This window comes from Microvirga sp. 2MCAF38 (genome assembly GCF_052115485.1).
GTDB lineage: Bacteria > Pseudomonadota > Alphaproteobacteria > Rhizobiales > Beijerinckiaceae > Microvirga.
On the sequence record NZ_JBFRGU010000002.1, the window covers coordinates 1 to 53343 of the forward strand.

66 protein-coding genes, 1 tRNA gene and 2 pseudogenes (1 of these 69 only partly in view) are annotated in these 53343 nt (G+C 60.8%); 52 read left to right on the forward strand and 17 right to left on the reverse strand.

Features of this window, described 5'->3' with window-relative positions; translation table 11 throughout:
• The 24 genes and pseudogenes from tuf to AB4072_RS04625 all read left to right on the forward strand — a co-directional run.
• Positions 1 to 387 (forward strand): annotated as a pseudogene (gene tuf, locus AB4072_RS04510) (elongation factor Tu); the annotation flags it as partial.
• Between the two features lie 61 nt (positions 388 to 448).
• Positions 449 to 757 (forward strand): 30S ribosomal protein S10, encoded by a 309-nt coding sequence (gene rpsJ / locus AB4072_RS04515; RefSeq protein ID WP_009764298.1) that lies wholly within the window; start codon positions 449 to 451, stop codon positions 755 to 757.
• A 48-nt stretch (positions 758 to 805) separates the two neighbouring features.
• A complete protein-coding gene (gene rplC / locus AB4072_RS04520; RefSeq protein WP_441965751.1) occupies positions 806 to 1534 on the forward strand; it encodes a 50S ribosomal protein L3 in 729 nt (242 codons plus the stop codon).
• A complete protein-coding gene (rplD, locus tag AB4072_RS04525) occupies positions 1534 to 2154 on the forward strand; it encodes a 50S ribosomal protein L4 (protein ID WP_441965752.1) in 621 nt (206 codons plus the stop codon). Before rplC ends, rplD begins: the two co-directional genes overlap by 1 nt.
• Positions 2151 to 2447: a 50S ribosomal protein L23 gene (locus tag AB4072_RS04530; RefSeq protein WP_441965754.1), complete on the forward strand. Its 297-nt coding sequence runs from the start codon at positions 2151 to 2153 to the stop codon at positions 2445 to 2447. Before rplD ends, AB4072_RS04530 begins: the two co-directional genes overlap by 4 nt.
• A 20-nt stretch (positions 2448 to 2467) precedes the next feature.
• Complete coding sequence (gene rplB, locus AB4072_RS04535) at positions 2468 to 3310, forward strand: 50S ribosomal protein L2 (protein WP_441965756.1); 843 nt, start codon at positions 2468 to 2470, stop codon at positions 3308 to 3310.
• Positions 3311 to 3320: 10 nt separating this feature from the next.
• The gene (gene rpsS / locus AB4072_RS04540; protein ID WP_441965758.1) at positions 3321 to 3599 is read left to right on the forward strand and encodes a 30S ribosomal protein S19; all 279 of its coding nucleotides are present in this window, start codon (positions 3321 to 3323) and stop codon (positions 3597 to 3599) included.
• Between the two features lies 1 nt (position 3600).
• Positions 3601 to 3984, forward strand: coding sequence for a 50S ribosomal protein L22 (gene rplV, locus AB4072_RS04545; protein WP_441965760.1), 384 nt, complete (start codon positions 3601 to 3603; stop codon positions 3982 to 3984).
• Between the two features lie 10 nt (positions 3985 to 3994).
• On the forward strand, positions 3995 to 4699 hold the full coding sequence (rpsC, locus tag AB4072_RS04550) for a 30S ribosomal protein S3 (protein WP_441965762.1): 705 nt from the start codon (positions 3995 to 3997) through the stop codon (positions 4697 to 4699).
• 24 nt (positions 4700 to 4723) lie between these two features.
• Positions 4724 to 5137 (forward strand): 50S ribosomal protein L16, encoded by a 414-nt coding sequence (rplP, locus tag AB4072_RS04555; protein WP_112663949.1) that lies wholly within the window; start codon positions 4724 to 4726, stop codon positions 5135 to 5137.
• 10 nt (positions 5138 to 5147) lie between these two features.
• Positions 5148 to 5360, forward strand: coding sequence for a 50S ribosomal protein L29 (gene rpmC, locus AB4072_RS04560; RefSeq protein ID WP_441965764.1), 213 nt, complete (start codon positions 5148 to 5150; stop codon positions 5358 to 5360).
• Positions 5361 to 5371: 11 nt separating this feature from the next.
• Positions 5372 to 5611, forward strand: a complete 240-nt coding sequence (gene rpsQ, locus AB4072_RS04565) for a 30S ribosomal protein S17 (RefSeq protein WP_441965765.1) — start codon at positions 5372 to 5374, stop codon at positions 5609 to 5611.
• A 165-nt stretch (positions 5612 to 5776) separates the two neighbouring features.
• Entirely contained in the window at positions 5777 to 6145 is a 369-nt protein-coding gene (rplN, locus tag AB4072_RS04570; protein WP_099511397.1) for a 50S ribosomal protein L14, read from the forward strand.
• Positions 6145 to 6462 carry a 50S ribosomal protein L24 gene (gene rplX / locus AB4072_RS04575; RefSeq protein WP_441965768.1) on the forward strand — a complete coding sequence of 106 codons (318 nt, stop codon included), beginning with the start codon at positions 6145 to 6147 and terminating at the stop codon, positions 6460 to 6462. The genes rplN and rplX overlap by 1 nt, the downstream gene beginning before the upstream one ends.
• Entirely contained in the window at positions 6455 to 7027 is a 573-nt protein-coding gene (gene rplE, locus AB4072_RS04580) for a 50S ribosomal protein L5 (protein ID WP_441965769.1), read from the forward strand. The genes rplX and rplE overlap by 8 nt, the downstream gene beginning before the upstream one ends.
• 39 nt (positions 7028 to 7066) lie before the next feature.
• The gene (rpsN, locus tag AB4072_RS04585; RefSeq protein ID WP_441965771.1) at positions 7067 to 7372 is read left to right on the forward strand and encodes a 30S ribosomal protein S14; all 306 of its coding nucleotides are present in this window, start codon (positions 7067 to 7069) and stop codon (positions 7370 to 7372) included.
• Positions 7373 to 7385: 13 nt separating this feature from the next.
• Positions 7386 to 7781: a 30S ribosomal protein S8 gene (gene rpsH / locus AB4072_RS04590; protein ID WP_441965773.1), complete on the forward strand. Its 396-nt coding sequence runs from the start codon at positions 7386 to 7388 to the stop codon at positions 7779 to 7781.
• A 35-nt stretch (positions 7782 to 7816) separates the two neighbouring features.
• A complete protein-coding gene (rplF, locus tag AB4072_RS04595; protein WP_441965775.1) occupies positions 7817 to 8350 on the forward strand; it encodes a 50S ribosomal protein L6 in 534 nt (177 codons plus the stop codon).
• A 12-nt stretch (positions 8351 to 8362) separates the two neighbouring features.
• Positions 8363 to 8725 (forward strand): 50S ribosomal protein L18, encoded by a 363-nt coding sequence (gene rplR, locus AB4072_RS04600; protein ID WP_441965776.1) that lies wholly within the window; start codon positions 8363 to 8365, stop codon positions 8723 to 8725.
• A gap of 63 nt (positions 8726 to 8788) precedes the next feature.
• Entirely contained in the window at positions 8789 to 9358 is a 570-nt protein-coding gene (rpsE, locus tag AB4072_RS04605) for a 30S ribosomal protein S5 (protein WP_441965778.1), read from the forward strand.
• A 14-nt stretch (positions 9359 to 9372) separates the two neighbouring features.
• Complete coding sequence (gene rpmD, locus AB4072_RS04610; protein ID WP_441965780.1) at positions 9373 to 9582, forward strand: 50S ribosomal protein L30; 210 nt, start codon at positions 9373 to 9375, stop codon at positions 9580 to 9582.
• Between the two features lie 10 nt (positions 9583 to 9592).
• Complete coding sequence (gene rplO, locus AB4072_RS04615; protein ID WP_441965781.1) at positions 9593 to 10066, forward strand: 50S ribosomal protein L15; 474 nt, start codon at positions 9593 to 9595, stop codon at positions 10064 to 10066.
• Between the two features lie 202 nt (positions 10067 to 10268).
• Positions 10269 to 11603, forward strand: coding sequence for a preprotein translocase subunit SecY (secY, locus tag AB4072_RS04620; protein ID WP_441965782.1), 1335 nt, complete (start codon positions 10269 to 10271; stop codon positions 11601 to 11603).
• Positions 11604 to 11651: 48 nt separating this feature from the next.
• Complete coding sequence (locus tag AB4072_RS04625) at positions 11652 to 12233, forward strand: adenylate kinase (RefSeq protein WP_441965784.1); 582 nt, start codon at positions 11652 to 11654, stop codon at positions 12231 to 12233.
• A 29-nt stretch (positions 12234 to 12262) separates the two neighbouring features.
• Here the strand turns inward: AB4072_RS04625 and AB4072_RS04630 are convergent, their stop codons facing one another.
• Complete coding sequence (locus tag AB4072_RS04630; RefSeq protein ID WP_441965786.1) at positions 12263 to 12598, reverse strand: DUF6968 family protein; 336 nt, start codon at positions 12596 to 12598, stop codon at positions 12263 to 12265.
• A gap of 730 nt (positions 12599 to 13328) precedes the next feature.
• Between AB4072_RS04630 and rpsM the strand changes: the two genes are divergently transcribed.
• The 11 genes from rpsM (at position 13329) to AB4072_RS04685 (ending at position 22403) form a co-directional block, all read left to right on the forward strand.
• Positions 13329 to 13697 carry a 30S ribosomal protein S13 gene (gene rpsM, locus AB4072_RS04635; protein WP_441965788.1) on the forward strand — a complete coding sequence of 123 codons (369 nt, stop codon included), beginning with the start codon at positions 13329 to 13331 and terminating at the stop codon, positions 13695 to 13697.
• Positions 13698 to 13864: 167 nt separating this feature from the next.
• The gene (gene rpsK, locus AB4072_RS04640; protein WP_047186967.1) at positions 13865 to 14254 is read left to right on the forward strand and encodes a 30S ribosomal protein S11; all 390 of its coding nucleotides are present in this window, start codon (positions 13865 to 13867) and stop codon (positions 14252 to 14254) included.
• 86 nt (positions 14255 to 14340) lie between these two features.
• Entirely contained in the window at positions 14341 to 15363 is a 1023-nt protein-coding gene (locus AB4072_RS04645) for a DNA-directed RNA polymerase subunit alpha (protein WP_441965790.1), read from the forward strand.
• A gap of 131 nt (positions 15364 to 15494) precedes the next feature.
• On the forward strand, positions 15495 to 15917 hold the full coding sequence (gene rplQ, locus AB4072_RS04650; protein ID WP_441965791.1) for a 50S ribosomal protein L17: 423 nt from the start codon (positions 15495 to 15497) through the stop codon (positions 15915 to 15917).
• 152 nt (positions 15918 to 16069) lie between these two features.
• Positions 16070 to 17482 carry a DegQ family serine endoprotease gene (locus AB4072_RS04655; protein ID WP_441965793.1) on the forward strand — a complete coding sequence of 471 codons (1413 nt, stop codon included), beginning with the start codon at positions 16070 to 16072 and terminating at the stop codon, positions 17480 to 17482.
• The gene (locus AB4072_RS04660) at positions 17425 to 17922 is read left to right on the forward strand and encodes a GNAT family N-acetyltransferase (RefSeq protein ID WP_441965795.1); all 498 of its coding nucleotides are present in this window, start codon (positions 17425 to 17427) and stop codon (positions 17920 to 17922) included. Before AB4072_RS04655 ends, AB4072_RS04660 begins: the two co-directional genes overlap by 58 nt.
• Positions 17919 to 19232 (forward strand): replication-associated recombination protein A, encoded by a 1314-nt coding sequence (locus AB4072_RS04665; RefSeq protein WP_441965797.1) that lies wholly within the window; start codon positions 17919 to 17921, stop codon positions 19230 to 19232. The genes AB4072_RS04660 and AB4072_RS04665 overlap by 4 nt, the downstream gene beginning before the upstream one ends.
• An 11-nt stretch (positions 19233 to 19243) precedes the next feature.
• Positions 19244 to 19630: a fluoride efflux transporter CrcB gene (crcB, locus tag AB4072_RS04670; protein ID WP_441965799.1), complete on the forward strand. Its 387-nt coding sequence runs from the start codon at positions 19244 to 19246 to the stop codon at positions 19628 to 19630.
• Between the two features lie 43 nt (positions 19631 to 19673).
• The gene (locus AB4072_RS04675; RefSeq protein ID WP_441965801.1) at positions 19674 to 20921 is read left to right on the forward strand and encodes an RluA family pseudouridine synthase; all 1248 of its coding nucleotides are present in this window, start codon (positions 19674 to 19676) and stop codon (positions 20919 to 20921) included.
• 8 nt (positions 20922 to 20929) lie between these two features.
• Positions 20930 to 21631 carry an HAD-IA family hydrolase gene (locus AB4072_RS04680; protein ID WP_441965803.1) on the forward strand — a complete coding sequence of 234 codons (702 nt, stop codon included), beginning with the start codon at positions 20930 to 20932 and terminating at the stop codon, positions 21629 to 21631.
• Positions 21624 to 22403: an ATP12 family chaperone protein gene (locus AB4072_RS04685; RefSeq protein ID WP_441965804.1), complete on the forward strand. Its 780-nt coding sequence runs from the start codon at positions 21624 to 21626 to the stop codon at positions 22401 to 22403. Before AB4072_RS04680 ends, AB4072_RS04685 begins: the two co-directional genes overlap by 8 nt.
• A 50-nt stretch (positions 22404 to 22453) precedes the next feature.
• Here AB4072_RS04685 and AB4072_RS04690 read toward each other — a convergent pair whose 3' ends face one another.
• On the reverse strand, positions 22454 to 22831 hold the full coding sequence (locus AB4072_RS04690) for a hypothetical protein (protein ID WP_441965806.1): 378 nt from the start codon (positions 22829 to 22831) through the stop codon (positions 22454 to 22456).
• Positions 22832 to 22981: 150 nt separating this feature from the next.
• Here AB4072_RS04690 and AB4072_RS04695 point away from each other — a divergent pair, with 150 nt between their 5' ends.
• The gene (locus AB4072_RS04695; protein ID WP_441965807.1) at positions 22982 to 24514 is read left to right on the forward strand and encodes an acyl-CoA carboxylase subunit beta; all 1533 of its coding nucleotides are present in this window, start codon (positions 22982 to 22984) and stop codon (positions 24512 to 24514) included.
• A gap of 160 nt (positions 24515 to 24674) precedes the next feature.
• On the opposite strand, the gene AB4072_RS04700 is transcribed toward AB4072_RS04695, so the two are convergent.
• Together AB4072_RS04700 and AB4072_RS04705 are read right to left on the reverse strand one after the other, a co-directional pair.
• Complete coding sequence (locus AB4072_RS04700) at positions 24675 to 25319, reverse strand: alpha/beta hydrolase (RefSeq protein ID WP_441965808.1); 645 nt, start codon at positions 25317 to 25319, stop codon at positions 24675 to 24677.
• Positions 25320 to 25332: 13 nt separating this feature from the next.
• Positions 25333 to 26262 (reverse strand): ring-cleaving dioxygenase, encoded by a 930-nt coding sequence (locus AB4072_RS04705; protein ID WP_441965810.1) that lies wholly within the window; start codon positions 26260 to 26262, stop codon positions 25333 to 25335.
• Positions 26263 to 26547: 285 nt separating this feature from the next.
• Here AB4072_RS04705 and AB4072_RS04710 point away from each other — a divergent pair, with 285 nt between their 5' ends.
• The 4 genes and pseudogenes from AB4072_RS04710 (at position 26548) to AB4072_RS04725 (ending at position 29869) form a co-directional block, all read left to right on the forward strand.
• Complete coding sequence (locus AB4072_RS04710) at positions 26548 to 26961, forward strand: hypothetical protein (RefSeq protein WP_441965812.1); 414 nt, start codon at positions 26548 to 26550, stop codon at positions 26959 to 26961.
• 103 nt (positions 26962 to 27064) lie between these two features.
• Entirely contained in the window at positions 27065 to 29065 is a 2001-nt protein-coding gene (locus AB4072_RS04715) for an acetyl-CoA carboxylase biotin carboxylase subunit (RefSeq protein ID WP_441965814.1), read from the forward strand.
• Positions 29066 to 29069: 4 nt separating this feature from the next.
• Positions 29070 to 29480: pseudogene (locus tag AB4072_RS04720) on the forward strand (gamma-glutamylcyclotransferase family protein); the annotation flags it as partial.
• Positions 29481 to 29587: 107 nt separating this feature from the next.
• Entirely contained in the window at positions 29588 to 29869 is a 282-nt protein-coding gene (locus AB4072_RS04725; RefSeq protein WP_441965815.1) for an acylphosphatase, read from the forward strand.
• Here AB4072_RS04725 and AB4072_RS04730 read toward each other — a convergent pair.
• Positions 29866 to 30270 (reverse strand): rhodanese-like domain-containing protein, encoded by a 405-nt coding sequence (locus AB4072_RS04730; protein WP_441965817.1) that lies wholly within the window; start codon positions 30268 to 30270, stop codon positions 29866 to 29868. The two genes, AB4072_RS04725 and AB4072_RS04730, sit on opposite strands and share 4 nt — an antisense overlap.
• Positions 30271 to 30337: 67 nt before the next feature.
• Between AB4072_RS04730 and AB4072_RS04735 the strand changes: the two genes are divergently transcribed.
• Together AB4072_RS04735 and AB4072_RS04740 are read left to right on the forward strand one after the other, a co-directional pair.
• Entirely contained in the window at positions 30338 to 31024 is a 687-nt protein-coding gene (locus AB4072_RS04735; RefSeq protein WP_441965818.1) for a DUF599 domain-containing protein, read from the forward strand.
• A complete protein-coding gene (locus AB4072_RS04740) occupies positions 31024 to 31287 on the forward strand; it encodes a DUF3253 domain-containing protein (protein ID WP_441965820.1) in 264 nt (87 codons plus the stop codon). Before AB4072_RS04735 ends, AB4072_RS04740 begins: the two co-directional genes overlap by 1 nt.
• Before the next feature lie 97 nt (positions 31288 to 31384).
• On the opposite strand, the gene AB4072_RS04745 is transcribed toward AB4072_RS04740, so the two are convergent.
• From AB4072_RS04745 to AB4072_RS04775, 7 genes are all read right to left on the reverse strand, one after another.
• Complete coding sequence (locus AB4072_RS04745; protein WP_441965822.1) at positions 31385 to 32182, reverse strand: YdcF family protein; 798 nt, start codon at positions 32180 to 32182, stop codon at positions 31385 to 31387.
• A 9-nt stretch (positions 32183 to 32191) separates the two neighbouring features.
• Positions 32192 to 32896 (reverse strand): ribonuclease activity regulator RraA, encoded by a 705-nt coding sequence (locus AB4072_RS04750; protein WP_441965823.1) that lies wholly within the window; start codon positions 32894 to 32896, stop codon positions 32192 to 32194.
• Between the two features lie 122 nt (positions 32897 to 33018).
• Positions 33019 to 34593: a calcium-binding protein gene (locus AB4072_RS04755; RefSeq protein ID WP_441965825.1), complete on the reverse strand. Its 1575-nt coding sequence runs from the start codon at positions 34591 to 34593 to the stop codon at positions 33019 to 33021.
• Positions 34594 to 34926: 333 nt separating this feature from the next.
• Positions 34927 to 36099, reverse strand: coding sequence for an isovaleryl-CoA dehydrogenase (locus tag AB4072_RS04760; RefSeq protein WP_441965827.1), 1173 nt, complete (start codon positions 36097 to 36099; stop codon positions 34927 to 34929).
• A 214-nt stretch (positions 36100 to 36313) separates the two neighbouring features.
• Positions 36314 to 37213, reverse strand: coding sequence for a glycoside hydrolase family 25 protein (locus AB4072_RS04765; protein WP_441965828.1), 900 nt, complete (start codon positions 37211 to 37213; stop codon positions 36314 to 36316).
• A gap of 211 nt (positions 37214 to 37424) precedes the next feature.
• On the reverse strand, positions 37425 to 38849 hold the full coding sequence (mgtE, locus tag AB4072_RS04770) for a magnesium transporter (RefSeq protein ID WP_441965830.1): 1425 nt from the start codon (positions 38847 to 38849) through the stop codon (positions 37425 to 37427).
• A 201-nt stretch (positions 38850 to 39050) separates the two neighbouring features.
• Positions 39051 to 39135: transfer RNA gene (locus tag AB4072_RS04775), tRNA-Leu, on the reverse strand.
• A gap of 283 nt (positions 39136 to 39418) precedes the next feature.
• Between AB4072_RS04775 and lipB the strand changes: the two genes are divergently transcribed.
• The 5 genes from lipB to AB4072_RS04800 all read left to right on the forward strand — a co-directional run bounded on the left by lipB (position 39419) and on the right by AB4072_RS04800 (position 45058).
• Positions 39419 to 40159, forward strand: a complete 741-nt coding sequence (gene lipB / locus AB4072_RS04780) for a lipoyl(octanoyl) transferase LipB (protein WP_441966534.1) — start codon at positions 39419 to 39421, stop codon at positions 40157 to 40159.
• A gap of 72 nt (positions 40160 to 40231) precedes the next feature.
• Entirely contained in the window at positions 40232 to 40555 is a 324-nt protein-coding gene (locus AB4072_RS04785) for a hypothetical protein (protein WP_441965832.1), read from the forward strand.
• Between the two features lie 59 nt (positions 40556 to 40614).
• Complete coding sequence (locus tag AB4072_RS04790) at positions 40615 to 42222, forward strand: carboxyl transferase domain-containing protein (RefSeq protein ID WP_441965834.1); 1608 nt, start codon at positions 40615 to 40617, stop codon at positions 42220 to 42222.
• 303 nt (positions 42223 to 42525) lie between these two features.
• Entirely contained in the window at positions 42526 to 44256 is a 1731-nt protein-coding gene (gene ilvD, locus AB4072_RS04795) for a dihydroxy-acid dehydratase (RefSeq protein WP_441965836.1), read from the forward strand.
• A complete protein-coding gene (locus AB4072_RS04800) occupies positions 44243 to 45058 on the forward strand; it encodes a tetratricopeptide repeat protein (RefSeq protein WP_441965838.1) in 816 nt (271 codons plus the stop codon). Before ilvD ends, AB4072_RS04800 begins: the two co-directional genes overlap by 14 nt.
• Before the next feature lie 40 nt (positions 45059 to 45098).
• On the opposite strand, the gene xth is transcribed toward AB4072_RS04800, so the two are convergent.
• On the reverse strand, positions 45099 to 45884 hold the full coding sequence (gene xth, locus AB4072_RS04805; RefSeq protein ID WP_441965840.1) for an exodeoxyribonuclease III: 786 nt from the start codon (positions 45882 to 45884) through the stop codon (positions 45099 to 45101).
• A 162-nt stretch (positions 45885 to 46046) separates the two neighbouring features.
• Here xth and AB4072_RS04810 point away from each other — a divergent pair, with 162 nt between their 5' ends.
• On the forward strand, positions 46047 to 46595 hold the full coding sequence (locus AB4072_RS04810; RefSeq protein WP_441965842.1) for a hypothetical protein: 549 nt from the start codon (positions 46047 to 46049) through the stop codon (positions 46593 to 46595).
• Between the two features lie 32 nt (positions 46596 to 46627).
• On the opposite strand, the gene AB4072_RS04815 is transcribed toward AB4072_RS04810, so the two are convergent.
• Positions 46628 to 47731 (reverse strand): alkene reductase, encoded by a 1104-nt coding sequence (locus AB4072_RS04815; RefSeq protein ID WP_441965844.1) that lies wholly within the window; start codon positions 47729 to 47731, stop codon positions 46628 to 46630.
• 364 nt (positions 47732 to 48095) lie between these two features.
• A complete protein-coding gene (locus AB4072_RS04820; RefSeq protein WP_441965846.1) occupies positions 48096 to 49052 on the reverse strand; it encodes an aldo/keto reductase in 957 nt (318 codons plus the stop codon).
• A 180-nt stretch (positions 49053 to 49232) separates the two neighbouring features.
• Here AB4072_RS04820 and AB4072_RS04825 point away from each other — a divergent pair, with 180 nt between their 5' ends.
• Genes AB4072_RS04825 through AB4072_RS04835 form a run of 3 tightly spaced genes read left to right on the forward strand, consistent with a single transcriptional unit; the run spans position 49233 to position 51202 of the window.
• Positions 49233 to 50246 carry an LLM class flavin-dependent oxidoreductase gene (locus AB4072_RS04825; protein ID WP_441965847.1) on the forward strand — a complete coding sequence of 338 codons (1014 nt, stop codon included), beginning with the start codon at positions 49233 to 49235 and terminating at the stop codon, positions 50244 to 50246.
• 45 nt (positions 50247 to 50291) lie between these two features.
• Positions 50292 to 50687: a VOC family protein gene (locus AB4072_RS04830; protein ID WP_441965849.1), complete on the forward strand. Its 396-nt coding sequence runs from the start codon at positions 50292 to 50294 to the stop codon at positions 50685 to 50687.
• Positions 50688 to 50701: 14 nt separating this feature from the next.
• On the forward strand, positions 50702 to 51202 hold the full coding sequence (locus AB4072_RS04835; protein WP_441965851.1) for a peptide deformylase: 501 nt from the start codon (positions 50702 to 50704) through the stop codon (positions 51200 to 51202).
• A 7-nt stretch (positions 51203 to 51209) separates the two neighbouring features.
• Here AB4072_RS04835 and mgrA read toward each other — a convergent pair whose 3' ends face one another.
• On the reverse strand, positions 51210 to 52238 hold the full coding sequence (mgrA, locus tag AB4072_RS04840) for an L-glyceraldehyde 3-phosphate reductase (RefSeq protein ID WP_441965852.1): 1029 nt from the start codon (positions 52236 to 52238) through the stop codon (positions 51210 to 51212).
• Between the two features lie 98 nt (positions 52239 to 52336).
• Positions 52337 to 53032, reverse strand: coding sequence for a GntR family transcriptional regulator (locus tag AB4072_RS04845; protein ID WP_441965854.1), 696 nt, complete (start codon positions 53030 to 53032; stop codon positions 52337 to 52339).
• 126 nt (positions 53033 to 53158) lie between these two features.
• Here AB4072_RS04845 and AB4072_RS04850 point away from each other — a divergent pair, with 126 nt between their 5' ends.
• On the forward strand, positions 53159 to 53343 hold the start of the coding sequence (locus tag AB4072_RS04850; RefSeq protein WP_441965856.1) for a dihydrodipicolinate synthase family protein. The gene runs 745 nt beyond the window's last position; the window shows 185 of its 930 coding nt (coding positions 1-185); the start codon lies at positions 53159 to 53161; its stop codon lies beyond the right edge, outside the window.

Consider the following 53343-nt stretch of genomic DNA (forward strand, 5'->3'; position numbering starts at 1 on the left):
GATCAGGGTCAGGCCGGCGACAACGTGGGCGTTCTGCTTCGTGGTACGAAGCGCGAGGACGTCGAGCGCGGCCAGGTGCTGTGCAAGCCCGGCTCGATCAAGCCGCACACGAAGTTCAAGGCTGAGGCTTACATCCTCACCAAGGAAGAAGGCGGCCGTCATACGCCGTTCTTCACGAACTACCGTCCGCAGTTCTACTTCCGCACGACGGACGTGACGGGCGTTGTGACGCTGCCGGAAGGCACGGAAATGGTGATGCCTGGCGACAACATCGCCATGGAAGTTCAGCTGATCGTTCCGATCGCCATGGAAGAGAAGCTCCGCTTCGCTATCCGTGAAGGTGGCCGCACCGTCGGCGCCGGCGTCGTCGCTCAGGTCTTGGATTAATCAGAAGAGGGACATGGCCGGTTCGGCCGGCCAGGTCCTTCCTCGTTGAACGGGGCAACCCATGAACGGTCAGAATATTCGCATTCGCCTTAAGGCGTTCGACCATCGGATCCTCGACGCATCGACACGTGAAATCGTGTCGACCGCGAAGCGGACCGGCGCTCAGGTGCGCGGGCCCATCCCGCTGCCGACGCGCATCGAGCGCTTTACGGTTCTTCGCTCGCCTCACATCGACAAGAAGTCGCGTGAGCAATTCGAGATGCGCACTCACAAGCGCGTTCTCGATATCGTGGACCCCACTCCCCAGACCGTGGACGCGCTGATGAAGCTCGACCTCGCTGCGGGCGTGGACGTGGAAATCAAGCTCTAAGCCCTTCGGGTTTGGAGCCATCGGTAGACACGTCGAGAGGATACGCACATGCGCTCAGGCGTCATTGCACAAAAACTCGGGATGACCCGCATCTTCACGGATGCCGGTGAGCATGTCCCGGTCACGGTTCTTAAGGTCGACCAGTGTCAAGTGGTCGCCCATCGGACCAAGGATAAGAACGGCTATACCGCGCTGCAGGTCGGCGTCGGCAAGGCCAAGGTAAAGAACGTTTCGAAGGCCGAGCGTGGTCGCTTTGCGGTCGCCAAGGTCGAGCCGAAGCAGAAGCTTGCGGAATTCCGCGTCAGCGAGGATGCAGTCATCCCCGTCGGCTCCGAGATCACCGCGGACCACTTCGTCGTCGGTCAGTTCGTCGATGTGACGGGCACCACGACGGGTAAGGGCTTCGCCGGCGGTATGAAGCGCTGGAACTTCGGCGGTCTGCGCGCTACGCACGGCGTGTCGGTCTCCCACCGTTCGATCGGTTCTACCGGTGGACGCCAGGATCCGGGCAAGACGTTCAAGAACAAGAAGATGCCGGGTCACCTCGGTGTCGAGCGCGTCACCACGCAGAACCTGCGTGTTGTCTCGACCGACGTCGAGCGCGGTCTGATCCTCGTCGAAGGCGCCGTTCCAGGCGTTGCCGGTGGTTGGATCCATGTCCGCGACGCGGTGAAGCGGAAGCTGCCGAAGGACGTGCCGATGCCCGGCAAGTTCCGTTCGGGCGCCAACGATGCTGCACCGGCCGCTGCCGAGCAAGCTCCTGAGGAGAATGCGTGATGAAGCTTGATGTCACCACGCTCGAGGGCAAGAAGTCCGGTTCGGTGGATCTCAATGAGGCCATTTTCGGTCTCGATCCTCGCGCCGATCTGCTCGCCCGTTGCGTTCGTTGGCAGCTTGCCAAGCGTCAGGCTGGCACGCATGCCGTGAAGAATCGCTCGGCGATCGATCGCACGACGAAGAAGGTTTATAAGCAGAAGGGTACCGGTGGCGCTCGTCACGGTGCTGCGAGCGCTCCCCAGTTCCGGGGCGGTGGTCGCGCCTTCGGTCCGGTGGTTCGCAGCCACGCTCATGATCTTCCCAAGAAGGTTCGTGCGCTCGCTCTGAAGCACGCACTGTCGTCGAAGGCGAAGGACGCTTCCATCATCGTCGTCGACGATGTGAAGCTGTCTGAAGCCAAGACGAAGGCTCTCGTCGAGCGTTTCGGCAAGCTCGGTCTCGCGAATGCCCTGATCATCGGCGGTGCCGAGATCGAGGCGAACTTCCAGCGCGCGGCTCAGAACATTCCGAACATCGACGTCCTGCCGGTGCAGGGCATCAACGTCTATGACATTCTCCGTCGCGAGAAGCTCGTTCTCACGAAGGCGGCTGTCGATGCGCTGGAGGCGCGCTTCAAATGAGCCTGGACCCGCGCCATTACGATGTGATCGTAAGCCCGGTGATCACCGAGAAGGCTACGACCCTGTCCGATCAGAACAAGGTCGTCTTCAAGGTGTCGCCGAATGCGACGAAGCCGCAGATCAAGGAAGCGGTCGAGAAGCTGTTCGATGTCAAGGTGAAGAGCGTCAACACGCTCACCACCAAAGGCAAGGTGAAGATGTTCCGCGGCACCCGCGGCCAGCGGTCGGATGTGAAGAAGGCGGTTGTGACCCTCGAAGAGGGCCAAACCATCGACGTCACGACGGGCCTCTGATCGGTTGAGAGAGTGATCCGATGGCATTGAAGACATTCAAACCGATCACCCCCGGCCTGCGCCAGCTGGTGATCGTCGACCGCAGCGAGCTCTACAAGGGCAAGCCGGTCAAGTCGCTGACCGAGGGCAAGAAGTCCTCGGGCGGCCGTAACAATCTGGGTCGCGTGACCGTCCGCTTCCGTGGCGGTGGTCACAAGCGCACCCTGCGTCTGGTCGACTTCAAGCGTCGCGGCCGTATGGGCGATGTGGCGACCGTGGAGCGGATCGAGTACGATCCGAACCGCACCGCCTTCATCGCGCTGATCCGCTATGCTGACGGCGCGCTGTCCTACATCCTGGCTCCGCAGCGTCTTGCTGTCGGCGATCAGGTGACGGCAGGCGAGCAGGTCGACATCAAGCCCGGCAACGCGATGCCCATCGGCAACATGCCGGTCGGTACGATCATCCACAATGTGGAGCTGAAGATCGGTCGTGGTGGCGCTATCGCCCGCTCGGCTGGTACCTACGCTCAGATCGTGGGTCGTGACCAGGGTTACGTGACGGTTCGTCTGAACTCTGGTGAACAGCGTCTGGTCCACGGCCAGTGCTTCGCCAGCGTCGGCGCCGTGTCGAACCCGGACCACATGAACATTTCGATCGGTAAGGCCGGTCGTAATCGCTGGCTCGGTAAGCGTCCGCATAACCGCGGCGTCACCATGAACCCGATCGACCACCCGCACGGTGGTGGTGAGGGTCGTACTTCGGGCGGCCGCCATCCGGTGACCCCGTGGGGTATTCCGACCAAGGGTAAGAAAACCCGTTCGAACAAGCGGACCGACAAGTTCATCGTGTCGAGCCGTCACGCGCGGAAGAAGAAGGGCTAAGAGGCACGTCATGGCACGTTCGCTTTGGAAGGGTCCGTTCATCGACGGCTACCTCCTCAAGAAGGCCGAGGCTGCCCGTGGTGCGGGCCGCAGTGAGGTCATCAAGATCTGGAGCCGCCGCTCCACGATCCTCCCGCAGTTTGTGGGCCTCACGTTCGGGGTCTACAACGGTCAGAAGCACATTCCCGTCTACGTGAGCGAGGAAATGGTGGGTCACAAGTTCGGCGAGTTTTCGCCGACCCGCACCTTCCACGGCCACGCGGCGGACAAGAAGGCGAAGAGGAAGTAAGATGGGTAAGACCGCTACTCCTCGCGCGCTGGGCGACAACGAGGCGAAAGCCATCGCCCGCATGCTGCGCGTCAGTCCCCAGAAGCTCAATCTCGTCGCGGGCCTGATCCGCGGCAAGAAGGTTTCGACCGCTCTGGCCGACCTGGAATTCTCGCGCAAGCGCATTGCGGTGGATGTCAGGAAGTGCCTGCAGAGCGCTATCGCCAACGCCGAGAACAACCACAATCTCGATGTGGACGATCTCGTCGTCAGCCAGGCTTTCGTCGGCAAGGCGCTTGTTATGAAGCGCTTCCATGCCCGCGCTCGCGGTCGTGGCGCCCGCATCATGAAGCCCTTCTCGAACCTCACGATCGTGGTTCGGGAAGTCGCCGCCGAACAGGCATAAGGAGAACCAGATGGGTCAGAAAATCAACCCGATCGGTCTTCGGCTCGGCATCAACCGGACCTGGGACTCGCGCTGGTTCGCCGGCAAGGGCGAGTACGCGAAGCTGATGCATGAGGACATGGCGATCCGCGATGCTCTCATGAAGCTGCTCAAGCAGGCCGCCGTTTCGAAGATCGTCATCGAGCGTCCGCACCGGAAGTGCCGCGTCACCATTCACTCGGGTCGTCCGGGCGTGGTCATCGGCAAGAAGGGCGCGGACATCGAGAAGCTGCGCAAGCTCGTCAACAAGATGACGAACGCCGATGTGGCCATCAACATCGTCGAAGTCCGTAAGCCGGAAGTCGACGCGACGCTGGTGGCCGACTCGATCGCTCAGCAGCTCGAGCGCCGTGTTGCCTTCCGTCGTGCCATGAAGCGTGCCGTTCAGTCGGCGATGCGTCTGGGCGCCGAGGGCATCCGTATCAACTGCTCCGGCCGTCTCGGCGGGGCTGAGATCGCGCGCCTGGAATGGTACCGCGAAGGTCGCGTTCCGCTGCACACGTTGCGTGCGGATGTCGATTACGGCACAGCGACGGCTTTCACGACGTACGGCACTTGCGGCATCAAGGTCTGGATCTTCAAGGGTGAAATCCTTGAGCACGACCCGATGGCGCAGGACAAGCGCATGAACGACGAGGGAGGCCGCTCGGGTGGCCGCCGCGAGCAAGCGGCGTAACCGAGGGGTCAGGAGAGGTTTGCCATGTTGCAACCGAAGAAAACAAAGTTCCGTAAGCAGTTCAAGGGCCGGATTTCCGGCACTGCGAAGGGCGGCACGGATCTGAACTTTGGCCAGTTTGGTCTGAAGGCCATGGAGCCGGAGCGCGTCAATGCCCGTCAGATCGAGGCGGCTCGTCGTGCGATCACCCGCGCTATGAAGCGCGCGGGTCGGGTGTGGATCCGTATTTTCCCGGACGTGCCGGTGTCGTCTAAGCCGACCGAAGTGCGTATGGGTAAAGGTAAGGGCGCTCCCGAGTTCTGGGCAGCTCGCGTCAAGCCGGGCCGCATCATGTTCGAGATCGACGGCGTGCCGGAAGATATCGCTCGCGAGGCTCTCCGCCTCGGCGCCGCGAAGCTTCCGATCAAGACGCGTTTCATTCAACGCATTGCCGAGTAAGGAGGGGATTATGAAATCTACGCAGAGAACCTCCGACCTCAAGGCGATGTCGAACGATCAGCTGCAGGACGAATTGCTGAAGCTCAAGAAGGAACAGTTTAACCTTCGCTTCCAGCGTGCGACCAACCAGCTTGAGAACACCGGACGTGTTCGTGAGGTCCGCAAGGACGTCGCCCGCGTCAAGACGCTGCAGCGCCAGAAGTCGGCGACGGCGAAGGCTTAAAGGGGATCAAAATGCCGAAGCGCGTTTTGCAAGGCGTCGTTATCAGCGATAAGCAGGATAAGACGGTCGTTGTGAAGGTGGAGCGCCGTTTCACGCACCCGGTCATGAAGAAGACCGTGCGTCGGACGAAGCACTACCATGCTCATGATGAGAATAACACGGCGAAGGTCGGCCAAACGGTCTCCATCGAGGAGTCCAAGCCGATCTCCAAACTCAAGACCTGGGTGCTCGTCGACCAACCGAAGGCCTAAACGGCTTCCGCTAGGGCTTGTCTATTGAGGGTGGCTCGTGTATACGGCCGCCCTTATCGACAATATGAAGGGCAGGGGACAACAGATCCCCGTCAGGCGTAGTCCGGGAAGGCAATCGTGCCTTGGTCCGGAAACCTGTCTGAAACAAAGGAAAGGATCAAAGCCATGATCCAGATGCAGACGAATCTAGACGTCGCCGACAATTCCGGTGCGCGTCGCGTGATGTGCATCAAGGTTCTCGGTGGTTCGAAGCGTAAATACGCTTCTGTCGGCGATATCATCGTCGTTTCCGTCAAAGAAGCCATTCCGCGTGGTCGCGTGAAGAAGGGCGACGTCATGAAGGCGGTCGTCGTTCGCACCGCCAAGGACATCCGTCGTGTCGACGGTTCCGTGATTCGCTTCGACCGCAACGCCGCCGTTCTGATCAACAATCAGAAGGAGCCGGTGGGCACCCGTATTTTCGGGCCCGTACCGCGCGAGCTGCGTGCGAAGAACCACATGAAGATTATTTCCCTGGCGCCGGAGGTGCTCTAATGGCCGCTAAGATCAAGAAAGGCGACAAGGTCGTCATTCTGACCGGTCGCGACAAGGGCAAGACCGGTGAAGTCGTGCAAGTGATGCCGAAAGAGGAGCGCGCGGTTGTCCGCGGCGTGAACCTCGTGAAGCGGCATCAGCGGCAGACTGCCGCCCAGGAAGGCGGGATCATCTCGAAAGAGGCTCCGATCCACCTGTCGAACCTGGCTTATTCGGACCCCAAGGACGGTAAGCCGACCCGGGTTGGATTCAAGGTTCTGGACGACGGCCGCAAGGTTCGCGTCGCCAAGCGTTCGGGAGAGCTGATCGATGGCTAAGGCTCAAGCTGTGGTGGACGGTTACACACCGCGCATGCGCAAGCACTACGATGAAGTAGTGCGTCCTGCGCTCATCAAGGAATTCGGCTACAAGAACCCCATGGAAGTTCCGACGATCACCAAGATCGTTCTGAACATGGGTGTTGGCGAGTCGACCGCGGATTCGAAGAAGGCGAACGTCGCCGCTTCGGAGCTCGCTCTCATCGCCGGCCAGAAGCCGGTGATCACGAAGGCCCGTAAGGCAATCTCGCAGTTCAAAGTCCGCGAGGGCATGCCGATCGGTGCCAAGGTCACGCTCCGCAAGGCTCGTATGTACGAGTTCATGGATCGTCTCGTGACCATCGCTCTGCCTCGCGTCCGCGACTTCCGCGGCTTGAACCCCAAGTCGTTCGACGGTCGTGGCAACTATGCCCTCGGCATCAAGGAGCACCTGGTGTTCCCTGAAATCAGCTACGACAAGGTCGAGCAGGTGTGGGGCATGGACGTCGTCATCGCCACGACGGCGAAGACCGACGACGAAGCCCGCGCGCTCCTGCGTCACTTCAACTTCCCGTTCCGGCAGTGAGGACAGAAGTCCTCATACGCGGACACTGGAGAAAATCGAATGGCTAAGAAAAGCTCTATTGAGAAGAACAAGCTCCGTCGCAAGCTCGTGAAGAAGTTCTCGGGCAAGCGCGAGCGGCTTCTGGCTGTCGCTAACGACGAGTCGAAGTCCATGGAGGAGCGCTTCGCGGCGCGCCTCAAGCTGGCTGAACTGCCGCGCAATGCGAATCCAACCCGGATCCGCAATCGTTGCGAGGTCACGGGACGTCCGCGCGCTTACTACCGTAAGCTCGGCATGTCGCGTATCGCGCTCCGCGAATTGGGCTCGAAGGGCCTGATTCCCGGTCTCGTGAAGTCCAGCTGGTAAGGGAGGGCTCCGAATGATCAATGATCCGTTGGGCGATATGCTCACCCGTATCCGTAACGCGCAGATGCGCCGTCGCGGTAACGTTACGACCCCTGGCTCGAAGCTTCGCGCTCGTGTCCTCGACGTTCTGAAGTCCGAGGGCTACATCCGCGATTATTCGCAGACCGAGTTCGGCAATGGCCGTACCGAGTTCTCGATTGAACTCAAGTACTACGACAACCAGCCCGTGATCCGCACCATCGAGCGCGTGTCCAAGCCCGGTCGTCGTGTGTACACGTCCGTTGACACCATGCCGCGCGTGGCCGACGGCCTTGGCATCACCATCATCTCGACCCCGCAGGGCGTGATGGCCGATCACGAGGCCCGTGAGAAGAACGTCGGCGGCGAAGTGCTCTGCAAGGTCTTCTAAGGCCGGTAGCAGCACAGAACCACGGGAGATTCAGAATGTCTCGAGTAGGCAAAAAGCCAGTTCCGGTTCCGTCAGGTGTGACGGCGACCGTCGACGGCCAGACGGTGAAGGTTAAGGGCACGAAGGGCGAGCTTTCGTTCGTCGTCCCTGAAGAAGTGAAGGTTGTTCTTGAGAACGGCGCCGTTGCGGTGAACCCGCGCGACACGTCCAAGACGGCCCGTGCGAAGTGGGGCATGTCCCGCGCTCAGGTTGCGAACCTGGTCGAGGGCGTCTCCAAGGGCTTCGAGAAGCGTCTTGAGATCAACGGCGTCGGTTATAAGGCCGCCGTTGCCGGCAAGGTGCTGAAGCTTTCGCTCGGCTACAGCCACGATATCGACTACGAGATCCCGGCAGGCGTGACGATCGTGACGCCAAAGCCGACCGAAGTCGTCGTGTCTGGCATCGACAAGCAGAAGGTCGGACAGACCGCCGCCGAGATCCGCGAGTATCGCGGTCCGGAGCCTTACAAGGGCAAGGGCGTCAAGTATTCCGACGAGTTCATCTTCCGCAAGGAAGGCAAGAAGAAGTAAGGACGACGCATCATGGCTGAGAAGAAAGGCGCTGAAGATCGCCGCAAGGCTCGTGTGCGCCGTGCGATCCAGAAAGCAGCGAACGGACGCCCGCGGTTGTCGGTTTTCCGTTCGTCCAAGCAGATTTATGCCCAGATCATCGACGACGTGCACGGTCATACCGTCGCTTCGGCGTCGACCCTTGAGAAGGATCTCAAGGGCTCGCTCAAGACCGGCGCGACCGTTGACGCGGCCAAGGCGGTTGGAAAGCTTGTGGCTGAGCGTGCGGCGAAGGCCGGCGTGAAGCAGGTCATTTTCGACCGTTCTGGCTACCTGTTCCACGGACGCGTGAAGGCTTTGGCCGATGCCGCTCGTGAGGGCGGTCTCGATTTCTAAACGGCGGGTATAGAAAAACCCTAAAGCGAGCGGGCCCGCCGCCCGCGCAAGTGAGAGGTCTCAATGGCAAGAGAGCCAAGAGAACGCGCTGATCGCGAAGAGCGCGACAGCGAATTCGTCGATCGGTTGGTCCACATCAACCGCGTCGCGAAAGTCGTGAAAGGTGGCCGTCGTTTCGGCTTCGCCGCCCTCGTCGTCGTCGGCGACCAGAAGGGTCGCGTCGGCTTCGGCCACGGCAAGGCTCGCGAAGTTCCGGAAGCGATCCGCAAGGCGACCGATGCCGCCAAGCGCTCGATGATCCGCGTTGCGCTTCGCGAAGGCCGCACCCTGCATCATGACGTCCACGGACGTCACGGCGCTGGCAAGGTCATTCTTCGCGCTGCCCCGCAAGGTACCGGTATCATCGCCGGCGGCCCGATGCGCGCCGTCTTCGAGACGGTCGGCATGCAGGACGTCGTCGCCAAGTCGCTCGGCTCGTCGAACCCGTACAACCTCGTCCGCGCGACTTTCGACGCGCTCAAGAACGAGGATAGCCCGCGTTCGGTCGCCGCTCGTCGTGGACTGAAGGTTTCGGCTCTGCAAGCCCGTCGTCGTGACGCGGGCGATGGCGAAGCCGTCGGCTCTGAAGCTTGAGGGAGGCTGTCATCATGGCAAAGAAGCCTGCCGCTACTTCAGCGAAAACCGTCACCGTTGAGCAGATCGGTTCGCCGATCCGCCGTGAAGGCAAACAGCGCCAGACGCTGGTTGGCCTCAAGCTCAACAAGCTCCATCGGACCTCGACCCTCATCGATACGCCCTCCGTGCGTGGCATGATCGAGAAGGTCAAGCACCTCGTGCGCGTTGTCGACGGGCAGTGAGGAGAGCGTCATGAAACTGAATGAAATTCGTGACAACGAAGGCGCCACCAAAAACCGTATGCGTGTCGGCCGTGGTATCGGCTCCGGCAAGGGCAAGACCGGTGGTCGTGGTGTGAAGGGTCAGACGTCCCGTACGGGCGTCGCCATCAAGGGCTTCGAAGGCGGTCAGATGCCGCTGCATCGTCGCCTGCCGAAGCGAGGCTTCAACAAGCCGAACGCGATCGATCTGAATGAGGTCAATGTCGGCCGCATTCAGCAGGCTATCGAGGCCGGCAAGCTCGATAAGGGCGCTACTGTGACGATCGAGTCGCTGGTTGCGGCCGGCGTCGTGTCCAAGCCGCGCGATGGTGTGAAGATCCTAGGCGTCGGCGAGCTCAAGGCAAAGCTTGCTTTCCAGGTTGCCGGTGCGTCCAAGTCGGCCGTTCAGGCGATCGAAAAGGCTGGTGGCTCGGTGACCCTTCTGGGTGCCGTTGCAGAGGCGTGATCTCACGCCCACATAAACAATGATCCAAGCGGCGGCCCGCGTCTGATCGCGCGGCCGCCGTTTTCGTGATGACCATCACGTAGCAAGAGCATTTCCCGCAAAAGTGGACGCCAGTTTTGCGAGCAGGAAATGCGGTAGACGTTTTTTGGAGCGTTTCTCGATAATCGGGGGCACGCTCTAAAGAGATATCGGGGACGAGACGATGGCTTCAGCCGCCGAGCAACTGGCCGCAAACATCAACTTCGGCGCTCTCGCCAAAGCCGAGGAGTTGAAGAAGCGCATTTGGTTTACCCTTGGCGCTCTCCTCGTCTACCGGCTGGGCACTTATATTCCGCTGCCGGGCATCAACCCTGAGGCGTTGCGCCAGAGCTTCCAGAACGCCAGCGGTGGCGTGCTCGGGCTCTTCAACATGTTCTCGGGCGGCGCCGTCGAGCGCATGGCGATCTTCGCCCTCAACATCATGCCCTACATCTCGGCATCGATTATCGTGCAGCTTCTCACATCCGTGCTGCCGACCCTCGAAGCCTTGAAGAAAGAAGGCGAGGCGGGCCGCAAGATTCTCAATCAATACACCCGCTATCTGACTGTGCTTCTCGCGCTGTTCCAGTCCTGGGGCATCGCTGTCGGCCTTCAGAGTTCGGGCGGTATCGTTGCCAGCCCCGGGCCATTCTTCCTGATTTCGACCGTCATCACACTGACCGGGGGCACCATGTTCCTCATGTGGCTCGGCGAGCAGATCACGTCGCGCGGTATCGGTAACGGGACGTCGCTCATCATTTTCTCTGGCATCGTCGCGAACCTGCCGCATGCGATTGCCGGCACGCTCGAACTCGGCCGTCAGGGCGCTATCTCGACGGGGCTGATCCTCGGTGTGATCGTCATGGCGATGGCGATCATCTACTTCGTGGTGTTTATGGAGCGCGCCCAGCGTCGTCTTCTGATCAATTATCCGAAGCGCCAGGTCGGAAACCGGATGTACGAGGGGCAGACCTCATTCCTGCCACTGAAGCTGAACACCTCTGGCGTCATCCCGCCGATCTTCGCTTCGTCGCTCCTGTTGCTGCCCGCGACCATTGCTAGCTTCCAGACATCGGACGGCACCGGCATCGTCTCCATGCTGACGACCTATCTCGGCCACGGACGACCGGCCTATATGGTCTTCTACGCGGCTTTGATTGTCTTCTTCGCCTTCTTCTATACGGCAATCGTGTTCAATCCGACCGAGACGGCCGATAATCTGAAGAAACAGGGCGGCTTCATTCCTGGCATCCGTCCGGGCGAGCGCACTGCCGATTACATCGATACGGTCCTGACCCGCATCACAGTGCTCGGCGCGGGCTATCTCGTCATCATCTGCTTGATCCCGGAACTACTTGTGTCCTACGCGGCGCTGCCCTTCTACTTTGGCGGCACTTCTCTTCTGATCGTCGTGTCGGTTACGATGGATACGGTGGCCCAGGTTCACGGTCATTTGCTGGCTCATCAGTACGAGGGCCTCGTGAAGAAGGCCAAACTCAAGGGCAGCCGGCGACGGTAACTCTCTCGCTCACCAAGGGCGATATTCTCGACGAAGCAGGGGGGCTCGATGAGAATCATACTGTTGGGACCGCCGGGGGCCGGGAAGGGCACTCAGGCAGCGCGGTTGGTCGAGCGGCTGGGAATTCCCCAGCTCTCCACAGGCGATATGCTCCGCGCGGCCGTGGCTGCCGGCACGCCGGTCGGTCTCAAGGCCAAGGCGATCATGGACCGGGGCGATCTGGTGTCCGACGATGTCGTGCTTGGCATCGTTGCGGACCGTATCGAGGAAGTGGACGCCCAAAAGGGCTTCATCCTCGACGGTTTCCCGCGCACGGTCGCACAAGCCGAGGGCCTGGATGGGATGCTCGCGAGCAAGGGCCTCAAGCTTGATGCCGTGATCGAGTTCAAGGTCGATCACGATGCCCTCGTCGAGCGCATCGTGAAGCGCGCCAAGGAGACCGAGGCGCGCGGAGAGCCGGTCCGCAAGGACGACAACCCGGATGTGTTCAAGACCCGGCTGGAGGCCTACCGAAACCAGACGGCTCCGCTGTCGACTTATTATGCGGGCAAAGGGGCTCTGAAAACCGTCGACGGCATGAAGGCTATCGATGAGGTCACCGGAGCCGTGAAGGCGATTTTGGGGCGTTGAGGGTGGAGGGGCCGGATAGCCCCTTCCGCTTACCCATCGAATTCCTTATCGTAGCCCACGCGCATGTCCCGTGCGTTTTTCGGGACGGGAAAGCCATAGCCGCCACTTGGATCCCATTTCAGGCGGCCTGTCTTATGATAGTCGCTGCAATACAAGCTGATGCCTATGCCTTGAAGGGTCAGGACCAAGGCTTGAATCGCATCCCAGCCATAGACTGTTTTCATTTCAATCCCGTTCGGCCAGCCAATAGTGTACCGACAGCCCCAGTCTTTCTCGGTTTTCTCAGGGGAGTAGAGGCACACGGGGACGAGGATGATCGCTCCATCCTCGGTCACGTATTCCAAATCTCGTGTTGCGATCAGCATTGAGGCACCTAGTAGTTCAAAGGTGGGATCGGATAGCCGGTTTCGCAGGCAACACGACGAGCCTGCGCCTGAGCATAGCATTGGCGGATGGCTACGAGCCGGCAATGGAAGAGGTCGCGCTCATATTGCAAAGCGCATTCGTCAACCTTCCTTCGTGCAGCTAACGTTATTCGCCCGGCATGTTCCTTAACTTTGGTACGTTCTGAGGCCGATACTGTTTCCCGGGGGCCTATGTTGGAGTCGAAGCTGGTGCCCGCTTGGCCTCCACTCCATCGTCCTCCACCTGGAGAACCAGCCGGTACTCGAGGTTGATTGGAATCATATCGGCGCTCCAAAGAACGGCGATATCGGAGATCTGAAATTTGTGAGCGAAGTTCTGAAATTTTTCTTCGCAATTGTACTATGCGATGGGCTTGCGACATCGAAAGATCCTACTCAAAAGAGCGGGGAAGAATGTCATGAAATGAGAATTTTATCAAGAACAAAATAAGAACAAATACATATAGGATTTGTACAGCAGCGGAAGTCCGCTGTCGCGATTGCGTCAACTCGCTTGACGCGCTGGCCTCAATGCGTTAAGGAGCCCGCTCTCGCACAGGAATACGCGACGGGAGGGTCTCGCAAGGGGCCGCTCCCGATTGTCGTGTTTTAATAACCCGCGCAAGGGCCGGCCTCCACCGGACGCGCGATAACCTTCGAAGCTCAAGCTTCGATCACATGGAGACGGACTATGGCCCGTATTGCAGGCGTTAACATTCCGACCAACAAGCGCGTCGTCATCGCGCTTCAGTACATTCACGGTATCGGCCCCAAGAAGGCGCAAGAGATCGTTACGAAGGTCAACATCCCGGCCGAGCGCCGCGTGAACCAGCTGACCGACGCCGAAGTGCTGCAGATCCGCGAAACCATCGACCGCGATTACATCGTGGAAGGCGATCTTCGCCGCGAAGTGTCCATGAACATCAAGCGTCTCATGGATCTCGCTGCATATCGGGGCCTCCGCCACCGCCGCAGCCTGCCTGTTCGTGGTCAGCGTACGCATACCAATGCGCGCACCCGCAAGGGCAAGTCCAAGCCGATCGCCGGCAAGAAGAAGTGACCGTAGGGCGGTCTTCCGCCCAAGGTCATCCCCGGGCCTGACCCGAGGATCTCGTGCCGAATACGGCGCAGGAATTTTGAATACGATGGCCGGGTCAAGCCCGGCCATGACGAAGTTGAAACTCCCGAGCGCCTGGCATGACGGGCGCGTTTGAAGGACTTTGAAGAATGGCTAAAGAAGCTACCCGCGTCCGCCGCCGCGAACGCAAAAACATCGTGTCGGGCGTCGCTCACGTGAACGCCTCGTTCAACAACACGATGATCACCATCACCGACGCTCAGGGCAACACGATTTCGTGGTCGTCCGCCGGCGCGATGGGCTTCAAGGGTTCGCGCAAGTCGACCCCGTATGCGGCTCAGGTTGCGGCCGAAGACGCTGCCCGCAAGGCTTCCGAGCATGGCATGCGTACCCTCGAAGTCGAGGTGTCCGGTCCCGGCTCCGGCCGTGAATCGGCGCTCCGCGCGCTCCAGTCGGCCGGTTTCACCGTCACCTCGATTCGTGACGTGACGCCGATCCCGCACAATGGCTGCCGCCCGCGCAAGCGTCGCCGCGTCTAAGATCATCCGGCGCGTGGGTTCCGCCCGCGCGCGCTCCGGTTTAGAGGGTGAGCCGCGGCCTCCCTTCATTCCGTACCTCAAGAGGTGTGGTTGTGATCCAGAAGAATTGGCAAGAGCTGATTAAGCCGAACAAGCTTGAAGTGTCTCCGGGAGACGATCCGAAGCGCGTTGCGACGGTCGTAGCCGAGCCGCTCGAGCGCGGTTTCGGCACGACGCTCGGCAATGCGCTGCGCCGCGTGCTCCTGTCTTCGCTGCAGGGTGCCGCCGTGACGGCGATCCATATCGACGGCGTTCTGCACGAATTCTCGTCGATCCCTGGCGTCCGCGAGGACGTGACGGATATCGTCCTCAACGTGAAGACGATCGCCATCAAGATGCAGGGCGAGGGCCCGAAGCGCATGACGCTTCGCAAGACCGGCCCCGGTGCTGTCACCGCCGGCGACATCAATACGATTGGCGACGTCCAGATCCTGAACCCCGATCTCGTGCTCTGCACCCTCGACGAGGGCGCGGAAATTCGCATGGAGTTCACGGTCAATACCGGCAAGGGCTACGTGCCGTCCGAGCGCAATCGCGCTGAGGATGCGCCCATCGGCCTCATCCCGGTCGACTCGCTCTACAGCCCGGTCAAGAAGGTTTCGTACCGGATCGAGAACACCCGCGAGGGCCAGATTCTCGATTACGACAAGCTGACCATGACCCTCGAGACCAACGGCGCTGTGACGCCGGAAGATGCAGTGGCCTATGCCGCGCGCATCATCCAGGATCAGCTCCAGGTCTTCGTGAACTTCGAAGAGCCCCGCAAGGAAGAGGCAGCTACGGCCGCGCCGCAGCTGCCGTTCAACCCTGCGCTGCTCAAGAAGGTCGACGAGCTCGAGCTGTCCGTCCGTTCGGCGAACTGCCTCAAGAACGACAACATCGTCTATATCGGCGACCTCATCCAGAAGTCCGAGGCGGAAATGCTCCGCACCCCGAACTTCGGCCGCAAGTCGCTGAATGAGATCAAGGAAGTGCTCGCTTCCATGGGCCTGCATCTCGGCATGGAAGTGCCGGGCTGGCCGCCGGAGAACATCGAAGAGCTCGCGAAGCGCTTCGAAGAGCACTACTAGGACCTATTCCCGCCGCAGCCTCAAGGTTGCGGCGGGATCTTTTCGCGAGAGGCCCGCATCAAAAAGCCGGGTCTCATTCAAGAAGGACGGCCGTCCCTTGGCACGGCGGCCGCAAAACCAAGGAGAGAGCCATGCGTCACGGTTTTCGTGGTCGTCGTTTCAACCGTTCGTCCGAGCATCGTAAGGCGATGTTCGCCAACATGTCCGCCGCGCTGATCAAGCACGAGCAGATCGTCACCACTCTCCCCAAGGCGAAGGATCTTCGCCCCGTGGTCGAGAAGCTGGTCACGTTCGCCAAGCGCGGTGATCTGAATTCCCGTCGTCTGGCCATGGCTCAGCTCCGCGACGCCGCAATGGTCAAGAAGCTCTTCGACGTGCTCGGCCCGCGCTACAAGGAGCGTTCGGGTGGTTACACCCGCGTCCTGAAGGCCGGCTTCCGCTTCGGCGACAACGCGGCGATGGCCGTGATCGAGTTCGTCGATCGTGACGTCGATGCCCGCGGTCAGGATTCCGGTCCGACGCAGAATGAGGAAATCATCGAGGCCGCTGAGTAAGCGGTTTTTCGAGACAAGCTTTGATCAAGGGCGGCCTTCAGGCCGCCCTTTTTGTTTGTCTCGATAGGGCCATATGAGGGCGGTTGCTCCGCAGGCTTTGCCTTTGAATGAAGCCCGTTTATCCAGGATCATCAGATCGGTATGGATTCGTGATGTTTTTAAAGTCTCTCGACGCACCTTTGATCGCACTTGCGCTCGGTCTCGCGGCGCTCACCTCCGCCGAGGCGCAAACCCGCGCCGCGCCGGAGACGAAGGCTCAGGTTCAGCTTTCCTTCGCACCCATCGTGCGGGAGACCGCACCCGCTGTCGTGAACGTCTATGCAACCCGCACGGAGCGTCGTCAGCAGAACGCTTATATGGAGGACTTCTTTCGCCGCTATTTCGGTGACGGAAACGGGCAGGGCGTCCCTCCTGGGCGTCAGCAAAGCTCGCTGGGCTCTGGCGTGATCGTCGATCCGAGTGGCCTGGTGGTGACCAACAACCACGTCATCGAGAACATGACCGAGGTGAAGGTCGCTCTTGCCGACAAACGCGAGTACGAGGCCCAGATCGTATTGCGCGACTCGCGGACCGATCTCGCCGTGCTCAAGCTCAAGAACGCGTCCGGCCTCCAAGTGCTGCCGCTCGGCGATTCCGACGCGCTTCAAGTCGGTGATCTCGTGCTCGCTATCGGCAACCCGTTCGGTGTCGGTCAAACCGTGACACAGGGCATCGTCTCCGCGCTTGCCCGTACGCAGGTCGGCATTTCCGACTACCAGTTCTTCATCCAGACGGATGCTGCCATCAATCCGGGCAATTCCGGCGGCGCGCTCATTGACATGAGCGGTCGCCTCATTGGCATCAATACGGCGATCTTTTCGCGCTCCGGCGGCAATGTCGGCATCGGCTTCGCCATTCCTTCGCGGATGGTAAGGGCCGTCATCGATTCCGCGCGTGGCGGATCGCGGGTCGTCAAGCGCCCGTGGCTCGGGGCGCAGCTTCAGGCGGTGGACGGCGAAATCGGCACTAGCCTCGGGCTCGACCGACCCACCGGTGTGCTGGTGGCATCCGTGTATGAAAATGGCCCTGCGGCCGAGGCTGGAATCAAACGGGGTGACGTCATTACCGAAGTCGACGGGCAGCAGGTCGATAGCCCGGACGCTTTCGGCTATCGTTTCACCCTGAAAGGCGTCGATGGCCGCACGCCGATCACGGTGCTTCGCGGCGGTAAATCAGTCGCGGTGCAGGTCAAGCTCATCCCACCGCCCGAGACGCGGCCGCGCAATCCCTTGCAGGTTCGCACGCGCTCACCCTTCACCGGCTCGACTCTGGTGAACTTGTCCCCCGCCGTTGCGGATGAATTGCAGATTGACGTTTCGCAGGACGGCGTCGTCGTGGCAGATTTGGACGAGACTGGCGTTGCGGCTCGCGTCGGTTTCCAGAAGGGAGATTTGATCCTTGCGATCAACGATCAGAAGATCGCCGAGACCAAGGACATCGAACGGCTGCTGCAACGGGGAGAGCGATATTGGGAGATCACGATCAACCGGCGCGGGCGGGTCTTCACGACGATGCTCGGGGGGTAGGTGCCTGGTCGATTTCGCACGACCTCTCTCCCGACGAGGTCGATATCGTCCATGGCTGGCTGTCCCATGAGAGCTATTGGGCGAAAGGCCTGCCGCGTTCGGTCTTCGAGAAGAGCATCGCCAATGCGTGGATCTTCGCCATGCGCGACGGGCAGGGCCGCCTCTGCGGCTTTGCCCGTCTGATCACCGACAAGGCGACCTTCGCTTACCTCTGCGATGTCTTCGTCAGTGCCGATGTGCGCGGGCAGGGGGCGGGCCAGTATCTGATGAGCTTCATCATGGACCATCCGGACCTTCAGGATCTCAGGCGAATACTGCTTGCGACCCGCGATGCGCACCAATTCTATACGCGTTTCGGCTTTACGCCGCTGCAGAACCCGCAAGTGTTCATGCATCGTCACGATCCCGACGTTTACGCGCGGTTGAACGGAACCAAATGAGCGACCTGTTCTCCTCCGCCAGTCTCGACAAGAGTGCGCCGCGTCCGCTCGCGGACCGTATGCGCCCACAGAAGCTGTCCGATGTGGTAGGGCAGGATCATCTTGTCGGGCCGGATGGAATCCTCAGCCGCCTGATCGCCTCCGGCTCGCTTGGGTCGCTGATTTTCTGGGGACCTCCGGGGACGGGCAAGACTACCGTCGCCCGGCTGCTTGCTCACGAGACGGACCTTTATTTCGAGCAGATTTCCGCGATCTTCTCAGGCGTCGCCGATCTCAAGAAGGTTTTTGAGGCCGCACGCTTTCGTCGCTCGACAGGGCAGGGAACCCTGCTCTTTGTGGACGAGATCCATCGCTTCAATCGCGCGCAGCTCGATGCATTTCTACCCGTCATGGAAGACGGTACGATCACGCTGGTAGGCGCGACGACCGAGAACCCGTCCTTTGAACTGAACGCGGCGCTATTGTCTCGCGCGCGCGTGCTGATCTTCAAGTCTCTCGACGAGGAGGCCATCGGCAAGATCCTGCTTCATGCGGAAGCGGTGACGGGGCAATCGCTCCCGCTCGATGAGGAGGCCCGCGAGTCGCTGGTGCGCATGGCCGACGGCGACGGCCGCGCCGCGCTGACGCTCGCGGAGGAAATCTGGCGTTCCGCGAAGCCCGATGAAGTGTTCGATGCTGCGCAATTGCAGGAGATCATCCAGCGCCGCGCGCCGATCTACGACAAGGGTCAAGAGGGGCATTACAACCTCATCTCCGCCCTCCATAAGACCATTCGCGGCTCTGATCCGAATGCGGCGCTCTACTATCTCGCGCGCATGCTGGACGCGGGCGAGGATCGTCTCTTCATCGCGCGTCGCCTCGTGCGCATGGCGGTGGAGGATATCGGCCTTGCCGATCCGCAGGCGCTCGTGATCGCCAACGCCGCCAAGGACGCTTTCGATTTCCTAGGTTCGCCCGAGGGCGAACTCGCTCTCGCGCAGGCAGCGGTCTATCTCGCGACCGCGCCGAAATCGAATGCGGTCTACACGGCCTACAAGGTCGCGATGCAAGTGGCGAAGGAACACGGCTCCCTGATGCCACCGAAGACCATCCTTAACGCGCCGACCAAGTTGATGAAGAACATCGGCTACGGCGCAACCTATCGCTATGACCACGATGAACCCGATGCGTTTTCAGGTCAGGACTATTGGCCGGAGAAACTGGGCGAGCAGGCTTTTTACGAGCCCGTGGATCGCGGCTTCGAGCGTGATATCAGGAAGCGGCTCGATTGGTGGGCGCGGCTCAGGGCGGAAAGACGAAAAGAGAAGTAGCCGGACCGAAAATGCAAAACTTTCTTATCGTCTTTCTCGGAGCCGGGATCGGTGGGGCTTTGCGCCACGCGGTCAACCTTGGCGCGGCACGCTGGCTCGGGATCGCGTTTCCGTGGGGAACGCTCTGCGTGAATATCTTCGGCTCCTTCGTCATGGGGCTTATCGTCGGATGGCTGGCGTTCAAGGCGGGAGAGGGGTGGAGCCAGCATGTGCGCCTCTTCGCGACGACGGGTATTCTCGGCGGGTTCACCACCTTTTCCGCTTTCTCCCTCGATACGGTACTGGTCTGGGAGCGCGGCGAACCGGGGCTTGCAGCCGTCTACGTCATAGGCTCCGTCGTGCTCTCGATCGCAGGTCTTGTGACCGGCCTCGGTCTTGTTCGCGCGCTCGCGGCATAGACCTTCATTGCCGCCCGCGCGGCTCTCTGTTACCCACATCCTCATGAGACAAAGTGGTTCAGGACGAAACGGGGCTCGCACAGGGCGCTCGGGGGCACGGCAAGGGTTTCGCACACGGGAAGATCGCCCTGAGCGGAAAAAGGCTCCGGCAAAGCCGCGCGCCGCCGCCAAAGGTGCAGCCAAACCCGCCAGCAAGCCGCGCCCGGCGCCAGCGTTGCGGGACAAGCCCCACGCAGAGGCTCCGCCGAAGCCGACTCGTGCCCAGGCCAAGGCCGCCGCGCAAGAGACGCTTGCGACCGGCGTGCAGACCCTCGTGGTCGTGTCGGACGAGGCGGATATGCGTGTCGACCGCTTTCTGGTGGCGCGGTTCCCGCAACTGGCCTTCACCCATATCCAGCGCATCGTCCGAAAAGGCGAATTGCGGATCGACGGCAAGCGCGCGAAGCCCAATGAGCGGCTTCAGCCCGGCCAGAAGGTGCGCGTTCCGCCGCTGAAGCTCGAACCGGCGAAGCTTGTGGCGCGCTCAACCATCAAGGATCAGGACGAGCGCGAGTTCCTGAAATCGATCACGCTCTACGAGGACAAGGACGTTCTCGTCATCAACAAGCCGATGGGCCTTGCTGTGCAAGGTGGATCGGGGACCACACGGCACGTGGACGCGCTGCTCGAGAGCATGCGCGATGCGGATGGTCAGAAGCCGCGTCTCGTACACCGGCTCGACAAGGATACGGCGGGCTGTCTCGTCATCGCCAAGACGCGCTTTGCCGCGTCTACCATGGCGAAGTCTTTCCGCTCTCGCTCGACCCGCAAAATTTATTGGGCGCTGGTCGCAGGCGTGCCGCGCGTGCGGCAGGGACGTATCTCGACCTATCTCGCCAAGGAAGAGGGCGGCGAGGGCGATTCCCGCATGAAGGTTGCCCGCCACGGCGACGAGGGCGCGAGCCATGCGCTGACCTATTACGCCATCGTCGACACCGCCGCGCACAAGCTCGCTTGGCTGTCGCTCAAGCCGGTAACCGGGCGCACGCACCAGCTGCGCGCCCACACGGCGCATATCGGCCATCCCATCGTCGGTGATCCGAAGTATTTCGACATCGAGAACTGGGAGTTGCCGGGCGGCATTCAGAACAAGCTGCATTTGCTGGCGCGCCGCATCGTCATCGCGCATCCGCGCACGGGCAAACCCATCGACATTACCGCGCCGCTGCCCCCGCATATGCAGCAGAGCTTCAATCTGCTCGGCTTCGATACCGAGCATTACGATCCGATCGTCGATTCTCCGGAAGACTGAGCGTCGCCATGAAGCTCGTTATCTTCGATGTCGATGGCACGCTGGTCGATAGCCAGAACATCATTGTGGCCGCGCAGCATACCGCCTTCGCGGCGTTCGGGATCGAGCCGCCGAGCCGCGAACGGTCGTTGTCGGTCGTTGGGTTGTCTCTGCATCAGGTCTTCCACGTTCTTGTTGGTCCCGATGCGCCGATTGAAGAACTTGTGCAGGCCTACAAGGATGCCTTCGCGGTCCTGCGCATGGATCCCGCGAATGCCGAGCCTCTGTTCCCCGGTGCCCTGGAGACGCTAGAGGCGTTGCAGGAACGGGAGGACGTTATCCTCGGGATCGCGACGGGAAAGACGCGTCGCGGCGTCGCGCATCTTCTTGAGCGGCACGGATGGGACAGGGTCTTCTCGACCATCCAGACCGCCGACGACGCGCCCTCCAAGCCGCATCCGGCCATGATCCATCAGGCCATGGCGGAACTGGGAATAGCGGCGGTCGACACTGTGATGATTGGCGATTCCAGCTTCGATATGGCCATGGCCCGCGCGGCCGGCGTCCATCCCATCGGTGTCTCCTGGGGCTTCCAGCCGGTGGAGGCCCTGCGCGAGGCGGGAGCCCATTCCATCGTCGATTCCTATGTGGATCTTCGACCACTCCTGACCGAATTTCTCGATCTGCCCTCGCATCTCGCCGCAGAGCGCTTATCTCCGAGCCATGACTGATACACGAGACTGGTTTCCCTCAGCGGAAGAGCCCGATCCCATGCGCGCGGCGCAGGCGGGGATGAAGCCGAGCCTGCCCAAACGCTTCTACAAGGAAGCCGGCGTGGCGGAGAAGGATGGCTCTTTCTTCCTCACCCTGGATGGCCGCACGGCGCGGACACCCGGCCGCCAGCCGCTCGCCGTGCCGGCGCGAGACCTGGCGGAGGCTCTGGCCGAGGAATGGGCCGGGCAGGGGGATGAGATCAATCCCGCAACGATGCCGCTGACACGCATCGTCAATTCCGCCATCGACGGCGTCGCCGCGCGGCAGGCGGAGGTCGTGGACGATCTCGTGCGCTACGCGGGCTCCGATCTCATCTGCTACCGTGCGGGTGAGCCGGAGCGGCTTGCTCTCGCCCAAGCCGAAACGTGGGATCCCATTCTGGGGTGGGTGAGGGATACCCATTGTGCGCGCTTTGCACTTTCCGAGGGTGTCATGCACGTGGCCCAGCCCGACGATGCCCTTGCCGCTGTGCGTAAGGCTGTCGAACAAGACCGGTCGCCTTTTGCCATCGCCGCACTGCACGTCATGACGACGCTGTCGGGCTCGGTGCTCATCACGTTAGCCCATGCTGCCGGTGAGATCGACGCGGAAACGGCTTGGGACGCCGCTCACGTGGATGAGAGTTTCCAGGAACGTATCTGGGGCGAGGACTATGAAGCGATGGAACGACGCAAGATTCGCAAAGCCGATTTCATGGCGGCCTCGCGCGTTTACCGGCTGGCTCAATAAAAAAGCCGCCGACACCAGGGCGCCGACGGCTTGAAGCCTGCAAGTTTCGATTACGAGCGATTGAAGGCGATGCCGCACTTCTTCTGAATCGAGGCTTCCTCGATGGCCTGCATCTGACCCTTAAGACGAGCGAGTTCGGCGGTCTTGGCGTTGTCGCCTCCGACGAAGAAAGCGGCAGGCCAGAAGATGACGACAGCGGCGGTCGTCGCCACAGCATCGTTGGTACGCTGCCTGTCCTGAACACCCGCCGCTGTAGCCGCCGCGCTGCTCACGCGCTGGGCTTCCTGGCCCAACTCCCTACAGCTGTAGCTCTGATACGCGATCGGCGACACATAGGCCGCCGAGACGTCGTCCGACCGGCTGGCGCAGCCCGCAGCCGCCATGGATACGGCCACGACAACGGCTGCCGCATTATAGGTTTTGCTCATCAATTGCCCCCAAGGCGTGATTTGATTTGATCGATTTAGAAACAATATTACTTTTTCGATGTGCTCCACAACACATCGATGGTGGGATTTATGCTCACTCCACACTGTGTTAGGTCGGAACAGCTTTGCAGTGTGGTGTGGAAAATCCCCATGAAAGACATTCTCGAACGTCTGGAAGAGCGTCGCGCTCAGGCCCGACTTGGCGGGGGCGAGAAGCGGGTCGCGGCGCAGCATGCGCGCGGCAAGCTCACGGCTCGGGAGCGCATCGAGCTCCTGCTCGACAAGAACTCGTTCGAGGAATTCGACATGTTTGTCGAGCACCGCTCGACTGATTTCGGCATGGAGAAGGTCAAGATCCCTGGCGATGGTGTCGTCACCGGTTGGGGCACCATCAACGGCCGCACAGTCTTCGTCTTCGCCAAGGACTTCACGGTCTTCGGCGGCTCGCTTTCCGAAGCGCATGCGCAAAAGATCATCAAGATCCAGGACATGGCGCTGAAAATGCGCGCCCCGATCGTCGGCCTGTTCGATGCGGGCGGCGCGCGCATTCAGGAGGGCGTCGCGGCGCTCGGCGGCTATGGCGAGGTGTTCAAGCGCAACGTGATCGCGAGCGGCGTCATTCCGCAGATTTCCGTGATCATGGGGCCGTGCGCTGGAGGCGACGTTTATTCGCCTGCCATGACCGATTTTATCTTCATGGTGCGCGACCGCTCTTACATGTTCGTCACTGGGCCTGAGGTGGTGAAAACCGTCACCAACGAGACCGTGACCTCGGAGGAATTGGGTGGTGCGAAGGTGCACACCACCAAATCCTCGGTCGCTGACGGCGCTTATGACAACGATGTCGAGGCGCTGCTGCAGATCCGCCGTCTCATGGATTTCCTGCCATCGAACAATATCGATGGTGCGCCGGAATGGCCGAGCTACGACGATCCGAACCGGGTCGATGAGAGCCTCGACACGCTGATCCCGGACAATCCCAACAAGCCTTACGACATGAAGGAGCTGATCCTGAAAGTCGTGGACGAGGGCGATTTTTTCGAGATTCAGGAAGCTTACGCCCGGAACATCATCACCGGGTTTGCGCGCATCGAAGGCCGCAGCGTCGGTATCGTGGCGAACCAGCCGATGGTGTTGGCGGGCGTGCTCGATTCTGATGCCTCACGCAAGGCCGCGCGCTTCATCCGCTTCTGCGATGCTTTCAACATTCCCGTCGTGACCTTCGAGGACGTGCCGGGGTTCCTGCCGGGCACGTCGCAGGAATATGGCGGCCTCATCAAGCACGGCGCGAAGCTGCTGTTCGCTTATTCGGAAGCCACCGTGCCGCTGGTGACGGTGATCACGCGAAAGGCCTTTGGCGGTGCTTATGACGTGATGGCGTCCAAGCACGTGGGCGGTGACGTGAACTACGCCTGGCCTACCGCACAGATTGCGGTGATGGGCGCGAAAGGCGCGGTCGAAATCATCTTCCGCGCCGATATCGGCGACGCCGACAAGATCGCTGCCCGCACCAAGGAATACGAAGACCGCTTCATGTCGCCGTTCGTGGCGGCGGAGCGCGGCTACATCGACGAAGTGATCATGCCGCACTCAACGCGGCGTCGCATCGCTCGCGCGCTTGCGATGCTGCGCGCGAAGGAAGTGGAGCGGCCGTGGAAGAAGCACGATAACATTCCGTTGTGAGCGTCGACTCGGTGTTCGAGGATGCGGGGCGCTAATTCAGCTGTCATGGCCGGACTTGATCCGGCCACCCACGTCTTAAGACGGGAATGATGTTGCAAGAAAAGGCGTGGATGGCCGGGACGAGCCCGGCCATGACGAGTTTGCATCTTGAAGACATCTCTTACCGGGTGTGGCGCAAACTCTCCTCAGGCTGCCCCTCATTGGACAACCAATCTGTCGCGAGGTTCACATCCGCCTGCGTCAGTCCGTGCCCTGTCGGCAGACTTTGATGCCGCACCTGCGCGCCGCCCTGTTCCAGCAGTGCAGCTAGCCGCGCCGCATTCGCCGCCGGAATGATCGGGTCCATCGAGCCTGACAGGATGAGGATGCGCTTGCCTGTCAGGTCGAAGGCGGGCGTCTCCTTCAGCGGCACCATTGCGCGCAGCAGCACCGCGCCCGCCAGCGCCTCCGGACGCAACATCAGCATCGCCGCGGCGATGTTGGCTCCGTTGGAGAAGCCGACGGCAATGGGTGCTTCGAGGCCATAGGCCTTTCGCCCTTCAGTGACGAAGTCGGCGAGTTCATTGGCTCGCTTTTTCACATCCTCCTCATCGAACACGCCTTCCGCCAGACGGCGGAAGAAGCGCGGCATGCCGTTTTCCAGCACCTTGCCGCGCGGCGAGAGGAGGGCGGCTCCCGGCGCGATGGTTTGGCCGAGCGGGATGAGGTCGTTCTCGTCTCCACCGGTGCCGTGGAGCAGCAGCAGAGGCGGGCGGTTCGGAATGGTGGCCGGGATATAGCGATGGGTGAAGGAAAGAGCGGTCATCGGAGAAAGTCTCTCACACTAAAGCAGGCAGAATGGGTTCGATCTCGCGGCGGCGAGGTTCGAGGAAGGGCGGCAGTTTGAGCGCGGTGCCGAGAGAGGCTTCGCTTTCATCGATCGCAAAACCCGGAATGTCGGTGGCGATCTCGAAGAGAACGCCGCCCGGCTCGCGGAAGTAGACGGAGCGGAAATACTGGCGGTCGCGCTGCTCGGTCGTCTCGATCTTATGGTTTTCGGCCAGGCGCTTCACCATCTCCGCTTCGGCCGCATCGTCGGCGGTGCGGAAAGCGATGTGATGGATCGATCCACCACCGAGATGCCCCGGTAGAAAGCCTCCCGCCTCGTGCAGATCCACGATGCCGCCAACCGACGCGTCGCTCGCATAACGAACCAGTGAACCTTCCCGGGCAATTTCCTTGAAGCCAAGAACGTCCGTGAGGATCGCGCCAGTCGGACCCGCCTCGGGCACCAGCAGCGTGATGCCGAAGAAGCCGCGAATGGCATGTTCCGCAGGAACTTCGCCCTCACTCCAGGCCTGTTCCGCCTCGATGCCGGGGACGCCGACCAGGGCCAGGCTGGTGCCGTCCGGATCCTTGAAGGTCAGGACGGTCTGGCCGAAACGCTTCTGAGGCGTGCCGTGCGCAATGCCCTTCTCAAGCAGGCGATGCGTCCAGTAGCCGATTGCAGCCTCAGGCACGCGGAAAGCGGTCTCCTGCGTCGAGCCCACACCCGCCCGACCGGGTGCCGCATGCTCCCAGGGGAAGAAGGTCAGGATCGTGCCCGGCGCGCCGGAGCCGTCGCCGTAATAAAAATGGTACGTGGTCGGGTCGTCGAAATTGACGGTCTTTTTCACGAGCCGGAGACCAAGCGTTTCCGTGTAGAACGCGATGTTGCGGCGCGCCGGTCCGGCGATGCCGGTGATGTGGTGAATGCCGTTGGTTCCCATGACTCGTCTCCTAGGCTGATCTGTTGCCTGGCAGATAAGAACGGGTGAGGAGAGACATAGGGCGGAAAGACATATCTTGCGAATTTGCAATGATGTCAGGAAGCGGGCGCTCGTGTCCTTGCCGATATGCGGAAACCTTTCGGCAACCAAAGACACTCAGCATTGCTTAACCTGAACGGCGATTCAGCATTTGCCATTAACTTTTTGCGCCCTTTCCTCGTGTGAAAGTCCTCTCACACAAGAGATCAACCGGCTTCCAAGAAGAGCTGGAGAGGGCTTAAACAAATGATCAGGCAAGAGCTTCGCGATTTCATCGAAGACGTGACCGGGAATGACTTCATCTCGGCCGATCATATTAAAGCACTTCAGTCACTCGTGACCGAAGGCGCCGCCGCGAGTCGCCGTGAGATCGAAACTCTTCTTTTGTTGCATCGCACAACCGCTGCTCATGAGAGTTGGGACGAGGTGCTGAGCGCGTTCGTCGTCGATTGCGTGGTCTGGCGCTCTGGCCCCAAGGGCATTGTGACGAACGAGGACGCCATGTGGCTCACGACGGCTCTCGATGTTTGCGGCCCTTCCGCTGTCGCCATGACGATTGCCTACTGCATTCTCGATCAGGCAAGCCATGTCGATGCCGCACTGCTCGACTTCATCATGCGGGGACGTCAGCAGGCCCGCGCCCAGAGCCTTGCCGCTTGATCGAACTCGTTAAGCGAATTGCTGAGGGGGATTAGCTTTTCGAACGTGCCGAGGTGCAGTAACGAAGAGACACTGCATTTTCGACCGCTGTGTTCGAGGGCTCATGTTCGACAAGATTCTGATCGCCAATCGAGGCGAGATCGCGTGCCGGGTCATCAAGACCGCGCGGCAGATGGGCATCAAGACGGTCGCCGTCTATTCCGATGCGGATCGCGATGCACTTCACGTGACGATGGCGGACGAGGCGGTTCATATCGGACCGGCTCCCGCAGCGGAATCCTATCTTGTGATCGAGAAGATCATCGACGCCTGCAAGAAGACCGGAGCGCAGGCGGTGCATCCCGGTTACGGCTTCCTCTCCGAGCGCGAGGCCTTCCCGAAGGCGCTTGCGGAAGCGGGCATTGTCTTCATCGGGCCGCATCCCGGCGCCATCGCGGCGATGGGCGACAAGATCGAGTCGAAAAAAGCAGCTGCCGCCGCCAAGGTCTCGACCGTGCCGGGTTATCTCGGTGTCATCGAGAACCCGGAACAGGCCGTCACCATCGCTAACGACATCGGCTATCCGGTGATGATCAAGGCCTCTGCCGGCGGCGGCGGCAAGGGCATGCGTATCGCTTACTCCGCCGACGAGGTGGCCGAAGGCTTCGCCCGCGCGAAATCGGAAGCCGCATCGTCCTTCGGCGACGACCGGGTCTTCGTCGAGAAGTTCATCACCGACCCGCGCCACATCGAGATCCAGGTGCTCGGCGACAAGCACGGCAACGTGATCTATCTCGGCGAGCGCGAATGCTCGATCCAGCGCCGCAATCAGAAGGTCATCGAGGAGGCGCCGAGCCCGCTTCTCGACGAAGCCACCCGCAAGCTCATGGGCGAGCAGGCTGTCGCACTGGCGAAGGCAGTCGGATACGACAGCGCAGGCACCGTCGAGTTCGTGGCCGGGCAGGACAAATCCTTCTACTTTCTCGAAATGAACACTCGTCTGCAGGTGGAGCATCCGGTGACCGAAATGATCACCGGGATCGACCTCGTGGAAGAGATGATCCGGGTTGCTGCGGGCGAGCGGCTTCGTCTCGCCCAGGCCGATGTGAAGCTCGACGGCTGGGCGGTGGAAAGCCGCATCTATGCTGAGGACCCGGTGCGCAACTTCCTGCCTTCCACCGGCCGCCTCGTGACCTATCGCCCGCCGGAGGAAGATGAGAATGACGGCGTTACCGTCCGCAACGACACGGGCGTCTATGAGGGCGGCGAGATCTCGATCTTTTACGATCCGATGATCGCCAAACTCGTGACCCATGCGCCGACGCGTCAGGAGGCTATCGACGCCCAGGCGACGGCCCTCGACGCATTCGCCATCGACGGCATCCGCCACAATATCCCGTTCCTCTCGGCACTGATGCAGCATCCGCGCTGGCAGGGAGGTAGCCTCTCTACCGGCTTCATCGCGGAGGAATTCTCAGAGGGCTTCAAAATCCCCGCGCCGACGGGCGAGGTGGCCCGCCGCATGGTGGCGGTCGCTGCGGCGATCGATCATCTGCAAAATGAACGCAAGCGTCACATCTCCGGCCAGATGCGCCCGATGGGCACCTTCCAATTCGAGCGCGAGCGTATCGTGATGCTGGGAGCTGAGCGCCATGAGGCGCTGGTGGAAGATGTCGAGGGCGGCATCGCTGTCGTCATCGATGGAGAAACGTGGCCGATCCTCTCCGGCTGGCATCCGGGAGAACCGGTCTGGATCGGTGTCGTTGGTGGGCTGGAGGTCGCCATGCAGGTGCGTCCGCTTCTCAACGGCTTCGTTCTGGCTCATGCGGGCACCGCGACCGAAATCCGCGTCTATACGCATCGCGAGGCGGAGCTCTTCGCACTGATGCCGGAAAAGACCGTGGCCGATACCGGCAAGGTGCTGCTGTGCCCGATGCCGGGTCTCGTCAAGGCGATCAGCGTCAAGCAGGGGCAGGAGATCAAGGCAGGCGAGCCGCTTTGCATCGTCGAAGCGATGAAGATGGAAAACGTTCTGCGCGCCGAACGTGATGCCACCGTCGCCAAGATCCTCGCCAAGGAGGGCGACAGCCTTGCCGTCGATGCGGTGATCATGGAGTTCGCGTAGAGGAATGCCGCTCTATTTCGCCTACGGGTCCAACATGGACCGGGCCGCCATGGCCCAGAGATGCCCGGCCTCGAAGGTCATCGGCGTCGCGCGGCTCATGCGGCACCGGTTCTTCATCACGACAGACGGTTACGCGTCGGTGATGCGCGATCCAAGGCGCACAACGTGGGGATTGTTGTGGGATCTGGCACTCGCGGATATCCGCCCCCTCGATCGCTATGAGGATCTTGCGAGCGGTCTCTACACCAAGATCGACCAGCCGGTCGTGAGCGAACAGGGCGCGCGGCGCGCTATCGTCTATATTGGCCGTGCTGTGCGGCCGGGCACGCCGAAGCCGGGCTATATGGAAGGGGTTGTGGCGGCTGCGAGAGAAGCCGGACTGCCGGAAGACTATCTCCACGGTCTTGAAAACTGGCTTCCGAAAACCGCGACGAGTGTAGCGCCGAAGATCGAACAGCCTCGCATTCGCCCGCTTTGGAGCGCTCCCTCAAGTTCTGTCGGGAAACCGAAGGGGAATTGAACGTGACCCTCACTCTCCACGTGATTATTCACGGCCGTGTCCAAGGCATCGGGTTCAGGGCCTGGACGCATCATCAGGCCGAACTGAGAGGCCTGAGGGGCTGGGTGCGAAACCGTCGTGACGGAACGGTCGAGGCGGTCTTCTCCGGGCCTGAGGACGCAGTCGACGCGATGCTGAGCGTCTGCCGTGAAGGGCCCGACGGTTCGCGTGTCGAGAAGATCGATACCGATGCTGTCGATGATGGTGCCTTCGCCTCTCGTTTCGAGGTGCGCGCAACTGTCTAGTGTGGTTCACCGGACTCCACTGGTTCACCTGAATCCTTCCACGCCTTGAAGCCGCCTTCGATATGCGCCACCGGTTTCAAGCCCATTTCCTGCGCGGTGGCGGCTGAGAGGGCCGAGCGCCAGCCCCCACCGCAGAAGAACACGAAGGTTTTGTCCTGCGCAAAGACCGGCTTGTGATAGGGGCTTTCCGGGTCGATCCAGAATTCGAGCATCCCGCGCGGGCAGTGAAATGAGCCAGGAATTTTACCCTCGCGTTCCAGTTCGCGTGGATCGCGCAGATCGACGAAGACTACGTCGTCGCGACCGAGCAGGGCGGCGGCGTCCTTCACGGCCAGGGTCTCGATCTTTGCATTCGCCTCGGCAAGCAAAGCCTTGTAACCACGTGTGATGGTCTGGGACATTCGAAGCCTCCGATTGAGGTCTTGGGAAAACTGGGCATGATGTTGCAAGAGTCAACCGGGGGCGATTGTGTCGGGTTTTTCCGTCGTCGATTATGCGGCGTTCATTTTTTTTGTTGCGGCATGGCTCGGCTATCATTTTGCCGTCGAACTGACGCATGCGGGTCGGCGCAGCCTCAATCGCACCATGAACCAATATCGCTACCAGTGGATGGAGCAATTGGTGGTGCGGGAGAACCGGATCGTGGACACAACGATCATGGCCTCTCTCATGAACGGCACCGCCTTCTTCGCCTCGACCTCACTCATTGCCGTCGGCGGCGTGCTGACGCTTCTTCGCTCCGCCGATTCCGTGCTTCCCATCTTCGCCGATCTGCCCTTTGGGTCTCCGCCGACCCGGTTTACGTGGGAGGTGAAAGTGATCGGCCTCACGATCATTTTCGTCTACGCGTTCTTCAAGTTCGCCTGGTCCTACCGGCTCTTCAACTACATGGCGATCATCGTAGGCTCGGTGCCTGTCCTGAAGCCCGACAACAAGGACAAGGCGCTTGCGGTAGCCAGGCAGGCGGCGGCGATGAACGTCGTCGCGGGCAAGCATTTCAATCGCGGTCAGCGTGCCTTCTTCTTCTCCATCGCGTATCTGGGCTGGTTTCTCAGCGTCTATATCTTCATGGTCGCGACAGCGGCGGTTCTCTTTGTCATGTGGCGACGGCAATTCGTGTCCGATGCGCGCGCCGCCGTGTTGGAAAATGAATGATGGCAACCGCTCAAGAGTTGGAAGAAACCATTCTGGCGCTCGTCACCAAGCGCGGCGCGGGCAAGAACATCGACCCGACGGATGTGGCGCGCGCGCTCGGTGGCGATCATCCCGATGGCTGGGGGCCTTTGATGCAGCCCGTGCGTCAGGCCGCGATCCGCTTGATGAAGGAAGGCAAGATCGTCATCCTTCGCAAGGGCCGCCCGGCCGATCCGGATGACTTCAAGGGAATCTACCGGCTTACACTGCCGAGCGAGCCTTAGAGTTTGATCGTTTCAGGGAAACAGGATCAAACTCTAGATTCTTTTGATGCCGTATGGTCTGGGCGAACAACCGGTTTCCACTTGTTCTGATCATGCTCTAAGGCGCCGGGAAAAGCTCCGGCGTGTGGCCGGCCAGCCGATAGGCGATGAGCCCGGCCCATTCCTTCAGCGTCACATCGAGACGGCGCAAGCCATCCGATACGAACGCAAAGGGTTTGTTCACGCCGGAATCCGCGCTGGTGCGGAAATCCACCGGGTAAGGAGTCACCGGGAAGCCGACTTTCCGAAAAACCCCGACCGCGCGCGGCATGTGCCATGCCGAAGTGACGAGAAGCCAACGTTCTCCCAGCCTGGGCGTGACGATCTCGCGCGAGAACGCCGCATTCTCGAAGGTCGTTCGCGAGCGATCCTCGACGATGAGACGCCCCGGGTCGATGTTCACGCGGCGAAAGAAATCCGCGATGATCGGGGCTTCCGCGGCGCCGTCTCCAAACACCGTGCCTCCGCCACCCGAAATCAGAATGCGCGCATGCGGGTAACGTGTCGCGAGTTCTATCGTATCGAGCACCCGCTCGGCGGATTCATTCGCGACGAGTTGGCCGCGAGATGTGGATTCGCGGGCCTCGACGGCACCGCCGAGAAGGATGATGCCATCGACCGGCTTTCCGTCATCCGTGAAGGCAGGGAACCGTTCTTCGAGCGGCAGGATGAGATAATTCGCGATGGGCAGAAGCCCGAATGCCAGCACCGCGAGCGTTGCCACCCATGCGATGACAAGGCCCGTCCTTCGCAAGCGCGTGGCGACAGCGAGAACGAGCCCCAGCAGAATGAGGCTCACAAGCAGGTTGGAGGGCGTGGCGAAGAACCACGCGATCTTCGAGGCGTAATAGAACATGGTGAGCGATCAGAACTTGCCGGTTTCCGCCTCATAGCGCGCCTTCGTTTCCGCATTCGGCGGATAAAGGCCGGGGAGGGGGACGCCCTTTTCGATTTCGCGCATGATCCAGAGTTCGAGCCTCTCCTGCTCGACACCGGCCTTGGCGACCTCTTCGACGAGGGCGGACGGGATCAGGACCGCGCCATCCCCATCGGCGACGATCACATCATCGGGATAAACAGCAACACCGCCGCAGCCGATGGGCTCCTGCCAGCCGACGAAGGTGAGACCCGCCACAGAGGCTGGTGCGGCAAGGCCGGAGCACCAGACGGGTAGGCCGGTGCCCTCGACGCCCGCACCGTCGCGCATCACGCCATCGGTTACCAGCGCCGCGACCCCGCGCTTCTGCATGCGCGCAGCGAGAATGTCGCCGAAGATGCCCGCATCCGTCACGCCCATGGAATCGACGATAGCGATGCAGCCCTCCGGCATGTCTTCGATGGCCGCGCGCGTGGAGCGTGGAGACGACCACGATTCCGGCGTCGCCAGATCCTCACGGGCGGGAACGAAGCGCAATGTGAAAGCTCGCCCGACAATGCGCTCTCTCGCATTGAAAGTGGGCCGCGGCCCGTTCATCCAGCAACGCCGAATGCCCTTCTTCAAAAGAATGGTGGTCAGCGTCGCGGTCGAAATCGCGCGCAGCGCATCGGCTAGGGCTTTGTCGAGGGTCATGGCGGGCTCCTGATCTTGGGCAGAACAGAGTTAGCCCTATTGGCCCGACGCTGCCAAGCGTCCCAGGACGACCTCGCCTGCACGAGGCGGGGCATGGTTAGTCGATGGTTGCGCGCGAGCGGTCACGCGAACCAGAAGTCGTTCGCCGCCAGATGCGTTACGCCGAGCACGGTGATGTCGTTATTCGCATCGAAGCGAATGACGCTGTTGCCGTCGACGATATCGATGGTCAGGTCGGTGAAGGCATGAATTCCGATCAGAGACAGCGCCTTCAGGTCGATCTTGTCCTTGTCCGTTTCGAACCCGACCTTGTCGTGACCGTTCTGTGGAGAGAAGACGAACGTGTCGGCGTCCCGTCCGCCGAACATGCTGTCGTCTCCGGTGCCGCCGATAAGCGTGTCTTTCCCGGAACCTCCATTAAGAACATTCCCCGAGCCACCGACGACTTTGAGCAGGTCATTGCCGGCGCCGCCAAAGAGGAAGCTCGAACCGGCATCGGAATCGGGTGAGACGGTCGCCACCAGAACGTCGTTGCCGCAACCGCCACTCAGGCGGTTTTCCGCAACGGAGCCCTCGTGAGAGCTGAGATCTGTCGCAGTGAGGGAAAGGAAAGCCGAGAGATGGTCGTCACCAGTCCCACCTTTCAGGATATTTTGCACGTCAAACAAAGGCCCCTCGAAACCGGGAGGCGGAAAGGCGCCGCGTGCATTTGCCGTGAGGCTGGCGCTCATCCAGTCGTCTCCCTGACCTCCCTTCAGGAGGTTTTCGGCTTTGACGAATCCTCCGGACGCGGTGGATGTCGCCTTCAGGTGGTCCTCGCCTCGTCCGCCATCCAGAAAATTGGAGACATCGGAGACCGTGTTTCCAACAACGCCGACTTGGGTTGCCTCCAGGCTGTCGTTACCGTTTCCACCCCATAATTCGTTGATCCCGATCGGGGTTTTCGAGTTGGAATTCGTCTCGTTGAAGGCTCGCAGGACATCGTCACCGTTTCCCCCATTAAGGGAATTCGACACCAGTTTGGTGAAGATGGAGGTGCCCGTGGCCGTAGCGTCCAAAATGTCGTTGCCTTCGCCACCGGTGAGGACATTCGTGGCTGTGGCTTCCCCTCCATCAAACTCCGTTTTGGCTGTCGCGGTGATCCGGTCGTTTCCGCCGCCACCGTCGACGACATTCGACATCAGGTTGTTGCCGAGAGCTCCGTGCCCATCCGCAATGGCATCGATGGTGTCGTCGCCGCCACCGCCGAAAATGACGTTTTTCAATATCACATTGGCGAGGACGCCTTGGGCCAGATTCGCCACGGCCTTGATCGTGTCGCTGCCGGGGCCTCCGTCGAGAAAGATTTCTACTGTCTGATCCGCCTGCAGAGGGAAGGTGACTCCTCCCTGAAGTGTCACCGTCGCATCGAGAGTGTCGTTGCCAGCGCCGCCGATCTGGACGGCGAGCCCGTGTACAGGATTGTCGCCTTGCAACGGAACGACGACGGTTGTCGTCAACTTGTCATTACCCTTGTCGCCGACGAGCGCGGTTCGATTGAATGTGCTGGAGAGATCGTCATTACCCGCAAGCCCGAATACGACATCGCCCTCCGCGCCAGCACTGAGTGTATCGTTGTGTTTGGTGCCGATGATCGTGTTGTTGATGGGTTCGATAAGAGAAAGCCAACCAGACCGTTGATTATCTATGGCCGCCATTTTCAAATCTCCTTGGCAAAATATCGAAAAGCCCGCGAAAAACGTCGATGCTTTTGCCGGACAACAAGGTCGGTCCGGGAAAGCGCTGTGAAGTTACGATTCATTTCAAACGCACGGTCACGATTGCGGGTTGCATACCCATTTCGGGTATTTGCGGCGGGCTGGCGTGTCGCCGATCCTTTCGACCAGAGAGATTTTTCCCACGCGGTGTAAACCGACCGGGTATCGGGCAGGATAAGAGTCTGTTCTCGGCCACAATTCAGCGTCGAAAAAAATCGCAAAAAGACCGCGCGGAGAGGCGCGGTCCTGCGAATAATCCCGTTTGGCGACGCCTTAGACGGTCTTTTCGAAAAGCTCGCGTCCGATCAGCATGCGGCGAATTTCGCTCGTCCCTGCGCCGATCTCATAGAGCTTAGCGTCGCGCAACAGGCGGCCGGTCGGGTAATCGTTGATGTATCCATTGCCGCCGAGGAGCTGGATGGCGTCTAGTGCGCATTGCGTAGCTTTTTCGGCGGCGTAGAGGATCGCGCCCGCCGCATCCTCGCGGGTCGTCTCATGGCGGTCGCAGGCCTTTGCGACGGCATAGACATAGGCCCTGCAGGCATTCATCGTCACGTACATGTCCGCGACCTTGCCTTGCACGAGCTGGAATTGGCCAATGGGCTGGCCAAACTGTTTGCGCTCATGGACGTATGGCAGGACGATATCCATGCAGGCTTGCATGATGCCGAGCGGGCCTGCCGCGAGCACAGCGCGCTCGTAGTCGAGGCCGGACATGAGCACGCTCACGCCCTTGCCGACGCTGCCGAGCACGTTTTCCTCGGGCACTTCGCAATCCTCGAAGACGAGTTCGCAGGTGTCGGAGCCGCGCATGCCGAGCTTGTCGAGCTTCTGGTGCGTCGAGAAACCCTTGAAGCCCTTCTCGATGATGAAGGCGGTCATGCCGCGCGGACCGGCGTCCATATCGGTCTTGGCGTAAACCACCAGCGTCTCCGCAATGGGGCCGTTGGTGATCCACATCTTGTTGCCGTTGAGCACGTAGCGATCCCCGCGCTTGTCGGCACGTGTGCGCATGGAGACGACATCGGAACCCGCACCCGGTTCCGACATGGCGAGCGCGCCTACATGCTCACCGGAGACGAGCTTCGGCAGATAACGCTGCTTCTGTGCCTCGCTGCCGTTGCGGCGGATCTGGTTGATGCACAAATTCGAATGCGCGCCGTAGGAAAGACCCACGGAGGCGGAAGCACGGGAGATTTCCTCCATGGCGATCACATGCTCGAGGTAACCCAACCCCGAACCGCCGAACTCCTCCTCGACGGTGATCCCGTGGAGTCCAAGCTCCCCCATCTGGGGCCAGAGATCGCGCGGGAACTGATTGGTCCGGTCGATCTCCTCGGCGCGGGGCGCGATCTTCTCCTGAGCGAAGCCGCTCACGACTTCACGGATGGCGTCTGCTGTCTCGCCGAGATCGAAATTCAGTTGATGGGCCGTATTCCTGATCATGCATTCCTCCAACCCCGCTCGCCGATACGCAAGTGCGACGCCGCGACGGGGGATTTATTGTTATGGAGAAGCATTTTGGTCAGCAGTGCTGCCATTTTCAAGCTGTCGTCGGAAGAAAAGATGAGCTCAAGGACCTACTCACCGTCCGAGCAACAAAAAGGGGCTCCCTTCTTGCGAATAGGGAGCCCATCAGCGTTCAAGTGTTAGCGCCTGACTACTCGTCGACCGTCGCCGTCATCGTGCCTTTATCGATGGCGCGGCAGATGCCGAGGGGCTGGAGGCGTCGATGGTCGCGGGGGTCGCAGGCGCTGGCGATGAACATGTTCCACTGGTTGTCGGTACCGTAGAACGTGTTGCGGTCCACGTTGCCCGCGACGCCGGGCACGCGGCCTGTGGTCGTAAACTGCCAGAAGGTCCAGCGGCGGTCGGCGTAGCGCTCCTGAGGCTCGGCGGCGGTGCTGCGGATCCAATAGGGATAGTCGTTGAACTCGCCTTCCAGAATTTCCTTATGGAAAGTGATGTCGGTGTAGATGATCGGACGCTTGCCGGTATGAGCTTCCATCTCGCGCAGGAGCACGTTGATCATGGACAGCGCCTGCTCGCGCGGAACCTTCTTCGGGCAGTTCACCGACTCGCCGTTCCACTCCACGTCGAGAACCGGGGGGAGGGCTTCCGGATCTTGTGGGACGTTGCGCTTGAACCAGGCGGCCTGCTCATGGGCAGGGCGGCACCAATAGACGAAGTGATACGCGCCGCGCTGCACTCCGGCGCGCTTGGCGCCCCACCAGTTCTCCAGGAACTTGTCGTCCAGGTGGTCGCCGCCTTCCGTCGCCTTGATGAACGCGAATTTCGTGCCGGCACCACGCAAAGCGGCCCAGTCGACCGTACCCTGCCACTTGGAGATATCGACGCCGTGAATCGGTAGCGAATGGGCTGTCGCCACGCCCGCATGGGGCCGCGCATCGCCCTTCGTCGGATAACGGCTCGATGGGCTCACCGCGCAGGACGCCAACCCGATGGAAAGGGAAGCGACAGCGCCAAAGCGGACCCAGTTCAGAAAACGGGGAAGCTTTTGAGACTTCGAACGGCGGGTGGTGCGGCGGCGAGTTGTCATCGTCGGGACCGTGATACGCAACAAAACTATTGCATCACAAATGCCCTAATGTCGTTAACAGATTGTTGAGACCTTCGTCGAAGAGCGAAGATTCTGGTGGAACGAGCGCTTTAAAGTTTGATCGTTTCAAATTGAAACAGGATCAACTCTCGATTCTTTTGATGCGCATGATCCGGGAGAACAACCGGTTTCCACTTGTTCTGATCATGCTCTAAAGCCCGAACCAGAACGTCGCGATGCCGAGAAAAGCAAAGAAACCGACGATATCGGTGATGCTGGTGACAAACGGTCCTGAAGAAACGGCGGGATCGACACCGAACTTGTTGAGCGCCAGCGGCACCAGAATTCCGCCAAGGGCCGCGAAGAGGAGGACTGTCATCAGCGCCATGCCGATGACGAGGCCGAGTTGAGCCGTCTGGAACCAGGTGGCTGCAATCGTTCCCATGATGACGGCGAAGGCGAGACCATTGAGAATGCCGACCAAGGCTTCCCGCCGGATAATGCGCCAGGCATTGGCGCGACCGAGCTCACGGGTGGCGAGCGCGCGCACCGCGACCGTCATCGTCTGCGTGCCGGCATTGCCGCCCATGGAGGCGACGATGGGCATCAGGATCGCGAGCGCCACCATGTGTTGAAGGGAGTCTTCGAAGAGACGGATCACGTTCGCTGCGACCAGCGCAGTGCACATGTTGGCGAAGAGCCATGGGAAGCGGCTTCTCTGCGTATAGAGGACTGTGTCGGAGAGTTCTTCCTCCGAGTTCACGCCGCCGAGCGCCTTGATGTCGGCATCCGCTTCCTCTTCGAGAACATCGAGGATGTCGTCGACCATGATCGCGCCGACAAGGCGGTTCTCTTCATCCACAACGGCCGCGGAGACGAGGTTGTAGCGCTCGAAGAGACGCGCGACTTCCTCCTGATGTTCGGTCGCCTCCACGCGATCCGGCTCGTCATCCATGATCTCCTCAATGGTGACGGGCCGTTTGCTGCGGAGCAGACGATCGAGGGCGACCGCACCGAGAAGGTGGCCGGACGGATCGATGACGAAGATTTCGTAGAACGTCTCCGGCAGATCGGTCGTCTCGCGCATGAAGTCGATGGTCTGACCGATAGTCCAGAACGGCGGGACGGCGATGAACTCCGTCTGCATGCGCCGTCCGGCGCTCTCTTCCGGGTAGTCGAGGGTGCGCTGTAGCGCGACGCGCTCGATGGCTGGGAGCTTTTCGAGAACTTCGGCCTTATCCTCGTCGTCCAAGCTCTCGAGGATAACGACCGCGTCGTCGGAATCGAGGGCGCGCATGCCCTCGACGACAGTTTGTGTCTCAAGTTCTTCGAGGATTTCTTCTCGGACGGAATCGTCGACTTCGGTGAGCGCCGTAAAGTCGAAGGCGGAGCCTAGAAGTTCGATGACTCGAGGACGATCTTCCGGTTCCAGCGCTTCGAGCAGAGCGCCGAGGTCCGACTCGTGGAAATCCTCGACGAGCCTGCGCAGCCGCTCGGAATCGCCCACCTCGATGGCCCGGGTGACGTCGGCGACGAAGGCTGGATTAATTTCACCTTCTTCGTCCCTGAAGATCAGGGCCTCGGTCTCTTCACCCGTGGGCGTCGAGAGCAGCGTCTGATCTTCGACGTCCTGCATGGGCCAAATCCTTTAGGGGTGAGTCACGTTTCTTTTAGGCGCGCTCGATGACAGGGACAATGCGGTAAATGCGAGGCGGGCGAAGTGTTCGGCCCGGCAATCCTCGCGCAGGCGTCGATACCACTAGCGGCATGAATTTCAGATAACAAAAAAGGCCCCCGAAGGAGCCTTCTTGTAATGCCCGAAGGCATTGCGAACGTTTGGTGCGGCCAAGAGGACTCGAACCTCCACGGGTCTCCCCGCTACCACCTCAAGGTAGTGCGTCTACCAATTCCGCCATGGCCGCGGAACGTAAGCTCGTCAGGCGTTCCCCGACGAGGCGGAGGCTTTAGCAGATGGTTTGTGGCATCACAAGCCTTAGCGCCGAGGATATTGAAAAATGTTCCGCAATCTCGCTGCATTAAAATTTATTCCCATATAAAACAGAGGCTTATGCAGTCGCGTTCGGGCGCGTAATGCAATATGATGACCTTCGACATGAGGGTCGCTCGGCTGATAAATGCGTATTCCTCAACGAGACGGATTCGGTCTCTTCCTCATCCTCCAGCCAGATATGGTGAAGCCCGGTGATCGAGCGCGCTACATTGGAGAGCCACTTTTTTTCTCAAGAAGGCGATGCGTCGGTCGAGTGGATGGTGACGGACGGGCTCGTCGGCTACGAAGAGGCAGTGGCCTTCATGGAGGCGCGCGCTGCGGCCATCGCGGATGGAACTGCGCGGGAGCTGGTTTGGCTGGTGGAGCATCCGCCGCTCTATACCGCCGGAACCTCCGCCAATGCGGCAGATCTGATCCAACCGGATCGTTTTCCTGTCTACGAGACGGGCCGGGGAGGGCAGTACACCTATCACGGCCCCGGTCAGCGTGTGGCTTATATCATGCTCGACCTCAAACGCCGGACGCCAGATTTGCGCCGGTATGTGGCGGCCCTTGAAGCCTGGCTGATCGCGACGCTCGATTCCTTCAACATTCGCGGCGAGCGGCGCGAGGACCGGGTCGGCGTCTGGGTCCGCAGACCCGACAAAGGGGAGCGGGCCGAGGATAAGATCGCCGCCATCGGCATTCGCGTCCGTCGTTGGGTGACGTTTCACGGGATCAGCCTCAATGTGGAGCCGGACCTGGCCCACTTTTCGGGAATCGTGCCGTGCGGCGTCACGCAATATGGGGTCACGAGCCTTGTGGATCTCGGCATTCCCGTGACCATGCTCGAGGTCGATGCGATCATGCGCGGCCGTTTCGAGGAGATTTTCGGCGAGACGGTTCAGATTTACGGGGAGAAACAGGCGGGGCGCGCCTTGGCAGGGCACAACTGAGGGGCGAGGCTTCTCCCCAATTGAAGTTCGTGCTCTATGCTAACCTAGACAATGAACAATGCGGGTCTTGAAATGCAACGCGCTCTTCTCGCCTCCTTCATCGCTTTGTCCACCGCCGCTTGCGGTTCTTATCCGACGCCTCACCAACTGATCCATGTGGTCGATTCGCCAGCCGATGTTCGCGCCTGTACGCGCCTCGGCGACGTAAGCCCGGTCCTGTCGACGACGCCGGGCTTCGACGATGCCCTATGGGAAATGAAGGAGACCGTGATCGCGCTCGGCGGGACGCATCTTTACCTTGAGCCCATCTCCCAACGATGGTCCTTCGTACGGGGTGTTGCCTATGGGTGCCCCCAGGGGCCGCTGTCCGCAGGATTTGTCCGGGCAAAGGGCTGACCGGAGGGCGAAGGAGCGGAATCGCTACGCCCGATGAATAAGACGAGAGGAAACGCCGAGTGCCTGTGATTGCCACATCCGTCGATCTGAAATCGGAGGCGGCCGAGGCCAATCGTGCCTCGTGGACAACCTTGACGAACGACCTTCAGGCAAAGCGCGCGGAAGTCGCCGCAGGTGGCCCAGCAAAGGCGCGCGAGCGGCATCTGGCGCGGGGCAAGCTTTTGCCGCGCGAGCGCGTGATGCGTCTTCTCGATCCCGGCGCGCCGTTTCTGGAGCTGGGTTCGCTCGCCGCGCACGGGATGTATGAGGACGCGATTCACGGAGCCGGGCTGATCACCGGCATCGGGCGCGTCGAAGGTCGCGAGGTCATGGTCGTCTGTAACGATTCGACGATCAAAGGTGGCACCTATTATCCGATGACGGTGAAGAAGCACCTTCGTGCGCAAGAGATTGCCCGCGAGAACCGTCTGCCGTGCATCTACCTCGTCGATTCAGGCGGTGCGAACCTGCCGCATCAGACCGAGGTTTTTCCGGACAAAGAGCATTTCGGACGGATCTTCTACAACCAGGCGACTTTGTCTTCGCTCGGAATCCCACAGATCGCCTGCGTGATGGGCTCCTGCACAGCGGGCGGCGCTTATGTTCCGGCCATGTCGGACGAGACGGTCATTGTGCGCAAACAGGGCACCATTTTCCTCGGCGGCCCGCCGCTGGTGAAGGCGGCAACCGGCGAGGTCGTTACCGCAGAAGATCTTGGTGGCGCGGATGTTCATGCGCGCCAATCGGGCGTCGCGGATCATTATGCGACCGACGATTACCACGCGCTGTCCATCGTCCGCCGCATCGTCGGGACGCTGAACAGCCGCAAGCTCGTCGACATCGATCTCGCGGAGCCGGTCGAGCCGAAATATGCGATCGAGGATCTCGACGCGATCGTGCCTACGGATCTCAAGAAGCAATACGATATCCGCGAAGTGATCGCGCGTCTGGTCGACGGTTCCGAATTCGACGAATTCAAGCGTCTCTACGGCACAACTCTTGTGACCGGTTTCGCGCGGATCTGGGGGATGCCGGTCGGCATCATCGGCAATAACGGCATCCTGTTTTCCGAGAGCGCCTTGAAAGGCGCGCACTTCATCGAATTGTGCTGCCAACGACGCATCCCGCTGCTCTTCCTGCAGAACATTTCGGGCTTCATGGTCGGCCGCCAATACGAGGCGGGCGGCATTGCCAAGGACGGCGCGAAGCTCGTGACAGCGGTCGCCTGCGCTCAGGTGCCGAAGGTGACACTGCTCGTCGGCGGCTCCTTCGGGGCGGGCAATTATGGCATGTGCGGACGCGCCTATTCTCCGCGCTTCCTCTTCACCTGGCCGAACTCGCGCATCTCCGTCATGGGGGGCGAGCAGGCGGCGAGCGTTCTCGCCACCGTGCGGCGCGACAATATCGAGGCCGAGGGCAAGAACTGGAGCGCTGAGGAGGAGGAAGCCTTCAAGGCGCCGATCCGCCAGAATTACGAGGAGGAGGGCAGCCCGTACCACGCCACGGCCCGCCTCTGGGACGATGGCATCATCCTCCCCTCCGAGACGCGACGCGTTCTGGCGCTGGCCTTCTCGGCGGCACTCAACGCGCCCGTGCCCGAGACGAAGTTCGGCGTGTTCCGGATGTGAGGGCTAACGGGTCTGGCGGGCTCCAGAAATGTTGCTGGCCCGCAACACCGTGAAAGCTTCCTTACTTTGGCGATTTCGCTCCCAAGGTCTGCCGCGATCCCGCCATAAACCGGGAGCACCTCATAACGAACCTTAAAGTGCTTCTCACCCAACGCTTTGCGGCGATTCCGGCGAGCGGTGCAGGCCTTTGTGCCTGTTTTAACTGTGTTGGCGGGTCATTGCGTTGGGGGCTTGGCGCTGGCAGATCTCGATGGTTCCGTAACCTTTGCGTTTTAACGAAGGTTGGAGGGGAAAATCACGTCCATGGACGCGCGCCGGATCGACAAGTCGAGACTGCCTAGCCGTCATGTGACGGAAGGGCCGGCGCGCGCGCCGCATCGCTCCTACCTTTATGCCATGGGGCTGACCACGCAGCAGATCGCACAGCCGCTCGTGGGCGTCGCCACCTGCTGGAACGAAGCCGCGCCCTGCAACATCTCTCTGATGCGCCAGGCCCAGGCCGTGAAGAAGGGTGTTGCGGCCGCTCACGGGACACCGCGCGAGTTCTGTACGATTACGGTCACAGACGGCATTGCCATGGGTCACCAGGGCATGAAGTCCTCGCTCCCGTCCCGCGAGGTCATCGCGGATTCGGTCGAGCTGACCATGCGCGGCCACTCCTACGATGCCCTCGTCGGCATGGCCGGCTGCGATAAATCTCTGCCCGGCATGATGATGGCGATGGTGCGCCTCAACGTGCCGTCGATTTTCATCTATGGCGGCTCGATCCTGCCCGGTTCTTTCCGCGGGCAGCAGGTCACGGTGCAGGACCTCTTCGAGGCGGTCGGCAAGCATTCCGTCGGCCAGATGTCGGACGAGGATCTTTCCGAACTGGAGCAGGTCGCATGCCCCTCGGCGGGTGCTTGTGGCGCGCAGTTCACCGCCAACACCATGGCCACCGTGTCAGAGGCCATCGGTCTCGCGCTGCCCTATTCGGCAGGCGCGCCTGCGCCGTACGAAATCCGCGATCACTTCTGCCATCTCGCGGGCGAGATGGTGATGGAGCTCATCGCCAGGAACATCCGCCCGCGCGATATCGTAACCCGTAAAGCGCTGGAGAATGCCGCGACGGTAGTTGCGGCCTCCGGCGGTTCGACCAATGCGGCGCTGCACCTGCCGGCCATCGCCCATGAATGCGGTATCAAGTTCGATCTGTTCGACGTCGCCGAAATTTTTCGGCGTACGCCTTACATCGCCGATCTGAAACCGGGTGGGCGCTATGTCGCCAAGGACATGTTCGAGGTCGGCGGCATTCCGCTGCTTATGAAGACTTTGCTCGATCACGGCTTCATGCACGGCGATTGCCTTACCGTGACCGGCCGCACCATCGCCGATAACCTCGCTTCGGTGAAATGGAACGACCACCAGGACGTGGTACGCCCCGCCGACAACCCGATCACGCCGACCGGCGGCGTCGTGGGGTTGAAGGGCAATCTCGCCCCCGAAGGCGCGATTGTGAAAGTCGCCGGCATGCCTGTCGATAAGCAGGTGTTCCGTGGCCCGGCCCGTGTGTTCGACGGTGAGGAAGCTTGTTTCGAAGCCGTGGCCGCGCGCCGATATAAAGAGGGCGAGGTTCTGGTGATCCGCTACGAGGGGCCGCGCGGCGGACCCGGGATGCGCGAGATGCTGGCGACGACCGCTGCGCTTTATGGCCAGGGCATGGGCGACAAGGTAGCCCTGATCACGGACGGACGCTTTTCCGGTGCGACGCGCGGCTTCTGCATCGGCCATGTGGGGCCGGAAGCCGCTTTGGGCGGACCAATCGGATTGTTGAAGGATGGCGACATCATCGTGCTCGATGCCATCGAGGGCTCGATCGATGTGGAGTTGTCGGACGAAGAACTGGCGCGACGCCGTGCCGAATGGAAGCCGCGAGAGACGAACGCGACCTCAGGCTACCTCTGGAAATATGCGCAAACCGTTGGTGCCGCGCGTGATGGGGCCGTGACCCATCCGGGCGGATCGGCAGAAAAAGAAACCTATGCGGACGTCTAGCCTTATTGCATTCGCCCTTGGCGGGTCTCTCTTCGGCGCAGGCGCGGCCTTCGCGCTCGATGCGGCCCCACGTCCGCAACCGCTCGCGCCCGCGACGAAGTACAGTTCTGCAGGTCAGGCCGTTCGCGACGGCGTTCGCGACTATTATGCCGGCGACAAGCGCGGTGCGGCCCAAGCGTTGGAATACGCGGCAGGGCAGGGGCACACCTTGGCGCTCTGGAAACTCGGGCGCATGTATGCGGACGGCGACGGCGTTCAGCACGACGATCTGAAGGCCTTCGAATATTTCTCCAAGCTCGCCGACCAGAACGCGGACGAGAGCCCGGATTCGCCGAATGCTTCCGTAGTCGCCAGCGCGTTCGTCGCCATCGGCACATACTTCCTCGATGGCATCAAGGACAGCTATGTCGCGTCCAATCCGGGGCGCGCGGTCGAGATGTTCCACTACGCTGCATCGTATTTCAGCGACCCGAACGCGCAGTACAATCTCGCTCGCCTTTATATGGAAGGTACTGGCGTCGGGAAGGATGAGCGCTTGGCGGCGCGCTGGTTCAACCTCGCCGCGGAGAAGGGCCACCACGCCTCGCAGGCTCTTCTCGGCCACCTTCTCATCAACGGGCAGGGCGTTCCGCGCCAGAGGGCGCGCGGTCTGATGTGGCTGACGTTGGCGCGTGAATCTTCAGATCCGGTTAAGGAAGCCTGGATCTCGGAGCTTTACGAGAAGGCCTTCGAGGCGGCGGGTGAGAATGACCGCAAGTTCGCACTGACGCTTCTCGAACAGCACATGCAGAGCCGTCGCTGAGGGCCCCGTGCGCGGCTCGTATTTGAAGGGCCGTCGGGTCTCAATCCAGATCGAGATCGATCATCACGGGCACATGGTCCGACGGCTTCTCCCAGCTGCGTGTTTCCTTGCGGATCACGGCGTTTCGCAAACGGTCGGTAGCCTGGCCTGAAAGCAACAAATGGTCGATGCGGATGCCGTTGTTCCGCTGGAACGCACCGGCTTGATAATCCCAGAAAGTATAGAGGCCCGGCTGATCGTTGCAGGCGCGCAAGGCGTCCGTGAAACCGAGATTGAGCAGCGTGCGGAACTTCGCGCGGCTCTCCAGCTGGAAGAGAGCGTCGTTGACCCAGGCGGCCGGATCGGCAGCATCTTTAGCCTCCGGGATCACGTTGTAATCGCCACATAGAACGAGTGGTTCTTCCAGCGGAAGCAGATTGTTGGCGTGGCGGATCAGGCGATCCATCCACGCGAGCTTGTAGTCGAATTTCGGTGTGCCGATGGGATTGCCATTCGGCAGGTAGATCGAGGCGACGCGCACCACACCCGATCCTGTCGAAATCACCCCTTCCAGATAGCGTGCCTGCTCATCGGCCTCGTCTCCGGGCAGACCCCGGCGCACATCTTCCAGCGGGCGCTTGGAGAGGATTGCGACGCCGTTATAGGCCTTCTGGCCGAGTGTCGTGACGTGGTAGCCGAGCGCTTCTATCTCGGAACGTGGAAAAGCCTCGTCCACGCATTTCAGCTCCTGGAGGCACAGGACATCCAAGTCAGTGCTTTTGACCAATTGGGCCAGATGCTCAAGGCGCTGCTTGATCGAATTGACGTTCCATGTGGCGATCCGCATCGCGCGACTCCGGCTTGGTGACTGTCCCGTTCATCGGATGTCTGTCGGCGACTGGCAAGAGGCCTTGGGTCGGGTATTATCATCACTCGACGCCGAACGAATAGTCGCGATACGAACCTCCGGCATCGACTGACAATTTCTCAGTAGAGAAAGATTTGCCGGATGAAGACTATCGAGATCCATGGCTACGCCATCGTGTCGGACGACGATCGCATCGCGGATGCGTCCGGCGCGACGCCCGACTCCCTTCGCAACGATGCTGACTGGGCGTATTTTCAGGCTGAACTCGACCGTTCGGCCCTGACGGTGCTGGGGCGGCTCGGTCACGAGGCGAATCGCAATCCGAAGAGGCGATTGCGGATGGTGCTGTCCTCATCCGCATTGGGTCTTGAGCGCCGTGAGGACGCGTGGTGGTGGAATCCAGCCATGATGTCGTGGGCGGATGCTATCGATGCCGTGTTGCCCGAAGGCGGGCGCATCGCTGTTCCCGGTGGGCGACGGGTCTTCGACCTCTTCCTCGACATCGGATACGACGCGTTTCACCTCACGCGCGCGGAAGGCGTACGCATTCCGCGAGGCGTGGCGTTGTTCTCAGCCTGCGAAAGGGGCGAGGCGGCCGAGGAAGTTCTGGCGAAGCGCGGCCTGAACTCCGGTCCGCGACAAGTCATAGACGAGAGCGGGCCGGTGAGCTTGAGGGTCTGGCGTCGTTAGAGCATGATCAGGTTCTAACGTGTCGGGCGGTCTCAGGCCGTCGCGTTCACGTTCTCAAGGAACGGATAATCCGTGTAGCCTTCCGCGCCTCCGCCATAGAACGTGGCCCGATTCGGCTCGTTCAACGGTGCATTCCGCCGGAAGCGCTCGGCAAGATCGGGATTCGAAAGGTAGAGGCGTCCGAACGCCACAAGATCCGCGTGCCCGTTGGCGACGGCTTCGACCGCCATATCGCGATTGTAGCCGTTATTGGCGATATACGTGCCACCGAACGCCTCGCGCAGGGCTACATAATCGACATCCACGGCATCACGTGCGCCGCCTGTCGCGCCCTCGATCACGTGAATGAATCCGATCCCGAGCGCATCGAGCCTTTTGACCACATGGCTGAACAGAGCTTGCGGATTGGAGTCAGCTGCATCATTCACTCCGGCGGGCGCGAGGCGAATGCCGACGCGGTTCTTGTCCCAGACTTTCAACGCTGCTTCCAGAGCCTCTACCGTCAAACGGGCCCGGTTTTCGATGGAGCCACCATAAGCGTCCGTGCGCTTGTTCGAGCCATCCTTCATGAACTGGTCGAGCAGGTAGCCATTGGCGCCGTGAAGTTCGATACCGTCGAAGCCGGCCTCCTTAGCGTTGCGCGCAGCATTCTCGTAGTCGCGCAGAATCTGCTTGATCTCACTCAGTTCGAGCGCGCGTGGGGCGGAGACATCCGCAAACCCGTTTTCCAGAAACGTCTTGGTCTTGGCGGAAATGGCCGATGGACCGACTGGAGACGCACCGTTCTCTTGGAGAGACACGTGGGAAACGCGGCCCACATGCCAAAGTTGAGCGAAAATACGCCCACCGGCCTTATGCACGGCGTCTGTCACCTCACGCCAGCCCGTCACCTGCTCGGGAGAGTAAATTCCGGGTGTGTTAATATAGCCTTGGCCTTGGCGTGAGATCTGCGTTCCTTCTGAAATCAGAAGACCGGCACTCGCGCGCTGCGCGTAATATTCGGCATGCAACGCATAAGGTGCAAGGGGACCCGGCTTGGCGCGATTGCGGGTCAGCGGAGCCATAACGAGCCTGTTGGGGAGGGTCAGATCGCCAAGCTGGTAAGGCTGAAAGAGAACATCGGCATTCGCGGTCATGGGGTTACCTGGATTATGTTGAGACACGAGGGTAACCGGAAATGAGGGTTGTTCTATCCGCGCAAAGGAATGGCAGCCATGTGAATTTATCGCCACGCTCGAACCGTCTGAAGCACAAGGTGTTGTTCCCCCCGGGTGAAAAGCCCAAACCTTTGAAGGGAAAGACGATGCCTCATCAGAAAGACGACCCGCGGGCTCCGAAGAAACCCGATCAACGCGAGCAAGACATGCCGCAACGCCAAGGCGAGCAGCGCCAGGGTGAACAGCGCCAACCTGGAAAACCCATGCAAGATCCCAAAAAAGGCTAGCAATTCAAAGAACTAGTTTGTCTGACAGCGGGGCCTTTGTGAGGCCCCGCCGTGCTTTAGAGGGTTGACACCCGGTTGAGCTTCTCGATGTCGTCAGCTTTCAAACTCAGCCGCGTCGCCGCGATGAGATCATCGAGTTGGGTGAGGCTCGTTGCACTTGCAATCGGAGCCGTGATGCCCGGCCGCGCGATCAGCCATGCTAGGGCGACCTGCGCGGGATTTGCTTTGTATTCGGCAGCAATTTCATCCAGCGCGGCCAGAATGCGCAGGCCACGCGGGTCGAGATACTTCGCCATCCTGTCGCCACGGGCGGCGCTTTTGCCGAAATCCTTTTCCGAGCGATATTTCCCCGTCAGGAAGCCGCTGGCGAGACCGTAATAGGAAATGACGCCGACGTTGTTTTCAAGGCAGAGCGGCCCGGGACCAGCCTCGAATTCGGCACGATCGTAGAGATTGTAGAGCGGCTGCAGGCTCTCATAGCGCGGCAATCCGGCTTTGGCGCTGATGTCGAGTGCTTCCTTCAGGCGAGCGGCCGTGAAGTTCGATGCGCCGATGGCGCGCACTTTGCCTTCCCTGATCAGTTCCGCATAGGCGTTCAGTGTCTCTTCCTGCGGCGTCTCCACATCGTCCCGGTGCGATTGATAAAGGTCGATGTAATCTGTCTGAAGGCGCTTGAGAGAATCGTCGACGGCGGCCCGGATATAGGCCTTCGACAGGCCCTTCTTGTCCGGCCTCATTTCCGAGCCGACCTTGGTCGCGACGATCACCTTGTCCCGGTTGCCGCGTGCTTTCATCCATCTGCCGATGATGGTCTCCGACTCGCCGCCTTTGTTACCGGGAACCCAAGTCGAATAAACGTCGGCGGTATCGATGAAATTCAGATCAGCGTCCAAGAAGGCATCAAGCAGTTTGAACGAAGTCGTTTCATCCACACTCCAGCCGAAGACGTTGGTGCCGAGGCAAAGCGTTGAAACGGAAAGGCTCGAACGGCCGAGTTGACGACGCGTGGACATGGCGATCTCCCTGAGAGCATGATCGGAACAATGGCGACGGTTGTTCGTCCGGATCATGCGAAGTTTAGAGTCAGAGCCGATCTGTAGCAGATCTGGCATTCCTCAAGTGAGGTGTGATTTCTGCAACGCACACCCTATCTTCGCGAATACGCCCTTCCGAGCTCTTCGTGAGACCCTCCCATGCTGCCGATATCCGTTCTCGATCTTTCCTTCGTCACATCCGGCTCGACGCCATCGGCCGCATTGGCGAATACGCTCGACTTGTCGCGCCACGCGGATGCACTCGGCTACACGCGCTATTGGGTCGCCGAACACCATAACTTGCCGTCCATCGCCAGCAGTTCGCCCGAGATCATGATTGGGCAGATTGCTGCGGTGACGAAACATATTCGTGTCGGCTCCGGTGGGGTCATGTTGCCCAACCATGCTCCATTGATGGTAGCCGAGCGGTTCAAGACTCTTGAAGCGCTTTTTCCCGACCGTATCGATCTTGGCCTCGGGCGCGCTCCAGGCACCGATCCCGTGACGACCTACGCATTGCGTCAACGGCAGGAGGAGCCGGGCCGCGACGACTTTATGGAGCGTTTGCAGGAATTGATCCTGTGGGAGACGCGTGAATTTCCCGAGACGCATCCATTCAGCCGTGTGGAAATCATGCCCTCCGGCGTTTCGCTGCCGCCGATCTGGCTTTTGGGATCGAGTGATTACAGCGCGCACCTCTCCGCGCGGCTCGGCATGGGTTTCGCTTTCGCACACCATTTCGCGAACCACGATGCAACCGATGCCATGCTGAGCTATCGCAACGAATTCAGGCCCTCGCGCTGGCGTGACAAGCCTCATGCGATTCTCGGTGTCGCGGCGATCTGCGCCGAGACGGAAGAGGAGGCTGAACGCCTCGCGTCGGGGGCCGATCTGAATTTCCTGCGCCGGATGCGTGGAGAATTCGGGCCGCTGCCGAGCCCGGAAGAAGCGCTCGCCTATCCCTATACCCCCGCCGACCGAGAGATGATCCGCCGCAATCGCACGCGGCTTTTCGTCGGCTCCCCGGACATGGTGCGCACGCGGTTGCAGGAGCTCGCGGAAGTCACGAAGGCCGATGAACTCATGATCACCTCGGCTATCCACGATCACGAGGCGCGCAAGCGCTCTTATGGATTGCTGGCTAAGGCCTTCGGCATTTCCGCTCTATTCTAGTACTCGCGTCTCATGGAGCATATTCACTCAGCAAGGTGACGAGCCATGGCCAAAGCGATCCATTCCAAGATCCGCGTGTTGAACGAAGCGAGGTCCGTCGAATTCTATGACAAGGCATTCGGGCTGAAAATTGCCGATCGCTTTGTTTTTGACGGTTTCACGCTGGTTTATTTGCGAAACGTGGAAACTGATTTCGAACTGGAGCTGACCATCAATCATGGTCGCAAAGAACCCTATCTTCTTGGTGATGGCCATGGGCATGTCGCTTTTGCGGTCGGTGATCCAGATGCAGAGCAACGGCGGTTCGAAATGCTCGGTTTTTCGCCGACGCCGGTGAAGGATTTCATGTATGACGGGCAACCGCTCGCGCGGTACTTCTTCGTACATGATCCTGACGGCTACAGGATCGAGGTTATGAAGAGCCAAGGCCGTTACAAATAATTTGGAGAGTATCCATGGCGCTGCGCCAGATCGTCCGTTATCCCGATCCACGCTTGCGTCAGAAGGCAGAATCTGTCGGTGACATCAGTGACGAAATCCGCGTACTGGCGCGCGATCTCGAAGAGACGATGGCGGCTGCACCCGGCATCGGCATTACCGCCCCGCATGTGGGAATCCTGAAGCGTCTCGTGGCGATCAAGCTCGAGCCCGGTGGCCCCTTGCAGGTCTATGTCGACCCGGTGATCGTCTGGATTTCGCCGGAGGTGGCGCGTCATACGGAGGGCAGCGTTTCCATGCCCGGCGTGACGGAGGAGATCGAGCGCTCCGCGCGTGTGCGAGTGCGCTATCGCGGGCTCGATGGCGTGGAGCGGGAAGAGGAGGCGGATGGCCTCCTCGCCGTATGTCTCCTGCACGAAATCGACCAACTCGATGGCGTCTTCTGGATCGACCGCCTCTCGCGCTTGAAACGCGAGCGCGTGATCAAGCGTTTCGAGAAGCTGCAGCGCTCCCGGTGAGGTCGGCTCAGCGCTGTTGTGCCGACTTACGCCAGAGATCGATTCCACCATCGGTGGCGTAGTGCTCGATCTCGGCCAGTTCCTCTGGGGTGAAGTCGAGGCGATCGAGCGCTGCGAGCGAGTCGTCGAGCTGTTCGACGGTTCGCGCGCCGATCAGTGCCGATGTCACCTTCGGATCGCGCAAGACCCAGGCAATCGCCATCTGAGCCAGAGATTGTCCACGCCGCACTGCGATGTGGTGCAGAGCCCTGATCCGCTCGATATTCTCAGGGGTCAGGAACCGCTCGGAAAGCGAGCCGCCCTTCGAGGCGCGTGAGCCTTCGGGAACGCCTTCGATGTATTTCATCGTCAACATGCCTTGCGCCAGAGGCGAGAAGGCGATGCAGCCCAGGCCCAGCTCTTCGAGCGTGTCGAGCAACCCGTCTTCGATCCAGCGATTGAGCATGGAATAGGACGGCTGGTGGATAAGGCAGGGCGTGCCGAGATCCTTCAGGATCTGCGTTGCCCTGCGGGTCATTTCGGGCGAGTAGGATGAGATGCCGACATAGAGCGCCTTGCCCTGCCGCACGGCTGTATCGAGCGCACCCATGGTCTCTTCCAGCGGGGTCTCCGGATCGACCCGGTGCGAGTAGAAGATATCCACATAATCGAGCCCCATCCGCTTGAGACTCTGGTCGAGGCTGGCGAGGAGCGACTTGCGCGAGCCCCATTCGCCGTAAGGCCCCGGCCACATGCGGTAGCCGGCCTTGGTCGAAATGATCATCTCATCGCGATAGGGCTTGAAATCGGCTGTCAGAACGCGCCCGAAATTCTCTTCGGCGGAGCCTGGAATCGGGCCGTAATTGTTTGCGAGATCGAAATGAGTGACGCCCCGGTCGAAGGCGTGACGCAGAATGGCGCGGCCTGTCTCGAACACATCGACGCTACCGAAATTCTGCCAGAGCCCTAGGGAGATCGCCGGCAGCGTGAGTCCGCTGCGTCCCGAGCGGCGATAGGTCATGCGCGTGTAACGGTCGCCATCCGCAACGTAGGACATTTCGTGCGTCTCCAGATCTGATCCCTATCACCTAGGCCGGAGATGCCCCTACGGGCAAGCCCTTCAGAATTGGCGGTGTGCTCACCCAAATTTAGCGGTCAGGCCTTCTGCCGCTTCTGGAGAAAGTCGCGTAGCGATTTGCCGACATGCTCCACATGGGCTTTCAGAAGAGTGCAGGCCGCGCCGATCTTGCCATCGGCACAAAGCCGCACAAGCTCCGCATGCTCCTCTTCTGCGCGCTCCATTCCGCCGGTCAACGAGAGTTGAATCCGCGTGTGCCGGTCGCATTCCTGTAGCAAATTGGCGACGATAGCGAGCGAGCGAGGTTGGGCGGCGTGGCGATAGAGCAGCATGTGGAACTCGGTGTTGAGTTCTCCCCAGCGGCCCACATGCTCGGCGCGTAATTCCGCACTGTATTCCTCCAGGATGCCGTTGAGCCTCGCATAGTCGTCCTTCGTCAGGCGGGGGGCGGATTCCTTCAGAAGGCGCGGTTCGAGCAAGGCGCGAAGCTCGAAAAGCTCCTCAATCTCGGCGGTCGAGAGCTCCGAGACGATGGCGCCCTTGTGCGGCTCGATTTTGACCAACCCCTCGGCTTCGAGTTGCATCAGGGCCTCGCGGACCGGGATGCGGCTGACGCCGAATTCCTCGGCCAGGGCGTCCTGGCGCAACTGGAAGCCTGCCGCGAACTCGCCGCTGAGAATCTGCTGCCGCAACGCTTCGGCCACCGCAGCCGAGATGGTGCGGTGCTTTATCGTCTTGGTCGCGGGGCGGGCAGGGACAGTCTTGAGTTCCATGGTTCGCTAAGACATCAGAGTGGCGAATGCTCTCCATAGCACGATCAGGTGCAGCATGGATTGACATCGTAGATTTTATACAATCTACATTAACGCATGGCAATCGATGCGAAGGAGCATGGCCCAATGGCACCGGCAATCGGATGGGAAGGGGTCTTCCCGGCGGTCACGACGCAGTTCAAACCCAATTTCGACCTGGATATCGACGCCACTCGCGGCGTCCTCGAGGGTCTGATCCGGGACGGCGTTTCCGGTCTCGTGATCTGCGGGACGGTGGGCGAGAACTGCTCGTTGTCACGCTCCGAGAAGAT

Coding starts and splice junctions, on each gene's coding strand:
- rpsJ (WP_009764298.1), top strand. CDS start 449: ATGAACGGTCAGAATATTCGCATTCGCCTTAAGGCGTTCGACCATCGG.
- rplC (WP_441965751.1), top strand. CDS start 806: ATGCGCTCAGGCGTCATTGCACAAAAACTCGGGATGACCCGCATCTTC.
- rplD (WP_441965752.1), top strand. CDS start 1,534: ATGAAGCTTGATGTCACCACGCTCGAGGGCAAGAAGTCCGGTTCGGTG.
- AB4072_RS04530 (WP_441965754.1), top strand. CDS start 2,151: ATGAGCCTGGACCCGCGCCATTACGATGTGATCGTAAGCCCGGTGATC.
- rplB (WP_441965756.1), top strand. CDS start 2,468: ATGGCATTGAAGACATTCAAACCGATCACCCCCGGCCTGCGCCAGCTG.
- rpsS (WP_441965758.1), top strand. CDS start 3,321: ATGGCACGTTCGCTTTGGAAGGGTCCGTTCATCGACGGCTACCTCCTC.
- rplV (WP_441965760.1), top strand. CDS start 3,601: ATGGGTAAGACCGCTACTCCTCGCGCGCTGGGCGACAACGAGGCGAAA.
- rpsC (WP_441965762.1), top strand. CDS start 3,995: ATGGGTCAGAAAATCAACCCGATCGGTCTTCGGCTCGGCATCAACCGG.
- rplP (WP_112663949.1), top strand. CDS start 4,724: ATGTTGCAACCGAAGAAAACAAAGTTCCGTAAGCAGTTCAAGGGCCGG.
- rpmC (WP_441965764.1), top strand. CDS start 5,148: ATGAAATCTACGCAGAGAACCTCCGACCTCAAGGCGATGTCGAACGAT.
- rpsQ (WP_441965765.1), top strand. CDS start 5,372: ATGCCGAAGCGCGTTTTGCAAGGCGTCGTTATCAGCGATAAGCAGGAT.
- rplN (WP_099511397.1), top strand. CDS start 5,777: ATGATCCAGATGCAGACGAATCTAGACGTCGCCGACAATTCCGGTGCG.
- rplX (WP_441965768.1), top strand. CDS start 6,145: ATGGCCGCTAAGATCAAGAAAGGCGACAAGGTCGTCATTCTGACCGGT.
- rplE (WP_441965769.1), top strand. CDS start 6,455: ATGGCTAAGGCTCAAGCTGTGGTGGACGGTTACACACCGCGCATGCGC.
- rpsN (WP_441965771.1), top strand. CDS start 7,067: ATGGCTAAGAAAAGCTCTATTGAGAAGAACAAGCTCCGTCGCAAGCTC.
- rpsH (WP_441965773.1), top strand. CDS start 7,386: ATGATCAATGATCCGTTGGGCGATATGCTCACCCGTATCCGTAACGCG.
- rplF (WP_441965775.1), top strand. CDS start 7,817: ATGTCTCGAGTAGGCAAAAAGCCAGTTCCGGTTCCGTCAGGTGTGACG.
- rplR (WP_441965776.1), top strand. CDS start 8,363: ATGGCTGAGAAGAAAGGCGCTGAAGATCGCCGCAAGGCTCGTGTGCGC.
- rpsE (WP_441965778.1), top strand. CDS start 8,789: ATGGCAAGAGAGCCAAGAGAACGCGCTGATCGCGAAGAGCGCGACAGC.
- rpmD (WP_441965780.1), top strand. CDS start 9,373: ATGGCAAAGAAGCCTGCCGCTACTTCAGCGAAAACCGTCACCGTTGAG.
- rplO (WP_441965781.1), top strand. CDS start 9,593: ATGAAACTGAATGAAATTCGTGACAACGAAGGCGCCACCAAAAACCGT.
- secY (WP_441965782.1), top strand. CDS start 10,269: ATGGCTTCAGCCGCCGAGCAACTGGCCGCAAACATCAACTTCGGCGCT.
- AB4072_RS04625 (WP_441965784.1), top strand. CDS start 11,652: ATGAGAATCATACTGTTGGGACCGCCGGGGGCCGGGAAGGGCACTCAG.
- AB4072_RS04630 (WP_441965786.1), bottom strand. CDS start 12,598: ATGCTGATCGCAACACGAGATTTGGAATACGTGACCGAGGATGGAGCG.
- rpsM (WP_441965788.1), top strand. CDS start 13,329: ATGGCCCGTATTGCAGGCGTTAACATTCCGACCAACAAGCGCGTCGTC.
- rpsK (WP_047186967.1), top strand. CDS start 13,865: ATGGCTAAAGAAGCTACCCGCGTCCGCCGCCGCGAACGCAAAAACATC.
- rplQ (WP_441965791.1), top strand. CDS start 15,495: ATGCGTCACGGTTTTCGTGGTCGTCGTTTCAACCGTTCGTCCGAGCAT.
- AB4072_RS04655 (WP_441965793.1), top strand. CDS start 16,070: ATGTTTTTAAAGTCTCTCGACGCACCTTTGATCGCACTTGCGCTCGGT.
- AB4072_RS04665 (WP_441965797.1), top strand. CDS start 17,919: ATGAGCGACCTGTTCTCCTCCGCCAGTCTCGACAAGAGTGCGCCGCGT.
- crcB (WP_441965799.1), top strand. CDS start 19,244: ATGCAAAACTTTCTTATCGTCTTTCTCGGAGCCGGGATCGGTGGGGCT.
- AB4072_RS04675 (WP_441965801.1), top strand. CDS start 19,674: ATGAGACAAAGTGGTTCAGGACGAAACGGGGCTCGCACAGGGCGCTCG.
- AB4072_RS04680 (WP_441965803.1), top strand. CDS start 20,930: ATGAAGCTCGTTATCTTCGATGTCGATGGCACGCTGGTCGATAGCCAG.
- AB4072_RS04685 (WP_441965804.1), top strand. CDS start 21,624: ATGACTGATACACGAGACTGGTTTCCCTCAGCGGAAGAGCCCGATCCC.
- AB4072_RS04690 (WP_441965806.1), bottom strand. CDS start 22,831: ATGAGCAAAACCTATAATGCGGCAGCCGTTGTCGTGGCCGTATCCATG.
- AB4072_RS04695 (WP_441965807.1), top strand. CDS start 22,982: ATGAAAGACATTCTCGAACGTCTGGAAGAGCGTCGCGCTCAGGCCCGA.
- AB4072_RS04700 (WP_441965808.1), bottom strand. CDS start 25,319: ATGACCGCTCTTTCCTTCACCCATCGCTATATCCCGGCCACCATTCCG.
- AB4072_RS04705 (WP_441965810.1), bottom strand. CDS start 26,262: ATGGGAACCAACGGCATTCACCACATCACCGGCATCGCCGGACCGGCG.
- AB4072_RS04710 (WP_441965812.1), top strand. CDS start 26,548: ATGATCAGGCAAGAGCTTCGCGATTTCATCGAAGACGTGACCGGGAAT.
- AB4072_RS04715 (WP_441965814.1), top strand. CDS start 27,065: ATGTTCGACAAGATTCTGATCGCCAATCGAGGCGAGATCGCGTGCCGG.
- AB4072_RS04730 (WP_441965817.1), bottom strand. CDS start 30,270: ATGTCCCAGACCATCACACGTGGTTACAAGGCTTTGCTTGCCGAGGCG.
- AB4072_RS04740 (WP_441965820.1), top strand. CDS start 31,024: ATGGCAACCGCTCAAGAGTTGGAAGAAACCATTCTGGCGCTCGTCACC.
- AB4072_RS04745 (WP_441965822.1), bottom strand. CDS start 32,182: ATGTTCTATTACGCCTCGAAGATCGCGTGGTTCTTCGCCACGCCCTCC.
- AB4072_RS04750 (WP_441965823.1), bottom strand. CDS start 32,896: ATGACCCTCGACAAAGCCCTAGCCGATGCGCTGCGCGCGATTTCGACC.
- AB4072_RS04755 (WP_441965825.1), bottom strand. CDS start 34,593: ATGGCGGCCATAGATAATCAACGGTCTGGTTGGCTTTCTCTTATCGAA.
- AB4072_RS04760 (WP_441965827.1), bottom strand. CDS start 36,099: ATGATCAGGAATACGGCCCATCAACTGAATTTCGATCTCGGCGAGACA.
- AB4072_RS04765 (WP_441965828.1), bottom strand. CDS start 37,213: ATGACAACTCGCCGCCGCACCACCCGCCGTTCGAAGTCTCAAAAGCTT.
- mgtE (WP_441965830.1), bottom strand. CDS start 38,849: ATGCAGGACGTCGAAGATCAGACGCTGCTCTCGACGCCCACGGGTGAA.
- AB4072_RS04785 (WP_441965832.1), top strand. CDS start 40,232: ATGCAACGCGCTCTTCTCGCCTCCTTCATCGCTTTGTCCACCGCCGCT.
- ilvD (WP_441965836.1), top strand. CDS start 42,526: ATGGACGCGCGCCGGATCGACAAGTCGAGACTGCCTAGCCGTCATGTG.
- AB4072_RS04800 (WP_441965838.1), top strand. CDS start 44,243: ATGCGGACGTCTAGCCTTATTGCATTCGCCCTTGGCGGGTCTCTCTTC.
- xth (WP_441965840.1), bottom strand. CDS start 45,884: ATGCGGATCGCCACATGGAACGTCAATTCGATCAAGCAGCGCCTTGAG.
- AB4072_RS04810 (WP_441965842.1), top strand. CDS start 46,047: ATGAAGACTATCGAGATCCATGGCTACGCCATCGTGTCGGACGACGAT.
- AB4072_RS04815 (WP_441965844.1), bottom strand. CDS start 47,731: ATGACCGCGAATGCCGATGTTCTCTTTCAGCCTTACCAGCTTGGCGAT.
- AB4072_RS04820 (WP_441965846.1), bottom strand. CDS start 49,052: ATGTCCACGCGTCGTCAACTCGGCCGTTCGAGCCTTTCCGTTTCAACG.
- AB4072_RS04825 (WP_441965847.1), top strand. CDS start 49,233: ATGCTGCCGATATCCGTTCTCGATCTTTCCTTCGTCACATCCGGCTCG.
- AB4072_RS04830 (WP_441965849.1), top strand. CDS start 50,292: ATGGCCAAAGCGATCCATTCCAAGATCCGCGTGTTGAACGAAGCGAGG.
- AB4072_RS04835 (WP_441965851.1), top strand. CDS start 50,702: ATGGCGCTGCGCCAGATCGTCCGTTATCCCGATCCACGCTTGCGTCAG.
- mgrA (WP_441965852.1), bottom strand. CDS start 52,238: ATGTCCTACGTTGCGGATGGCGACCGTTACACGCGCATGACCTATCGC.
- AB4072_RS04845 (WP_441965854.1), bottom strand. CDS start 53,032: ATGGAACTCAAGACTGTCCCTGCCCGCCCCGCGACCAAGACGATAAAG.